General features: G+C 63.8%; 42 protein-coding genes and 3 tRNA genes. 26 read left to right on the top strand and 19 right to left on the bottom strand.

The genetic code is table 11. The features are described 5' to 3' along the window. A partial coding sequence (locus tag MPN20_RS10600; protein ID WP_242781910.1) for a hypothetical protein occupies positions 1–855 on the bottom strand: 855 nt, incomplete at its 3' end. Positions 856–1,119: 264 nt separating this feature from the next. After that, positions 1,120–2,235 carry a diacylglycerol kinase family protein gene (locus MPN20_RS10595; RefSeq protein WP_242781908.1) on the bottom strand — a complete coding sequence of 372 codons (1,116 nt, stop codon included), beginning with the start codon at positions 2,233–2,235 and terminating at the stop codon, positions 1,120–1,122. An 82-nt stretch (positions 2,236–2,317) separates the two neighbouring features. Here MPN20_RS10595 and serS point away from each other — a divergent pair, with 82 nt between their 5' ends. Together serS and MPN20_RS10585 are read left to right on the top strand one after the other, a co-directional pair. Further along, entirely contained in the window at positions 2,318–3,598 is a 1,281-nt protein-coding gene (serS, locus tag MPN20_RS10590; RefSeq protein WP_242781906.1) for a serine--tRNA ligase, read from the top strand. 14 nt (positions 3,599–3,612) lie between these two features. Beyond that, positions 3,613–4,461 carry an HAD family hydrolase gene (locus tag MPN20_RS10585; RefSeq protein WP_242781904.1) on the top strand — a complete coding sequence of 283 codons (849 nt, stop codon included), beginning with the start codon at positions 3,613–3,615 and terminating at the stop codon, positions 4,459–4,461. A 95-nt stretch (positions 4,462–4,556) separates the two neighbouring features. On the opposite strand, the gene MPN20_RS10580 is transcribed toward MPN20_RS10585, so the two are convergent. The 5 genes from MPN20_RS10580 to ilvA all read right to left on the bottom strand — a co-directional run bounded on the left by MPN20_RS10580 (position 4,557) and on the right by ilvA (position 8,993). Continuing rightward, positions 4,557–5,378: an HAD family hydrolase gene (locus MPN20_RS10580; RefSeq protein WP_242781903.1), complete on the bottom strand. Its 822-nt coding sequence runs from the start codon at positions 5,376–5,378 to the stop codon at positions 4,557–4,559. Then, positions 5,375–5,890 (bottom strand): hypothetical protein, encoded by a 516-nt coding sequence (locus MPN20_RS10575; RefSeq protein ID WP_242781902.1) that lies wholly within the window; start codon positions 5,888–5,890, stop codon positions 5,375–5,377. Before MPN20_RS10575 ends, MPN20_RS10580 begins: the two co-directional genes overlap by 4 nt. An 80-nt stretch (positions 5,891–5,970) precedes the next feature. Continuing rightward, positions 5,971–6,603: a proteasome activator gene (locus MPN20_RS10570; protein WP_242781901.1), complete on the bottom strand. Its 633-nt coding sequence runs from the start codon at positions 6,601–6,603 to the stop codon at positions 5,971–5,973. A 66-nt stretch (positions 6,604–6,669) separates the two neighbouring features. Beyond that, a complete protein-coding gene (locus tag MPN20_RS10565; RefSeq protein ID WP_242781900.1) occupies positions 6,670–7,677 on the bottom strand; it encodes an NAD(P)H-quinone oxidoreductase in 1,008 nt (335 codons plus the stop codon). A 56-nt stretch (positions 7,678–7,733) separates the two neighbouring features. After that, on the bottom strand, positions 7,734–8,993 hold the full coding sequence (ilvA, locus tag MPN20_RS10560; RefSeq protein ID WP_242781912.1) for a threonine ammonia-lyase IlvA: 1,260 nt from the start codon (positions 8,991–8,993) through the stop codon (positions 7,734–7,736). A gap of 298 nt (positions 8,994–9,291) precedes the next feature. On the opposite strand from ilvA, the gene MPN20_RS10555 reads away from it, so the two are divergent. Then, positions 9,292–11,340 (top strand): hypothetical protein, encoded by a 2,049-nt coding sequence (locus MPN20_RS10555; protein WP_242781899.1) that lies wholly within the window; start codon positions 9,292–9,294, stop codon positions 11,338–11,340. A 111-nt stretch (positions 11,341–11,451) separates the two neighbouring features. Further along, a tRNA-Ser gene (locus tag MPN20_RS10550) sits at positions 11,452–11,542 on the top strand. Positions 11,543–11,629: 87 nt separating this feature from the next. Here MPN20_RS10550 and MPN20_RS10545 read toward each other — a convergent pair. Beyond that, positions 11,630–13,003, bottom strand: a complete 1,374-nt coding sequence (locus tag MPN20_RS10545; RefSeq protein WP_242781898.1) for an APC family permease — start codon at positions 13,001–13,003, stop codon at positions 11,630–11,632. Between the two features lie 376 nt (positions 13,004–13,379). Between MPN20_RS10545 and MPN20_RS10540 the strand changes: the two genes are divergently transcribed. Together MPN20_RS10540 and MPN20_RS10535 are read left to right on the top strand one after the other, a co-directional pair. Further along, the gene (locus MPN20_RS10540; RefSeq protein WP_242781897.1) at positions 13,380–14,465 is read left to right on the top strand and encodes an MBL fold metallo-hydrolase; all 1,086 of its coding nucleotides are present in this window, start codon (positions 13,380–13,382) and stop codon (positions 14,463–14,465) included. Positions 14,466–14,680: 215 nt separating this feature from the next. Then, on the top strand, positions 14,681–15,865 hold the full coding sequence (locus MPN20_RS10535) for a C45 family peptidase (protein WP_242781895.1): 1,185 nt from the start codon (positions 14,681–14,683) through the stop codon (positions 15,863–15,865). 1 nt (position 15,866) lies between these two features. Here MPN20_RS10535 and MPN20_RS10530 read toward each other — a convergent pair whose 3' ends face one another. Next, positions 15,867–16,892: a hypothetical protein gene (locus MPN20_RS10530; protein ID WP_242781894.1), complete on the bottom strand. Its 1,026-nt coding sequence runs from the start codon at positions 16,890–16,892 to the stop codon at positions 15,867–15,869. A 73-nt stretch (positions 16,893–16,965) separates the two neighbouring features. Beyond that, positions 16,966–17,664 (bottom strand): TetR/AcrR family transcriptional regulator, encoded by a 699-nt coding sequence (locus tag MPN20_RS10525; protein WP_242781893.1) that lies wholly within the window; start codon positions 17,662–17,664, stop codon positions 16,966–16,968. 203 nt (positions 17,665–17,867) lie between these two features. On the opposite strand from MPN20_RS10525, the gene MPN20_RS10520 reads away from it, so the two are divergent. Together MPN20_RS10520 and MPN20_RS17530 are read left to right on the top strand one after the other, a co-directional pair. Continuing rightward, the gene (locus tag MPN20_RS10520) at positions 17,868–20,729 is read left to right on the top strand and encodes an MMPL family transporter (protein WP_242781892.1); all 2,862 of its coding nucleotides are present in this window, start codon (positions 17,868–17,870) and stop codon (positions 20,727–20,729) included. Continuing rightward, on the top strand, positions 20,726–23,122 hold the full coding sequence (locus tag MPN20_RS17530) for a YhgE/Pip domain-containing protein (RefSeq protein ID WP_242781885.1): 2,397 nt from the start codon (positions 20,726–20,728) through the stop codon (positions 23,120–23,122). The genes MPN20_RS10520 and MPN20_RS17530 overlap by 4 nt, the downstream gene beginning before the upstream one ends. A 121-nt stretch (positions 23,123–23,243) precedes the next feature. Here MPN20_RS17530 and MPN20_RS10510 read toward each other — a convergent pair whose 3' ends face one another. Then, the gene (locus MPN20_RS10510) at positions 23,244–25,580 is read right to left on the bottom strand and encodes an FAD/NAD(P)-binding protein (protein ID WP_242781882.1); all 2,337 of its coding nucleotides are present in this window, start codon (positions 25,578–25,580) and stop codon (positions 23,244–23,246) included. Next, on the bottom strand, positions 25,577–27,763 hold the full coding sequence (locus tag MPN20_RS10505; RefSeq protein WP_242781880.1) for an LCP family protein: 2,187 nt from the start codon (positions 27,761–27,763) through the stop codon (positions 25,577–25,579). The genes MPN20_RS10510 and MPN20_RS10505 overlap by 4 nt, the downstream gene beginning before the upstream one ends. A gap of 733 nt (positions 27,764–28,496) precedes the next feature. Between MPN20_RS10505 and MPN20_RS10500 the strand changes: the two genes are divergently transcribed. The 9 genes from MPN20_RS10500 to MPN20_RS10460 all read left to right on the top strand — a co-directional run bounded on the left by MPN20_RS10500 (position 28,497) and on the right by MPN20_RS10460 (position 36,790). Further along, positions 28,497–28,585 (top strand) — tRNA-Ser (locus tag MPN20_RS10500). A 313-nt stretch (positions 28,586–28,898) separates the two neighbouring features. Continuing rightward, positions 28,899–29,492, top strand: coding sequence for a short chain dehydrogenase (locus tag MPN20_RS10495; RefSeq protein ID WP_242781872.1), 594 nt, complete (start codon positions 28,899–28,901; stop codon positions 29,490–29,492). Positions 29,493–29,683: 191 nt separating this feature from the next. Next, on the top strand, positions 29,684–30,337 hold the full coding sequence (locus MPN20_RS10490) for a GntR family transcriptional regulator (protein ID WP_242781870.1): 654 nt from the start codon (positions 29,684–29,686) through the stop codon (positions 30,335–30,337). 269 nt (positions 30,338–30,606) lie between these two features. Then, positions 30,607–31,854, top strand: coding sequence for an FAD-dependent oxidoreductase (locus tag MPN20_RS10485; protein ID WP_242781868.1), 1,248 nt, complete (start codon positions 30,607–30,609; stop codon positions 31,852–31,854). Positions 31,855–31,935: 81 nt separating this feature from the next. Further along, the gene (locus MPN20_RS10480; RefSeq protein ID WP_242781867.1) at positions 31,936–32,835 is read left to right on the top strand and encodes a dihydrodipicolinate synthase family protein; all 900 of its coding nucleotides are present in this window, start codon (positions 31,936–31,938) and stop codon (positions 32,833–32,835) included. Between the two features lie 94 nt (positions 32,836–32,929). Beyond that, positions 32,930–34,099: a proline racemase family protein gene (locus tag MPN20_RS10475; RefSeq protein WP_242781866.1), complete on the top strand. Its 1,170-nt coding sequence runs from the start codon at positions 32,930–32,932 to the stop codon at positions 34,097–34,099. A gap of 2 nt (positions 34,100–34,101) precedes the next feature. Further along, the gene (locus MPN20_RS10470; RefSeq protein WP_242781865.1) at positions 34,102–34,848 is read left to right on the top strand and encodes an SDR family oxidoreductase; all 747 of its coding nucleotides are present in this window, start codon (positions 34,102–34,104) and stop codon (positions 34,846–34,848) included. 50 nt (positions 34,849–34,898) lie between these two features. Continuing rightward, positions 34,899–35,654 (top strand): SDR family oxidoreductase, encoded by a 756-nt coding sequence (locus MPN20_RS10465; RefSeq protein WP_242781864.1) that lies wholly within the window; start codon positions 34,899–34,901, stop codon positions 35,652–35,654. A gap of 50 nt (positions 35,655–35,704) precedes the next feature. After that, the gene (locus MPN20_RS10460; RefSeq protein ID WP_242781863.1) at positions 35,705–36,790 is read left to right on the top strand and encodes a proline racemase family protein; all 1,086 of its coding nucleotides are present in this window, start codon (positions 35,705–35,707) and stop codon (positions 36,788–36,790) included. A gap of 199 nt (positions 36,791–36,989) precedes the next feature. On the opposite strand, the gene MPN20_RS10455 is transcribed toward MPN20_RS10460, so the two are convergent. From MPN20_RS10455 to MPN20_RS10445, 3 genes are read right to left on the bottom strand one after another with little or no spacing between them, the layout of a single operon-like run. Beyond that, complete coding sequence (locus MPN20_RS10455; protein WP_242781862.1) at positions 36,990–37,793, bottom strand: ATP-binding cassette domain-containing protein; 804 nt, start codon at positions 37,791–37,793, stop codon at positions 36,990–36,992. Next, on the bottom strand, positions 37,790–38,527 hold the full coding sequence (locus MPN20_RS10450) for an amino acid ABC transporter permease (protein WP_242781861.1): 738 nt from the start codon (positions 38,525–38,527) through the stop codon (positions 37,790–37,792). The genes MPN20_RS10455 and MPN20_RS10450 overlap by 4 nt, the downstream gene beginning before the upstream one ends. 31 nt (positions 38,528–38,558) lie before the next feature. Beyond that, entirely contained in the window at positions 38,559–39,401 is an 843-nt protein-coding gene (locus tag MPN20_RS10445) for a transporter substrate-binding domain-containing protein (RefSeq protein WP_242781853.1), read from the bottom strand. A gap of 257 nt (positions 39,402–39,658) precedes the next feature. On the opposite strand from MPN20_RS10445, the gene MPN20_RS10440 reads away from it, so the two are divergent. After that, entirely contained in the window at positions 39,659–40,678 is a 1,020-nt protein-coding gene (locus tag MPN20_RS10440) for an Ldh family oxidoreductase (protein ID WP_242781852.1), read from the top strand. A 60-nt stretch (positions 40,679–40,738) separates the two neighbouring features. Here the strand turns inward: MPN20_RS10440 and MPN20_RS10435 are convergent, their stop codons facing one another. Continuing rightward, a complete protein-coding gene (locus tag MPN20_RS10435; protein WP_242781848.1) occupies positions 40,739–42,343 on the bottom strand; it encodes a PucR family transcriptional regulator ligand-binding domain-containing protein in 1,605 nt (534 codons plus the stop codon). Positions 42,344–42,549: 206 nt separating this feature from the next. On the opposite strand from MPN20_RS10435, the gene MPN20_RS10430 reads away from it, so the two are divergent. The 4 genes from MPN20_RS10430 (at position 42,550) to MPN20_RS10415 (ending at position 46,672) form a co-directional block, all read left to right on the top strand. Further along, a complete protein-coding gene (locus tag MPN20_RS10430) occupies positions 42,550–43,983 on the top strand; it encodes an aspartate aminotransferase family protein (protein WP_242781846.1) in 1,434 nt (477 codons plus the stop codon). 280 nt (positions 43,984–44,263) lie between these two features. Continuing rightward, a complete protein-coding gene (locus MPN20_RS10425) occupies positions 44,264–45,619 on the top strand; it encodes an inorganic phosphate transporter (RefSeq protein WP_242781844.1) in 1,356 nt (451 codons plus the stop codon). After that, complete coding sequence (locus MPN20_RS10420; protein ID WP_242781835.1) at positions 45,616–45,849, top strand: hypothetical protein; 234 nt, start codon at positions 45,616–45,618, stop codon at positions 45,847–45,849. The genes MPN20_RS10425 and MPN20_RS10420 overlap by 4 nt, the downstream gene beginning before the upstream one ends. Before the next feature lie 118 nt (positions 45,850–45,967). Next, entirely contained in the window at positions 45,968–46,672 is a 705-nt protein-coding gene (locus MPN20_RS10415) for a hypothetical protein (protein WP_242781833.1), read from the top strand. A gap of 141 nt (positions 46,673–46,813) precedes the next feature. Here the strand turns inward: MPN20_RS10415 and MPN20_RS10410 are convergent, their stop codons facing one another. Beyond that, positions 46,814–48,646 (bottom strand): phosphoenolpyruvate carboxykinase (GTP), encoded by a 1,833-nt coding sequence (locus tag MPN20_RS10410; protein WP_242781831.1) that lies wholly within the window; start codon positions 48,644–48,646, stop codon positions 46,814–46,816. Between the two features lie 463 nt (positions 48,647–49,109). Here MPN20_RS10410 and MPN20_RS10405 point away from each other — a divergent pair. The 3 genes from MPN20_RS10405 to MPN20_RS17330 all read left to right on the top strand — a co-directional run bounded on the left by MPN20_RS10405 (position 49,110) and on the right by MPN20_RS17330 (position 49,967). Continuing rightward, positions 49,110–49,182, top strand: a tRNA-Arg gene (locus MPN20_RS10405). A gap of 78 nt (positions 49,183–49,260) precedes the next feature. Further along, positions 49,261–49,689, top strand: a complete 429-nt coding sequence (locus MPN20_RS17335) for a phosphotransferase (protein ID WP_278189825.1) — start codon at positions 49,261–49,263, stop codon at positions 49,687–49,689. Then, the gene (locus MPN20_RS17330; protein ID WP_347566823.1) at positions 49,686–49,967 is read left to right on the top strand and encodes a phosphotransferase; all 282 of its coding nucleotides are present in this window, start codon (positions 49,686–49,688) and stop codon (positions 49,965–49,967) included. The genes MPN20_RS17335 and MPN20_RS17330 overlap by 4 nt, the downstream gene beginning before the upstream one ends. A 22-nt stretch (positions 49,968–49,989) precedes the next feature. Here MPN20_RS17330 and MPN20_RS10395 read toward each other — a convergent pair whose 3' ends face one another. Further along, complete coding sequence (locus MPN20_RS10395; protein ID WP_242781829.1) at positions 49,990–51,456, bottom strand: anion permease; 1,467 nt, start codon at positions 51,454–51,456, stop codon at positions 49,990–49,992. A gap of 279 nt (positions 51,457–51,735) precedes the next feature. On the opposite strand from MPN20_RS10395, the gene MPN20_RS10390 reads away from it, so the two are divergent. Next, the gene (locus MPN20_RS10390) at positions 51,736–52,539 is read left to right on the top strand and encodes an alpha/beta hydrolase (protein WP_242781828.1); all 804 of its coding nucleotides are present in this window, start codon (positions 51,736–51,738) and stop codon (positions 52,537–52,539) included. On the opposite strand, the gene MPN20_RS10385 is transcribed toward MPN20_RS10390, so the two are convergent. Further along, positions 52,502–53,413: a DNA alkylation repair protein gene (locus tag MPN20_RS10385; protein ID WP_242781826.1), complete on the bottom strand. Its 912-nt coding sequence runs from the start codon at positions 53,411–53,413 to the stop codon at positions 52,502–52,504. The genes MPN20_RS10390 and MPN20_RS10385 overlap by 38 nt on opposite strands. Positions 53,414–53,599: the final 186 nt, after the last annotated feature.

Raw genomic sequence — 53,599 nt, 5'->3', positions numbered from 1 at the left:
GGTCAGCGAGTCGGTGATCTTGTCGCCCTTTTTGACGCCCGAGACGGTGACCGTCACGCCCTTCTTCTTGTTGGCGAGATCGTCGGCGGTGATCTCCTTGGGGTCGACCTTGAGCTTGGAATCAATCGGGTCGGCAGCCTGCGGGCTGATCTTCAGTGATTTGGTGAGAGCCTGTGGAGCAACCTCGGCGCGCTGCACCTTGACAGTGAAGTTCTGCTTGGCTGCGGTGAGATCATCGGGGTTGCCGCTGTACTTGAGGAGCAACGTCGCGGACGAGCCGGAGGCAGTCGTAGCAGGTGCCGTCAGGCCGGAAGTCGAGAGCTTGTCGCCCTTCTCCAGACCAGTGACGGTGACTTCGACGCCGTCAGTGGCAAGGTCCTCGGGTGAGACCGATGAAGATGGGACCCTCAGTGAAGCATCGATCGCCTTGGGTGCTTCCTCGGCGTCTGAACCCTTGTCATCCTTCTTGCCCTCATCTTTGGTAGCAGAAGACTTGCCGTCGTCCTTAGGTGCGGGCTTCTCGGCAGGCTTGGGATCGACCTTCTTGTCGCCGCCCTTCTTGGCCGACTTGTCGGCATCGGCCTTCTTGTCCGCGTCAGCTTTCTTTTTGTCGGCTGCCTTCTTCGCGTCAGCCTTCTTCTTGTCAGCGGCCTTCTTCGCTGCCGCCTTCTTCTCTTCGGCCTTCTTGGCCGCGGCTTTGTCAGCCTTGTCCTTCTTCAGCTGTTCGGCCTTGGCCTCAGCTTTGGTGTCGGCAGAAGCGGACTGTGTCGAGGGGGTTTCTGCGGCGGCGACGGGTGCGGCCACCAGTCCGGTGAATGCGAGGGCGACTGCCGGGGCGAGGATCAACTTCTTCATTGTGTTGCCTTCCAACTGAACAACCGAGGGGAATAGCCTGTGGAAAACATCCTAGGGTGAGGGAATTGGGGAAACTATTTCTGTACGTTTAGTTCAGGGTGAATTGCGGTAACGCTTTGGTGAACAGTTGTCATTGTTCGACATTGTTCTGTGACCTACCCGCGGGTAAAGCTGAGCCGGGCGAAAGTGCGAACACCTTCGCCCGGCTCAGAGGTCCAGAATCAGCGGTCCAGAATCAGCACTCCGGAATCAGACGGTCCAGGATCAGACAGGCCAGGCCTCGGCGCGGATCTGTCGACGCTGTTCGACCGTGGGCACCCTCACCGTCAGCGCCGAGGGCATGACCTCCATCTCGAGGTAGCCGGACCGGCCCAGAGCATCACCGTCGAGCTGGACGTCGAGTTCGTCCTTGGACTCGATGACGACCTTCTGGCATTTGCGGATGTCTGTGTGCAGTCCCTTCGTCGCTCTGCGTCCGACAATGGAGGCGAGAACTCCCACCCATTGACCGATGTTCTTCGGGCTGACGATGAGGACGTCGAGCATTCCGTCGTCGATGACCGCTTGCGGAAGAAGCTGGAGTCCGCCCTGCAGCTTGCCGCAGTTACCTCCGAGCACAGATCGCACCCGAGCCGAGATCCGATAGTCGTTGTCGTAGGTGACCTTCACATGGCTGGGCCTGCCCGCGAGCTTCCGAGATCCGGCCTCGACATACGCGAGCCAGCCGACTCGGCTCTTGAGGTCCGAATTCGTATCAGCCATGACAGCGGCGTCGAAGCCCAGACCTGTCATGACGGTGAAGACATGGCTGTCCCCATCCTCGGCGAGCTTGGCCGTGCCGACATCGATGTACCGATTGCGCCCCCATAGAGCGATCCGCAGTGCCCACTCGGTCTTGTCGAGGACGATGTCGACGTTGCGCGCCAAAAGATTTCCAGTGCCCAACGGGACGATTCCCATCGGAGTCGAGGTCCCGGCCAGCGCCGAGGCGACGGCTCGGATGGTCCCGTCACCGCCCGCGGCGATGACGACGTCCACCCCTTCGTCGAGCGCGCGCACTGCTGCACCTTCACCCGAGTCGTCGAGGGTCGTCTCCAGCACGAGCGGCGGGCTCCAGCCTTCGAAGCGACAGATCGCCTCGGCGGTCGACGCCAACCGTCGGACGTCGGCCTTGGTCGGATTGACGATCAGAGCGGCACGGTAGCGGCCGGGGTGGTCCGCCTCGGCGTCGGAGGATTCAGGGTTGCGCGCGTATTGACGAACGCGCTTGAGCGCGAGTCGAGTACCGGTGCGGCGGCCGATGAAGAACGCCAACAGCAGCACCACGACGAGGCCGCCGATGACGAGCCAGGTCATCAGGGGGTCCAACTGTAATGTCATGTCCCAAATCTACCGTGCCGACCTTGAGCAGACGCACAGCTGTCGAATGTCGAAAAGTCGCCCGGGCCGTTAAACTGAGAAGGTGATCGATCTAGCGCTTCTCAGAGAAAACCCGGACCTGTTCAAAGCATCGCAGAAGGCCCGTGGGTCATCCGTCGACCTCGTCGACGAAGTCCTGGCTGCGGACTCCGCGCGTCGTTCGGCCATCACGGCCTACGAAGATGCGCGCGCCGATCAGAAGTCCTTCTCGTCCCAGATCGCGAAGGCGCCCAAAGAGGACAAGCCTGCGCTCATCGCCGAGGGCAAGGAGAAGTCTGCCAAGGTCAAGGCCTTGCAGTCGGAATCCGAAGAAGCGAGCTTCGCCTTCGACAAGCTGGCCGGTAAGCTCTCGAACCTCATCGTCGACGGCATCCCATCAGGCGGCGAAGAGAATTTCGTGACGCTCAAGACCGTCGGCGAACCCCGCGACTTCAGCACTGACGGCTTCACCCCGCTCGACCACCTGGAGATCGGCGAGAAGCTCAAGGCCATCGACACCGGCCGCGGCACTAAGGTCTCAGGCGCACGCTTCCACTACCTCACCGGCTTCGGCGCGAAGCTCGAGATGGCCCTGCTCAATCTCGCTCGCGATGTGGCCGAGGAAGCCGGATTCATTCCGACCATCACCCCGACCCTGGTCAAGCCCGAAGTCATGCGCGGCACCGGATTCCTCGGCGAGCACGGCGATGAGGTGTACCGTCTCGAAGCTGACGACCTGTTCCTCGTCGGAACCTCTGAAGTGCCTTTGGCCGGCTTCCACATGGACGAGATCATCGATCTCTCCGACGGTCCGCTGCGCTATGCCGGAATCTCCTCGTGCTACCGCCGCGAGGCCGGCTCCTACGGCAAGGACACCCGCGGAATCATCCGCGTCCACCAGTTCCAGAAGGTCGAAATGTTCGCTTACGTCGAGGTCGAGAACGCCGAAGCCGAGCATGAGCGCATGCTTTCCCTGCAGGAAAAGATGCTGGGCCTGTGCGAACTTCCCTACCGCGTGATCGACACGGCTGCCGGCGACCTTGGTGATTCCGCTGCCCGCAAGTTCGACTGCGAAGCATGGGTTCCCACTCAGGACACCTACCGCGAGCTGACGTCGACCTCGAACTGCACCACCTTCCAGGCCCGCCGCCTGCAGATCCGCGAACGCTACGACGGTGCGACGCGCCCCGTCGCCACGCTCAACGGAACCATGGCGAACACCCGCTGGCTGGTGCCCATCCTCGAGAACCATCAGCAGGCCGACGGCTCGGTCACGGTTCCCGCGGCACTGCGGCCCTACCTCGGCGGCATGGTGGCACAGGGACCTGAGGGCCCACGATTCTGAGTCAAGGAGAGAATTTGCCCAAGCACCTCATCGCGCTCGACGTCGACGGCACCATCGTCGGGTACGACGGCTCGCTGTCCGAGCCAGTCCGCAAGGTACTGACCGAGCTCACCGAGGCGGGTCACCACCTCGTCGTCTCCACTGGGCGAGCATTGCCCGGAGCCCTCGAGGTCGTGCATGCGCTCGAACTCAAAGAGGGATTCGTCGTGTGCTCGAACGGATCCGTCGTGGTCAAGCTTGATCCCGCGCTGCCGCTCGGGTGGGAGATGCACCATGTCGTCTCCTTCGACCCGCGGGATGCGCTGGTGCGGATGCGCGAAGCACTGCCGAATGCTCTGTTCCTCGTCGAGGACCCGGATCTGCACCGGTGGGCATCGGCGCCGTTCCCGCACGGAGAGCTTGCCGAATCCGACACCCTCGACATCGTGGACTTCGACGAACTGCTCGAAAAACGCGCGACCCGCATCGTCATGCGCGAGGTCAACGGCACGGCCGAGGAATTCGCCGTAGCAGTCGATCGTCTCGGACTCCACGAGGTCAGCTATTCGGTGGGGTGGAGCAACTGGCTCGACATTGCGCCCGATGGGATCTCGAAGGCCAGCGGCCTCCAGATCGTCGAGGATGAACTCGGCATCGATCACTCGCTGAGCGTCGGAGCAGGCGATGGACTCAACGACATCGAGATGATCGAGTGGGTCCATCACTCGATCGTCATGGGCCAGGCGAAAGACGTGCTCAAGGAGCTCGGCACTGTGGTGACGGAACCGGTCGACGACGATGGTCTGGCCATCGCCCTCGTCGACTACTTCGACCTCGACCGCTCAATCCTGTCGCTGGAAGGCTCCCGCAGCACCCGCAGCTGAAGACTTCTGCGGCTCAGCAACCCACCGGGCGCTGAGCAACCTTTACTGGGGTTGCTCAGCGTCCGGAAGGTTGCTGAGGTGTTTGAACCAAATGCTCAGCGGGAGGCGCGGGCGTCCAGGGCCGCGTTGAGGTAACGGGCGACGCCGTCCTCATCGACCGCCTCGGTGACGGCCGCCGCGATCTTCTTCACCGAACCCAGCGCATTGCCCATGGCCACTCCGTGCCCGGCCCAGGAGAGCATCTCGATGTCGTTGGGCATGTCTCCGAACGCCATCACCTGATCCTGGCGCACGCCGAGGTCGTTGCACAGTCGTTCGAGTGTCTTGGCCTTCGTGATCCCCTTCGGAGCCAGTTCGACGAGGCCATTGACGGGGTCTGAGAATGAGGCGTGGCAAGTCTGCGTGACGAGCGGCCCGAGCAGATCGTGCAGCGCTTCGGAGTCGCTCGAGCCGAGACTGACCAGAATCTTGACGACGTCGAATTCCGCCAGGTCCGACAGCTCATCGATGACCCGGGCTTCGCGAGGTCTGCGCGTGATGAACGCTTTGTCGACGAGGCCGCCGGTCAGTGTTTCGTAGGCGAAATGTGCCTCAGGATGGGACGCGGAAATCGTCGTGACGATCTGTTCGACGGTCGGGAAGTCGATGGTGTGCGCATGGACGACGCTCGATGAGGCGATATCGAAGACGACGGCGCCGTTGAGGCACACGACGTGGCCGAGGTCGGGAATCTGCTCGGCGATCGACGCCAGCCATCTGATCGGACGGCCGGTGACCAGGACGAACGGGACGCCTTCGCTCTGGCAGCGGTGGATCGCGTCGATCGTGGCCTTCGAGATCGGCTGCCAGTCGAGCAGCAGGGTTCCATCGATGTCGCTGGCGACGAGGCCGAGGTCGAAGTCAGGGGGAGCAGTCATGATCCGCCCAGCCTATCCAGGTTCGCCTGGGCCCGCTCGAGCAGCTCGGCCGCATCGGTGATGAAGCGCTCGGCCGCCTGGGCACTCAAGGCGATCGGTCGGCCGGAGGTGATCTCTGCGCGGGCCATGGATGCGGCCAGCACCGCCTCGGCGACCTTCGACGATGCCCGGGTCAGCAGCTCGGGGGTGTCACCGACGCGCTCGCGGGTATTGCTGGGTACGACCTGCCCGGTGACCGGATGGTGCTCGTGCAGCCAGCCGGTGATCTCATCGACGACGGGCACGAGGTCGTTGAGCCGGTGGGTGCCGTCCACGATGGTGTTCACGTCCCCCGCCGAGGTGGTCGCAGAGTCGTCCGTGCCGACCGTCGTGCCTGCGACGGCTGCCTTGGTCGATGTTTCGTGAGCTTTGTGGATGGCGACCGCAGTCGTGTAGTAGCGGTCAACGGCACGGATGAAGCGATTGCGGTTGTGGCGCCAGAGGCCCGTGCCGAACCGGTCGTCAGGTTTCATCGGTAATGACCGGTTCCTCCGGCCGGACCTGCCTGACTTCGTCCGCGATCCGGCCTTGGTGAATTTCGAGAGGAATTCGCTCACAGGTAGTTGCCGGTCCCGCGCTTGTCGTCATCGGAATGGGAATCCTGGCTACCTTGATCGCCGCCCTGTGCTGCGCCGGGAACAGCGCCGGGAGGAACCATGCCCGGAGGAAGCTGCGCATGACCGGCGAGTCCCTGCTGAGCCATGGCCTGCTGCGCCATGATCGCGGTCTGGATGCCGTGGAAGAGCCCCTCGAGCCAGCCGACGAGCTGAGCCTGAGCGATGCGCAGTTCGGAGTTCGTCGGGGGACCGTCGCTTGTGTCGAAGGGGAGGTCGAGGCGCTCGAGCTCGTCGATGAGGTCCTTGGACAGTCCGTCCTCGAGCTCTTCGATCGACCGGCGGTGGATCTTCGCCAGACGTTCCCGGCCCTTCTCATCGAGATCGGTATTGCGAACCTCGTCGAGCAGCTGCTTGACCATCGTGCCGATCCGCATCACCTTCGCCGGGGACGAGACGTCGACCTCCGCGGAGGGCCGCTCGGAGGAGGCCTGCTCCGGCGCAGACGCCGCAGACGCAGGTGAAGCCGCAGATGTCGCAGACGTTGTTCCGTCGACGGTCGAACCCGGCGCAGTCTCATCGGCGGGGGAGTGGACCGTCGAGCTGACGGGCTGATCGGAATTGGTGGTCATGACCGGACTCCTTCTACCTGTGGTGGCCTCATGGTCACTGCACGCCAGGCGTGCAGTGATATCGACTCAGCTCGCCGATTCTTCGTCGACGATGAGCAGAACCTTGCCGATGCTTGATCCGTCTTCCAGCGCTGTGTGCGCCTTCGCGGCGTCGGCGAGCGGCATCGTCTCGTGGACGATCGGGCGGATGTAGCCCGAGATCACGGCCGGCCACAACTGAGCGGCCACCTCGGCGACGATGGAGATCTTCTGCTCTTTCGGACGGGCACGCAGGGTGGTCCCGGCGACGGACTTGCGCGGCTGCATGAGGGAGCCGATGTTGAGCTCCGCCTTCACGCCGCCCTGCATGCCGATGATGACGAGGCGCCCGTCGGTGCGCAGTGCTTTGATGTTGGATTTGAGGTATTTCGCACCGATGATGTCGAGGATGACGTCCGCGCCGGTGGTGCCGTCGGGATGCTCGCAGATCTCGTGCACGCGCTCGACGAAGTCCTCGTCGCGGTAGTTGATGACCGCATCGGCGCCGAGGCTGCGGCAGAATTCGGCCTTCCGCTCAGAGCCGACGGTGACGACGATCTTCACTCCGAGGTGCTTGGCTATCTGGATCGCGGCGGTGCCGATTCCGGAGCCGCCGCCGTGGACGAGAAGCCATTCGCCGGCCTGGATCCGGGCCTGGCCGACGATGTTGGAGTGCACGGTCGAGAGCACCTCGGGCAGGGCGGCTGCCGCGGTGAGATCGAAATCGTCGGGGACGGGAAGGAGCTGACCTGCGGGAACAGGGACCGCCTCGGCGTATCCGCCTCCGGAGAGCAGCGCAGCGACACGGTCGCCGACCTGCCAGCCGGAAACCTCGGAGCCGAGGTCGGTGATCGTCCCAGAGACCTCGAGGCCGGGGATCAGTGTGGCTCCGGCCGGCGGATCGTAGAAGCCCTGGCGCTGCAGCAGATCGGCGCGATTGACGCCCGCAGCGTGAACCTTGACGAGAACCTCGTCGGCGGCGATGTCCGGTGTCGGTTCGTCAGTGACCTGGAGTACTTCGGGACCGCCCGGGGTGGAAATCGTGATTGCTCGCATGATTCCACTCTAGTCCGTTGGGCGAGGCCAGTCCCATTCAGGCGAACCAGTCTCGCTCAGGCGAAGAGGCGGAACATCGGCGAATTCTGGTGCACGCGTTCGATCTCGATCTGCGAGGCGTCCATGCGTTCGAGGAGGTTCGGCAGGTCTTCGGCATAGCCGAGCTCGATGCCGACGAACGCCGGTCCGGTCTCACGGTCGGAGCGTTTGACGTACTCGAACATCGCGATGTCGTCGTCGGGGCCCAGGATCTCATTGAGGAATCTGCGCAGAGCCCCGGGCTCCTGCGGGAAGTCGACGATGAAGTAGTGCTTGAGCCCTTCGTGGACCAGTGAACGCTCGAGGATCTCCGGGTAGCGGGAGATGTCGTTGTTGCCGCCCGAGACCAGGCAGACGACGGTCGAACCGGGTTCGATGGTGATCGGTTTGCCGGTTCCGGGCGCGCCGACTGATGCTGAGGCCAGGGCGCCCGAAGGCTCGGCGATGATGCCGTCGATCTGATACATGTCGAGCATCTCCGTGGCCACTGCACCTTCGGCGACAGGGCGGACGTCGAGCCCGAGTTCGGCGACGATCTCATAGGTGAGAGTGCCCGCCCGTTTGACTGCGGTGCCGTCGGCGAACCGGTCGATGTTCTCCAAGGTGACGGGACGGCCTGCCTTGAGCGCTGCAATCATCGAGGCGGCGCCTGCCGGTTCGGCACCGATGACGGTGGTATGAGGCATATGTTCCGACGCGTAGGCGGCGATGCCTGCCAGGACGCCTCCGCCTCCGACGGGCACGATGATGATGTCGGGGTCGTCATCGAGCTGGGTGTGGATCTCGGCTGCGACGGTGCCCTGGCCCGCGATCGTGCGCAGGTCATCGAACGCGGAGACGAGGAGGGCGTCCTCGCGTTCGGCGAACCGATGTGCCAGTGCCGACGCATCGTCATAGGTGGAGCCGGCGATCTCGATCGTCACCCGGTCGCCGCCGAAGTGACGAACACGTTCGATCTTCTGCCTCGGCGTGGTTTTGGGGACGAAGATCGTGCCCTGGATGTCGAGTTCCTTGCATGCGTGGGCGAAGCCCTGGGCATGGTTGCCGGCCGAGGCGCACACGACTCCGCGGGCGCGCTCGGTCGCGTCGAGTTGGAGCATGAAGTTGAAGGCGCCGCGGATCTTGTACGACCGCACCATCTGCAGATCCTCGCGTTTGAGGTAGATAGTGGAATCAGTCGCGGCCGAGAGCCGCTCGGAAATGTGGAGGGGAGACATGATCACGGAGTCGGCAATTCGCGCCGCGGCCGCTTCGACCTCGTACGCGAGTGATTGCATCTGGGATGATTCGTCTCGTTTCAACACATCTCCATTGTGCTCCTACTGTCTTGTTATTTGGCAAACCGTTCCGAAATGAGGACTCCCGAAGGGCCTTGGGTGTGCGGGGGTGAGGACTCTCGGGTGTGCAGTCTTAGAACCGCAGGATGTGCGGACGTGGCCGTCGGTGCGGCCCCGGTTGACCTGCGAATGCACCATATTCTGCGACGGAGTTGGGGTTTTCGGGTGCGCCCTGGTCCGCGCGGAGGTCTTATCATGATTGGATGGAAGACGCCCGTAATCCCTTCAAGGAGGCGACATGGCCATCAGCAGTGAGCTGGAACAACTGTTAGCCGGCTGGATACCTCGGCAGTCGTGGTTCCCCAAGCTCGCCGCAGATTTCGGGACCGATCCCGACATCACCCCGATGTCGGTGGCCCGCGCCTTCACTTATAAGGCCGAGGAGCTCGGCGGATTCGCCGGCCTCGTGACCGTGATCTCCGTGGGCGACGGCCCGACCCTGCGTCGCCTCAACATCCCGCTCTCATTGCGCGGCACCGAGGACATGCACCTGCGTCACGCCCTCATCGGCTCGATCGACGACCTGGCCCTGGGTCACGTCTATGTCTACGACGGCGCAGCCGATCCCGTCTTCGTCAACCTCATGGCCGACGCGATCACGAAACGCAAGGTCTTCGACGGTGGTCAGCTGTCGACCGAGTCCCTGCGCCACGGCCAGGAGAAGGCCGCGTCGCGAGAGGGCCGTTCGCCGCTGTCGCCGGTTCCTACGCCGCCGACCGCAGCACCATCGGCATCCGCCTCGTCGACTGCCGCTGACACCTCCGCCGAGGTGGTGCCTCCGAAGCCGTCGAAAGCCGCGTTGGTCACGGATTCCCGTGAAACCCTGGACATCGACGTACGTCCGATCGAGGTCGCCGATGCCGGTGCCCACAAGTCGACGATCATCATCCATGACGAGTACGAACCGTTGGAACTCAGCTTCTTCCGGGTGCTGGAGAACGGGATGCCGTCATCGCTGACGATCCCGGTCCTGCTCACCGAGGCTGGCTCCCGCAGTGTTCCGGAAGTCATCGGCTGGGGCTCCGGCCGGTGGTACGACATGTTCGAAGTCACCGAGATGGAAGCACCTATGGCGCTTCTGACCCATGTCGACATCGATGCCGAGCCCGCCTGGCGCGAAGCCGTAGACATGGTGTGTTCGGTCGATTCCGGATCGATCGGTGCCTACAACGCTCAGGCCGCCGAGATGGGCCGTCGCATCGGGGAACTGCACTCGGACATGGCGGCCGAGTTCGGGATCGTCGAAGGAACGGGCGAACCGACGAAGCTGTTGGCCAAGAAATGGATCGAACGCATCGACTGGGCGTTGGGACGTGCGCCTCTGGCACTGGATTCGCTGGTGCCAGAACTGCGGGCCCACCGCGCGAAGCTGCAGTCGCTGGAGACGATCGGCACTCTGCAGAAGATCCACGGTGAACTCACACTCGATCACGTCGTAAGCTCACCGACCGACGGATACTCGGTTGTGAAGTTCACGGACTCGACGAATTCCGACCCGAAGCCTGTGGCTCTCGACCTCGTGGCACTGCTGCGCAGCGTTGACTACGCGGCCGGCTTCGCCCGCCTCCAGCGGACCGATGCGCTTGACGCTGAGGACGGCGGCCTTGTGGTCAACGGTTTCGGCAATGATCCCTCCGCCCTGAGGTCGATCTACGATTCGCCGGAGTTCCTCTGGGCCTCGCAGGTGCAGAACTCCCTGCTCAGCGGTTACTCGAGGGCGCGGGGAGAGAGCATCGGACTCGGCGATCCTGTGCTGCGCGCGGCGCTCATCGACAGACTTCTCGTTGAGGTCGTCACCGAACTGCGCAACCGCCCGAACTGGCTCTCGGTTCCGCTCGCAACCCTCACCCTGGTGCTCAAGGGCAAGCCCGCTCGATCCGGTGACGCTCCGGCCGAGGTCGAGCTCAGCGTCCCTTCGACCGACGAGTCTTCACCAGCTGTCGTGGCCGATCCTGCGCCCGCGGACGAACCGGCACCTCCGGCCGAGAAGCTGGTCGGGGGCAAGCTGCCGACTGAGGACGAAGAGTTCGAAGAGGAAGAAGAAGAGTTCACGGTCTCACCGGTGCCGGCGACATTCGCCGCTCGTGGTGCAGCCTCGTCGAATTCAGACTCGACTGGAGGCGCCTCGAACGGTGAGCACGCCGACCCTCGCGATTCGAAGCGACCCGACGTCGACTCTCACGACGCTGATGCCAGGGAAGGCCTTGAGGGCAAGCGTTCGAAGGACCGCGCTGACGAGTCGGGCAACGGGAAGTCGAACAAGAAGAACGGCTTCAAGAAGTCCTGACCTTCAGGGGCTGCCTGCCCGCACTGATCGATTAGCGGAAGACAAACGGTCTGTGAGAAACTAATGTGGCTCAGCCTCGTACTGGGCAGGCCGGGTTCATTGCGAACCATTGGAAGCGTGTCCGAGCGGCCGAAGGAGATGGTCTTGAAAACCATTGTGCGGCAACCCCGCACCGTGGGTTCGAATCCCACCGCTTCCGCCAAGTGAAAGTCCCCGATCGGCTTCGTGAGAACGAAGGCGATCGGGGACTTTTTCATCGCTGCGCCTGCCTCGGGGCGGAGAGGGGAGCCTACTCCGTGGCAGCCTCCGGTTCGGACATCTCGGCGTCAGCCTGGGGGTCATCGAAGCTGCGCACCGTGCGCTTGAAGCCGCGTGTGAGCACGGCCAGATAGATGATGCCGATAGTCAGCCAGATGAGGCCGCCGATGAGGGCTGTCCCGTGCAGGCTCGCCCACAGGATTCCGGTGAGGATCGCGCCGATCGCCGGCATGACCACATAGTTGAACGCGGACTTGAAGTCGACGACCTGTTTCGTGCGGAATGCGTAGTGGGCGATCACGGTCAGGTTGACGAAGGTGAACGCAATGAGTGCACCGAAGTTGATGAGCGCGGAGATGAGTTCGAGACTGAATGACATCGCCAGCAGGCACACTGCACCTACGAGCACGATGTTGAACACAGGTGTGTGCGTCTTCGGGTTGATGTAGCCGAATGTTCTGCGCGGGAGAACGCCGTTGCGGCCCATGACCAGCATCATGCGGGAAACTGATGCGTGCGAGGCAAGGCCCGATGCGACTGTGGCCGCGAATGCTGCGGCGACGAAGAAGAGCTGGAAGATGTGTCCGCCCGTCAGCAGACCGATTTCAGGCAGCGGGTCATCGACGACACTGAACTGCGAGTTGTCCGGGAACAGCAGCTGGGCGAAGTAGCCTGCTACGAGGAAGATGACGCCGCCGGCGAGGACGGTGATCATGATCGCCTTGGGCATGAGGTTCACGTGCTTGGCTTCGTTCGTGTACATCGTCACGGCGTCGAAGCCGATGAAGGAGAAGCACACGACAGTCGCTCCGGTCAGCACCGCGCCGAGGTGGACCCCGTCATGGATGAAGGGCTGAGGGCTGAAGACGAGGCCGGCACCCTCGCCGGCTTTGAGCTGCATGACTGCGAGAACGCAGAATGTGGCGACAAGGATGAGGGCGAAGATGAGAAGGATGCCGTTGATGTTCGCAGTGCCGCGCATCGAGCTGAGCACGATGCCCGTCATGATGACGGTGTAGGCGACGACCCAGACCCAGGCTGGAGCGTTGGGCACCATGGACTCCATGTAGAGGCGGACGATGAGGCAGTTGACCATCGGCAGCAGCAGGTAGTCCATGAGTGAGGTCCAGCCGACGAGGAACCCGAGCCCTGGGCTCATTGTCTCCCGGGTGTACGTATAGGCCGATCCCGCGGTCGGGAAGATCTTGACCATTTTGCCGTAGCTGAAAGCCGTGAAGATCATGACGATGAGCGCGACCAGGTACGCTGCCGGAACAGCCCCGTTCGTGCCCTCCGACACGATTCCGAACGTGTCGAAGACGACTGTCGGTGTCATGTAACCGAGGCCGAGTCCGACGATGGACCACAGCCCGAGGTTGCGTTTCAGTGACCCTGAAGCAGCCATATCAATCCTCTCCGATGAGTCTTGCCGTGTGCGGTGGTGATTGCACCCGAGCGTGCGCAGGCGCACAGGCGCAGAAGTGATCTGCGTCATAAATGCTAGTCCTTCATCAACTGAATACGAAACCCCAGTAGCGATTTGATATGAAAACGTCATGCAGTAATCCGGATTCGCAACGATTTCAGTGGCGATCTCTGCTCATTGCGTACAACGGTGCTTGCCCTGGTGGCGCTCGCGGCACTGCTTGCGGTGCTGGTGCTCGCCCCAGCGCTTTCGGCTCCATCGGTCCGCCAAATCGAATGATCTTTCAGTAACCGGAGCTGAAGGAGTAAGTTACCTCTAAAGGACAATTACGACCGACGAGAGGCATCAGGCAGCAATGGCGATCGAAACACTCAGCCCACAGCAGTCGCACGCGTGGAAGGAACGGATCCTGCCCGACGTGGAGAACGTCGCCGAAGGTGTGTGGGCGATCCCCGTTCCGATCCCGAACAATCCGCTGGTCTACACCTACTGCTACGCCGTCGCCGATGGCTCTGGGGTCATCCTCATCGATCCCGGTTGGGACGGTAAGGACCAGTACCTGGCGCTCACCTCGGCGCTGGAGTCCCTGGGGTTCGCCGTTGCCAACATCCACGGGATCGCGATCACGCACTACCATCGGGACCACATCGGCTTGGTCCCTGCGCTGCTGAAGAAGAACCCCGACATCTGGATTGCCATGCACGGCGAAGATCTGCGCTCACTCAAGCGCTTCTATTCGCAGACTGTCGACATGGGAACCGGTCTCGATCCGAACCTCAACATCGCTCGTGCCTATGGTGTGCCAGAAGACCGGTGGGCGGAAGTCGAAAGTCTCCAGCTGAATAAGAAGGCTGGCAAGCGCGGCGGCGGTTCCGACGCTGACGAGTTCGCGCTGCAGATGAGCTCGATCCCCGACACCATCCACGTCCTCGAAGACGGCTCCGCGCTCCCGCTCGAGACCGGGGCTCTGAGCGCACTGTGGACGCCGGGCCACACCTACGGCCACTCGGTTTTCGTCCGCGACGAGGATCAGCTCCTCTTCTCGGGCGACCATGTGCTTCCGACGATCACTCCGAACATCGGGCTCGACAGTGGTGCGATCACGCACAGCCTCGGCGACTATCTGAAGTCCCTGGACAAGATCGGGACCCTCGACGCCGAGATGTCGGTACTGCCCGCCCACGGATTCCGCTTCCAGGGACTCCACGACCGCAAGCAGGAGCTCATCGACCACCACCATCAGCGTCTCAACGAGATCAGGGAGCGGATGGAGGCGACCGACGACCACAGCGTCTACTCGGTTGCCCAAGGTCTGCACTGGTCGCGTGGGTTCGAGTCGCTGCACAACTTCAACTTGTTCGCCGCCCTGGCCGAGACCGCGGCGCACATGCATTACCTCGACATCGACCTGGGCATCGGACCTCTCGTCCTCAAGGACTGAGGTTCGCGCACGCAGTCGGCGCCCGCTGGCGCCCACTGGCGCCCAGTCGGCTCGACCAGGCGTTCGAGATGTGGGCGCTCCCGACCTCGCCCGCAGCCGAATGCGATGATAGAGGTAGCCGTGGAGGACCCTCCGCCGTGTGCTGCAGTGCAGACGGCAACAGGCTGGTGGTCCGAGGCGCTGATCCACAGCGTCGATTCGAAGAGGAGTCGCAAGTGAGTGCAGAGTTCGTCCCCGCAGCCGATGTCAGGCCCGAAGTGTTCACAGTCAGGGCGTCCGACCATATCGGGCGCGGGAAGCAGCGCGGTCGTCAGCTGCGGACGGGGATCGAGTCCGCGATCGCCGGATACCGGCGCTACTTCGCTCACCTGTCCATCGCCGAGGCGGATGTCCGTTCCGCTGCCGACGCAAGCTTCGTGCGTCTGCAGGACTGGGCGCCGGGTGCGGCTGAGGAGATCGTCGCCGTGGCCGAAGGAGCGCAGATCCCCGTCGCAGACCTGATGGAGGTCATCGCGCGCACCGAGATCATGACGCAGGCGCCTGCCGCCCCGACCGAGTGCTCGACGCTGAGTCTGACCCGGTCCGGGTCGTCGATCGCGGCGCAGAACTGGGACTGGGCGGCCGACTTCTCCACCTTGTGGCACATCAACGACGTCGGTGCCGTGCCGGGCCAGCTTCGGCACGTTGGCATCGCCGAGTACGGAATGCTCGGCAAGATCGGTCTCAACGAAGCCGGCGTCGGAGTTCTGCTCAACATCCTCAAGCACGACGGCGACGGCCCCGGGGGAGTGCCCATCCACATGATCCTCGAGCGCGTGCTCTCGAAGGCGACCACCATGACCGAGGCGCTCACGATCATCCACTCGGCCGAGACCTCGTCATCGTCGATCATCACTGTCGTCACCGCCGAGGAGGCGGTGCAGGTCGAGATCGCGAATTCGCAGAAGCGCGAACGTCGTGCAGGCGACTCCGGTTCCGGCGCCGAGGCGGCGGGCGAGTCTGTGGGATCGCGCGCCGGATTCCTCATCCACACGAATCATTTCCTGCACCCGGAACTCCTCCCGGGAGCACTCGAGCTCAACCAGACGTCGACCTCGCAGGCCCGCTATGCCCACCTCGAGTCGAAGGTCGCCGAGGCGGTGGCAGAGTCGAAGTTCGCCGAGACGGTGGCTGCCGGAGAATCCGCCGGAGTGCACGAGACGACTGCGGATCTCGTCGATCTGCTGACCACTGCCCCGGAGGAGGCACCCGTGTGCTGCATTCCCGAACCTGGTGCGGCCTACGGCGACAGGTCAGCGACGCTGGTCACCGTGCAGATCGATCCCGAACGCAAGCGGATCGATCTCGCGCCGGGATCACCGGCGCATGGACTTCGTGGCAACCGGCGCTACCAGCTCTGACTCAGCTGTCGTCGGCGTCCACCTTGCCGTGCTCAGTTTCCCCGTCTTCGTCGTTGTCGATGCCGGCCTCGGCGGCTTCCTGCTGACGCATCTCGACGACGGCGTCGAGCGCCGAGGCGATCGAGTCTGAGTCCTCAAGTGCGGTCTGCGCCAGACGCCAGGGAACGAGGTCGAGGTTCTGGTCGCCGACGACGAAGCGGATGAAGGGCTGTCCGCTGCGTGGGTCATCATGTTCGAGGTTGGTGCCGTAGCGCCACTGGCCGAGGCCGATGCGGCGGATCGTCTCGCCGATGAAGCGCATCGCTCCGCCCACGAACGGAGTCTCCTCCTCGCTCGTCATTTCGTCGCGGGAGTCATACCGCGCCGCGAGCTGCCGTCCCAGGCGTGCAAGACTGTCGCGGTCGAACGTCCACGATGACGGATCGGCCTGCTCCTGCGTCCATCCGGCGATGCCCGGCTCTACGGTGCCGGTGAAGCGCGACAGGAAATCGACCTCTTCCCGACTCGAGTTCTCTGCGTTGAGCATTCCCAGCGAGAGTCCAGTGCACTGACGTTTGGGCTCGCCAGTGCCGCCGAGCTTCTCTCGGGCCCTGTCGAGGACTCTCGAGAAGACTTCGGCGCTGCGCTGGTCGACGGCGGTCAGGACGATCGCCACGAGCGGGATCGGTTCGCCCTGAGCCGGCCCCTCCTCGGTGTCGGGGCGGATGAAGGGCATGCCGTTGCCGTTCTCCTCGTCGTGGTCCCAGACCCCGCCGATCGCCCGCAGATAAGTCTCGCCGAGGTAGCGGATGAGGCCCTCGACGAAGCGTCGGTTCTCCACGGCCAGCGCCTCGTCGGGCGAGGCCAGACGCGAGAGCACGAAGAGCTCGAGCATCGGCAGGGACTTCGCGCCGAAGTCCTTCGGGAAGGGCACCTCGGTGCCGTCTTCCTTCTCGAAGGTCTCGGGCAGATCAGCGAGGACGAACGCGCCGAGGCGGACGTCCATGTTGTTGATGAAAGCGGTGTATTCGCGCTGAAGTTCATTCACCCCATCCACCTTAGTGCCTCAGTGCACGCTCACCCCAGCCATGGAACAGGCCGTCGAGGGGAAAGTGCCCGGGTCAGGCGCGCCCGGCTCCGGACGAGCCGTCGTGTTCGCCGGCCTCGGGGTCGTCGGGGCACTGTGGGAACTCGAGCAGTTGGAGCAGGACCTGGACGATGAGGCCCGGATCGATGTCGATGGGATCCTGCAGCTGCATTCCGGCCAAAGCCTGCAGTGCAGTCTGCTGATAGACCGAGATGAGGACGGTGAGCAGGCTTTCGGTGGGGATCTTCGTCGTCGCCCCGATGATGTCGAGAGCAGTCGCCACCAGTGCGCTCAGCCGCTCGAGCTGATAGGAATTCAACTCCTGGTACCGCGCATAGAGCTGAGGCACCCGCAGGCAGTAGAGCTCGATCTCCTGCTCGGCGATGACGCGCGCCGCGGTCTGGCGCTCCTCGTTGAAGGTCTCCTGGACGAAGGTCGTGAGCAGGTCTTCGATGTCCTCGACGACTTCCGAGTCCAACCGGTCCTTCCAGCGCTGGATCGTGAGATCGAGACGGTCGAGAGTCTCCGAGGTGCGCACCTCGATCGCTGCCAGAACCAGTTCATCGCGGCTGGAGAAGTTCGAGTAGAACGCGCCCCGGGTCAGCCCGCCGGCTTCGCAGATCTCCTCGATCGAGGCCCCGGCGATGCCTTTGACGGCGAACACGGAGATACCGGCTTCCGCAAGCGTGGACCGGGTCTGTTTCCTGCGGGCACTGAGGTTGTCCGTGTTCATCTGCTCTTCGTCGTGGTCGGTGTCCGGTTCGATGTGTCGGGGTGTGGTGGGTGATGCCGTCGGCCGCGAGGGCCTGCCTGTGTGTCTTTGAGTCTGAGCGTCCCATGAGAATCTTCACGAAAGGCGAGATGAAGTTGCACGGGAGGCAACGATTCAACAACAATACAATACTGTATCCAATACACTTTTGTATCGAGGTTTTCGTGTCAACTTTCCTATATGCCGTGGGCCGCCGTGCGTTCCGCACCCCAGTCCGGTTCATCGCACTGTGGCTGGTGATCTTCGGACTCGTCGCCGCAGGCGTCGCGGCATTCGCGAAGGACTTCGACGATGACTTCACACTGCCCGGGTCTGAGGCGCAGGTCGCTCTCGACTCGATGAAGTCGACCTTCCCGGAGGCATCCGGCGTCTCTGCCTCTGTCATCGTCGTGGCCGCTGACGGTGACGACGTCGAGGACTCGAAGTATAAGAACGAGATCGAGAAGGAAGTCACAGAACTCGAAGACCTCCCTCACGTCGATGCGGTGACCTCGCCCTTTGACGACATGGTCGACGGGTCGATCAGCAAGGACAAGTCGGCTGCGATGATCTCCGTCCAATACGGCGGGACGCAGCAGGAGGTCGGCGAAGCCGCTCCGGATCAGCTCCTCGACGCCCTCCAGCCGCTGCGCGACTCTCTGCCCGACGGTTCCCAGGTGGAGGGTGGAGGCCAGCTGTTCCAGATCACCGGTGTCTCGATCTCCTGGGTCGAGGGCGTCGGTGTGGTCATCGCCTTCATCGTTTTGCTGCTGACCCTCGGCTCGTTCCGCGCGGCTGGAATGCCTCTTCTGACAGCGCTCCTCGGTGTCGGCATCTCCGTCCTCCTGGTCGTCGGGTCCACTGCGTTCGGTGCCGTCAACTCCTCCTCGATCATGTTGGCGCTGATGTTGGGCCTGGCGGTCGGGATCGACTACGCCCTCTTCATCGTGTCCAGGGCCCGGGCGATGTTGGCTGAGGGCCACGAACCCATCGAGGCCACGGGCCGAGCTGTAGCCACCGCCGGCTCGGCCGTCGTCTTCGCCGGCATGACCGTGATGATCGCTCTGCTGGGACTGTCCCTGGCCGGCATTCCATTCCTCACCATCATGGGCATCGGCGCCTCGGGGGCCGTCGCCATCGCCGTGATGATCTCCCTGACACTGGTTCCGGCCCTGCTGGGACTGGCCAAAGGCAAGATCACGCCCAAGCCGACCAAGCGTTACCGCAAGGCCTTCGCCAGTGCGCAGAAGCGAGCAGGCGAAGACACCTCCCACGAGTCGATTGCCGACGAAGCCCGTGCCGAAGCCGGCGAGCCCTACCCGCTGACGGTCATGAACAAGTTCTTCGCCGGCTGGCTCAAGTTCGTGACGAAGATTCCGCTGCTGACCATCGTCGTCATCGTCGGCGGTCTCGCCCTGTTCGCGATCCCAGCCTCACATCTGCAGCTGTCCCTGCCGACCGCTGGCAGCCAGGAGGAGGGCACCCCCGCTCGAGTCACCTACGACCTCATCGACAAGCACTTCGGTCCCGGCTTCAACGGTCCGCTGGTCATGACCAGCGAGATCGTGACCTCGGATGACCCTCTTAGCGATGTCGACAAGATCAAGGACGAGATCGAAGACGTCAAGGGCGTCGACCAGGTCGTTCTCGCCACCCCGAACCGGGACGCGACGACGGCGCTGTTCCAGATCATCCCGACCACGAGCTCCGAGGACCCCGCGACGCTCGACACCGTCGACCGCCTCCGCGACCTCAGTTCCCAGATCGAACACGACGACGGTTTCGACACCGCTGTCACCGGTGCCACAGCGATCCAGATCGACGTGTCAGATCAGCTCGGCAAGGCGCTGCTGCCGTTCGGCATCTTCGTCGTCGGATTCTCGATCATTCTGCTGATGATGGTCTTCCGTTCGATCGCCGTGCCGATCAAGGCCACTGGCGGGTTCCTGCTGTCGGTGTTCGCATCGTTCGGAACCGTCGTCCTCGTCTTCCACGACGGACTGTTCGCGGGACCTCTCGGGATCGACTCGACAGGGCCGGTGATCAGCTTCCTCCCGATCATCCTGATGGGCATCCTGTTCGGCCTGGCCATGGATTACGAGGTGTTCCTCGTGTCCGGAATGCGCGAGGCCTATGTGCATGGTGCCACTGCCCGAGATGCGATCAAGGCCGGCTTCGCGTCCTCGGCGCGTGTCGTGTCTGCGGCGGCGATCATCATGTTCGCCGTGTTCGCGGCGTTCGTCCCCGCCGGCGAACCGATCATCAAGTCCATCGCACTGGCGCTGGCCTCCGGCATCTTCGTCGACGCTTTCCTCGTGCGCATGTCCCTGGTGCCCGCCGTCATGCAGCTGCTCGGGGACAAGGCCTGGTGGCTGCCGAAGTGGCTGGACCGGATCCTGCCCAAACTTGACGTCGAAGGTGAAGGGCTGGCCCACGAGGTGGCTCTGCGCGACTGGCCGGAACCGGACTCGGACTACCGCGTCTACGGTCGCGGCATCGCAGTGAGCTCTGGCCGTCGCGGATTCGCCCAGGTCGACATCTCCCTGCTGCCCGGACAGATTCTTGTCGCCAGCGGACGGGCCCGTAAGGCCCTGCTCCTGGCGCTCTCGGGACGTGTGGGACTGACTGCCGGCGAGATGAAGGTCGGACAGATGGTTCTGCCCGAGCACGCTGGCAAGGTCCGTCGCCAGGTCCCGTACTTCGACCTCGATGAGGGTGGAACGGGCACCCCACCGCGGGCACGCGATCTCTCACGTCTGCGCGCCTCGGCGCCGGACCTGCTCATCATCGACGGAGCCGAAGCACTGTCTGCAAGCAGCGGTCGGGAGTTGTTCGAACTCATCCCCGAACTGCAGGAGGCGGGCACCACGATCGTGCTGGGCCTGCCCACCGGCGACGTCACCGGGGTCCTGGCCCCGAACACGAACTACTTCCACCTCGACCTCGATGAGGCGACGCCCGACGGCGAGGGTGGAACCGACAATGAGAACGGCGGCGTGGAAGCGTACGCGGCCGGACGCAGCGAAATGGAAGGCGTGCAGTCGTGAGACTCGAACGTGCGAACTCGAAACGGCCCGTGACCTGGGTGTCGATCCTCGGCCTGGTGCTCATTCCGATCATCGTGGCAGCCGGCTTCATCCTGGCCACCTGGCACAGCAACGACCGACTCGACACGATCGAGGCCGCTATCGTCAACAATGACGACGGCGCGAAGGTCGACGGCAAAACCGTGCCGATCGGCCGTCAGCTCACCAGTGGCCTTGTGGGTGAGGACAAGAACAACATCCACTGGGTCATCACCGATGAGGACGATGCGCAGAAGGGCATCTCCGACGGCACCTACGCTGCGAAACTGACGATCCCCGAGGGCTTCTCCCGGGCTGTGACCTCGGTCAGCGACGCGAAGTCCGCGACACAGACCCAGCTCGACGTCGACGTGTCCGGGACCGCGCCGGCCACCGACACTCTGATCTCGCAGTCGGTCGCCGAAGTGGCACGCACGACCTTCAACACGAAGATGACGGAGAACTATCTCGACAAGATGTATGTCGGGTTCAACGACATGGGCGACCAGATGAAGGACCTCGGCGATGCTGCCGGGGAGCTCGATGACGGCGCGAAGGACCTGTCGAAGGGCACGGAGAAGTCTGCGAGCGGAGCCGGCGAACTGTCCAAGGGCATGGATCAGCTGGGCTCGTCCGGCGATGAGCTCAACAAGGGTGCTGGGGATCTGGCGAAGGGTGCAGGAGACCTCTCGAAGGGAACCTCCGGGCTCTCCGACGGACTGCAGCAGATGAAGAAGCAGACCTCCGACCTGCCCGACAGTACGCAGAAGCTCGCCGACGGTTCGGGGCAGCTCTCCGACGGTGTCGATGAGTACACGAAATCGATCGACAAGATGATCAAGGGCTTCTCCGGATCCGATGACTCCGGTGGCGGTCTCGATGACCTCGTCAAGGGCGGCAAGGACCTCGATAAGGGAGCCAAGGGTGTTGCCGACGGCGCCGATGGCCTCTCCTCTGGTCTCGGCAAATACCGGGATCGGCTTCAGACCGGAGCCGACCAGGCAGACAAGCTCGCGAAGTCCGGGACGCTCACCAGCCTCGACGACCTGGTTGCCAAGCGCAAGATGACGAAGGGCGAGGCCAAGCAGGCACGCGCAGGACTCTGCCCGGCTGGCACACCTGACGAGGTCTGCCAGGGGATGGAGCAGGCCTATGTGACGGGGCTGCTCAACGGAACCTCGGGCGGTCTCAACAGCGCCGTCGACGGGCTCGAGCAGAAGCAGGACGGGCAGTCGCTGCTCGGCGGAGCTGAGAAACTGGCCGACGGCGCCGATCAACTCAGCGACGGCACGAGCAAGTTCGTCAAGGGCCTCGAAGACGGCATCGGCCAGCTCACCAAGGGCATGGAAGACATTTCGAAGAACGCACCCAAGCTGCTCAAGGCATCGCAGGGTCTGCGCGACGGTGCCGCCGGGGTGGCCGATGGCAACCAGCAGCTCGCCGACGGCATGCCGCAACTGAGCAAGGGCATCGCGAAGGTCGCCGACGGTTCGACCGAACTCGACGACGGTGCCGGCCAGCTCTCCGACGGGATGAACCAGTTCTCGACCGGACTCGACAAATACACGACCGGAGTCTCCGATGCTGCGACAGGCACCTCTGACCTGGCAGCGGGCCTGGACCAGCTGTCCAAGGGCAGCGACAAGTACGCGGATGGCGTCGGCAAGTTCTCCGACGGCGTGAAGAAGGGTGCAGACAAGGTGCCCTCGTACTCGGCACCTGATCGCGACAAGCTCTCCACAGTCGCGTCTGCCAACATCGCCGCGCCGAACACCGATGACGCTGTCCCCAATGTCCTGCAGGGTTCGACGATCGCTCTGCTGATCATGCTCGCGTTGTGGGTCGGCGGACTCGTCACCTACACGGTGCTTAGGCCGATCTCGTCATCGACCCTGCTGTCGACGAAGTCTTCGGTGGCTGTGTGGCTGCGCGGGCTGGTGCCCGGTGTGGTCGTGGGCCTGCTGCAGGCGCTGGTGCTCTCCGTCTTGGCGGTGAGCGTGATGGACATCGACGCAGTCCAAGGCTTCGACATCGCGGTGCTGACGTTCGTGTCCGCGCTCGTGTTCATGGTGCTCAACTTCGCCCTCGTGGCGTGGTTCGGCGGAGTCGGCAGATTCCTGTCCGTGATCGCAGTCGTCCTGGCTGTGGCCGGAAGGACGATTGGCGCGGTGCCGCAGTTCTTCGACTTCGTCGCGCCGATCCTGCCGCTGACGCCCGCGATGAATGGCTTCGCCGCGATCGCTGCGAACTCGACCGGACAGGCTGCGGCCTACGGCGGACTGCTGGCCTGGGCGATCATCGGAGTCGTGATGTCGCTGCTGGCGATCGTGCGAGCCCGCACGACGAAGCCCGAGGCCGCGCTGGCGATGGCCTGAGGGCCGTCGGCGCGCGGCGTTCCCCAGGGGGCGCCGCGGCCTCGGTGCACTCGCGACGGCCCTGAAACGCAGACAGAGCTCTGAGCGCAAGCGCCGTTGAAGCTGTAGTGCTGGGCGGGTCTCAGATCAGGTCGAGGATCGCCTCTGCGGTGGCGTGGGAGTCGTTGAGCGTCGTCGCGTTCGAGTGCGGATTCGCTGCGATCGCCAGGCCCCACTGCACCGACGAGAGCTGGATGGACAGCGCGAAGCGGCGAGGATGGACGGCGCCGTCGACGTCGATGGTGCGGTAGGGGCGAGGTGTCAGGGCCAGGCCGCCCAGGAACTTCTCCCGACCGTCGTCCAAGGTCAGACGGGCCGGTGTCAGTTGGCCGCGGTCGACCATCCCGTGGACGAGCACATCGGCGGCACGTGTCACCGAGTTCGTCGGTGATGCCGCGTCGATGACGACGCTGCCCGTGAGTGAACCCGCCACCTGCGCCGAGGTGACCGTGAAGATCTGTGGCAATGTGTCCGCCCGCTGGCGTGAGCTCGCGTCCGCACTCACATCCGCACCCGCACTCGCGTCCGCACTCACCGCCGCGCTAGCCTCGATGCGCATGTCCGGGCCGATGAACTCGACGATGCCCGCCTCGGCGAGGGCGAGGAGCTCAGCGATGCGCTGCGGTGGAGGGCCGTCGCAGATGCCCGAGACGAAGCTTTCGAACCAGCCGCAGATCTCCATGTCGATGCTGACGCGATCGATGTGGCCGGCGACGATGAGCTCCTTGAGCAGAAGCCGCGACTGCCAGAGCACATTGAACAGGGACTTCTCCGGGTCGCCTGCCGGTCCGGCAAGCGAAGCGTGCAGGTCGGTGCGCAGGAAGTCGAGCATCCAGTCATGGAGCGAGCCCTCGGCTCCCGGCTCGCGACCGGAGAACTCGCGGCCCTCGAGGGGGTTGAGGAGTTCATGCAGTGACATGCTATCAGCGGGATCAGGGACGAGGCTCTCCTCGATCTCGGCCCAGGCGAAGGCCTCGCGGGTGACCCTGCCCTGGCGAGCCGCCTCATGCTCGGAAGTCGCACTCTGCGCCGCAGACTGTTGTGACGCCGCCTCGGTGGAAGCACCGCCCGAAGGCTGCGTCTTCGTCTCAGCCTGCGTCTTCGTCTGCGTCTGCGCTTCAGCATGGGTGTCTGCGGCTTCGGGGTGGGTCTCCTGCCAGGTGCGCCTGGTCAGGTGACGGGACACCGCCTCGGCGATGGCTTCACGCAGCTGCCCCGGATCACCGGCGAATGCGGCGGGACGCACATGGGAGAGCGTGCTGTAGTAGGCGAAGCGCAGGTCGGCGAGGACGAGTGGCCAGAGCTGATCGTTGAATCGGGCTCCTGCCTTGCGCTCGCCGTCGAGGTCGTCGAGTCCGGCCAGGAGCGCGATGTTCTCCTTCGTGAAGTAGCGCAGGGGCCAGGCGGAGCGCGGGTGCTCACGGCAGATGGGCTTGCTGCGGTAGGGGATGCCGCGGCGTGATCCAAGCGCCAGGACTGGCTCCTCGCCGCTGGGCACATAACGGAGTTCGCCGGATGCATCGGGGGAGGTGCCTGCGGCGCCGGACGGGTCGGAGGAGGCACCCGCCTGAGGAACCGGCTCGAAACGGCCTCCGCGCTCGTGGGTGAACAGGGTCTGGAGGTCGAAGTAGTTGAGCCCCATGCCGCGGACGATGACGCGGTTGCCGGGGGCCACCTCGGCGACGGGAGCCTCTGCGGGCAGACCTTGGGGGATGTAACGACCGCCCGAGCGCTGGGCAAAGGCGGCGAGCCGGGCGCGCTCCTCTGTCTGCGCACTGGGGATGTGGCCAACGGCGAGGACGACCGCCGAGGCGATGATGACGGTGCCGTCCTGGCAGCGGACCACCTGGGGTGGGGCGACGCCGAGGTCCTCGCCGTCGGGCAGGGGTGGCAGCGGCAGGTCGACTGTGGGGAGATCGATGATGGATTCGACGGTCGTCGGGTGCTCGACGATCTCGATGAAGTCGGGGCAGGCCTCGCGGATGCGGGCAAAGGAGTCGCGGAGGTAGCGGCCGTAGAGGGCGCGGCTCGGGAAGGTGGCGTCGATAGGGTCGGTGCCGCCCCGGGCCTGGTACCACTCGCCCATATTCGGGCCGATGGGCTCGGCATCGGGGGAGAGGAAGGCACAGCTGGAATCGGGGAAGATCGTCTGCTCGGCGATCGTGGTGTTCATCAGCAGCGTCTCTGGCTGGTCGGTGCGCCAGACGATGCCGGCACCGGCTGGGTACGGGTCGATGAGGTGGATGGTGAACCGTGGACGGTCCTCGCCTCCGGCGCCGGCGCCGACCTCGGTGAACCGCTCGTTCGAGAGTGCGACAAGTCGTTCCAGAACGCTGAGTCCGCGCGGGCCTGCCCCGACGATGACGACGGAGGGGGCCTCCGCTTCGGGACTTTCAGACGGTTCGGGTGCTGCGGTCACCCTTGGTCTCCGGCTCCCGGACCCGGGTAGCCCGGGAAGTCGTCGCCGGGCTTGAAGCCCTTCGGGTAGCACTTGCCCTGGGCATCCGGCTCGCCGGGTTTGGTGGTTTCTGTCGCCTCTCCGCTGGCGCCATCGGCCGACGCGCCATCGGCGCTGTTGGAACCCTTGTCCGTCTTATCGTCCTTCGTGGAGTCGTCCTTCTTCTGGTCCTTGCCGGCGTCGTTAGTCGGCTGGGCAGTCTCCTGGCCGTTGGAAGCGCCCTTGACCTCACCGAGGATCCACTTGTGGAGGACATCGAAGTCGGGGTTGTAGGTGGGGGTGACATCGTTGTTGATCTGGACGGTCGTGACGTCGCCCTTCTGCATGGCCAGGGCCAGCTCGATGAAGGCCGGCACCTCGTTCTGCGGGATCGACGTCGCAATATTGCGAGACGCCGAGTTCGCGAGCTTCGGATACGCCGTGGCGAGCTCTCGCGGATCGATCTGGTCGAGCGTGGTCTTGATCATCCGCTGCTGACGGCACATGCGGTCGTAGTTGTCGCTGCCTTCACGGGACCTGACGTACCACAGCGCGTCCTTGCCCTTGAGAGTCTGCGGACCTGGGTCTACCCATCCGTAGATCTTGTTCGGGACGCCGTTCATCGACTTTCCGCCGCCCATCGGGATCGGGCGTTCGACGTCGATCTTGACGCCGCCGATGGCATCGACCACGTCCTGGAAGCCGGCCATGTCGACCGAGGCCCAGTAGTCGAGTTTGAGGCCCAGCGAGCCTTGGACCGCCTGCATAGTGGCGGCCATTCCGGGCTCGAGTCCGTGGGTGTCGCCGACTACGTCTTTGTTCTGTTCGCCCCATTGCCAGACGGAGTTGATGAGGTCGACGGAAGAATCGCCGGTGGGGCGGAATCCGTCGGGCCATGCCTTGGCGAGAGAACTTCCCTCCGGGAAGATGGGGAACGCGAGGTTACGCGGGACCGAGATGAGAGCGGCGTTGCCCGTCTTCGTGTCGATCGAGGCCACGAGCATCGTGTCGGGGCGGGTTCCCTCACGGTCGTCGCCGTTGTCGCGACCCATGAGGAAGACGTTGATGTACGGCTTGTCCTTCCACAGCTCCTTGGCATCGAGTGCCTTGCCGTTGCTGTCGCCGAACAGGCTCGAGACGGTGTTGCCCTGAACGCGGGCGTAGACGGATCCGACGCCGAAGGGAATACCGATGATCAGCGCGAGTGAGACGACGAGGACGCCGGCCAGCTTGTTCTGCCACGGGGTGTACCGGTGACCCCTGCGCAGCCCGAGGTGCGAAACCACCATGACGATGATCCAGACCACGCCGACGACGGCGGCGAGCACCGCGATGGTGCTGAGGATGCTCGGGCTCGACACGATCATGCCGATCGCGCGGATCGGGCCCTTGATGAGGAGGTAGAGGATTCCGCCGACGACGGTGAGGATGAATCCGGCGAGCAGGACGATGCCCACAGGCCGGAATCGTGTGCGCAGTAGTCCGATGCCGGGCAGCAGGGTGCTCAGCGAGGTCCAGCCGACGAGGCTGGGGAACGCTTCGCCGACGCGCGAGGAATGCCGACGGGCCCGGTGCACGCGTTCGTCGGTGGAGTCCTCATCTGTTCTGCGATCGGTTCGGGGGCTGCCTGCGGCGCCGACTGCGGCGGCACCCGCTGAGGCTGCTGTGGCGCGGCGGTTCGGGCGCAGCGAGCGAAGACTCGGGCGGGAACCTTCCTGCCGAGGACCATTCGTTCGACGGTCCCGGCGGCTCGGCAGTGACTCGTCGTCGGAGACTGAATCTGAGTCGGATCCACGGGCTGAGTCGGATCCGCGCGCCGAGGCGGATGCGCGGTCGTGCGCATCACGTTGACCGGCCGGGCCGGCCGGGTTCGACCCGGTGGTGGAGGTTGTCTCGGCGGCGTTGGAGGAGGCATCTGGGGAGTTGCCGAGGTTGTCAGTGCCGTCGAAACCGTTGCTACGGTCATCGCGACGTTCGCTGCCGTCGGCATCGGCGCGGTTACGGTCGTTTTCGCTGTCGAATGTCGGTCGCGGAGAGGACGCGGCGGCGGCAACACCGGCTGCCGAAGCGCCTCCGGTTGCCGCTGCGCGGAGCATCCGTGCTTCGCGACGAGTGCGCGGGGCGACCGGTCGAGGAGTCGGCGCCTTCGAGGAGTTCTGGTCCACACCTGCCGCGGACTTCGCCGACCCTGCCCGCTTCGCCGACTTTGAGTCTCGTGGCGTTTCGGAGGCCGACTTGGAGTCGGAGCGCGGATTCGTCCGGTCCGAGGATTTCGACTGTGAGGAATTCGGCGAGTACGACGAGTCGGAGCGATTGTTCTGCTGTGCTGACCGGTGGTCGGATGCCGCTTTCGGGGCGGATGGCTGCGAGGAAGTCGAACCGCTGTCACTGGCGGCGGCATCACCGCGGAACCGAGGTCGAGAAGAAGCGCGGAGACGGCGGCCCGCAGAGGGCGAATTGGGATCGTTCCCATTCGGTCCTTGCTTGTCAGGGGGAATCTCTGGCAAGTTCTTTACTCCTCATAGTTCACTTCTCGTGCTGTGTGCATTGCTCAATGCGCCCGTCAGTCGGCGCGCTTTGCGGCCGATCGTGAGCGCAGGGGCATCTCCGGAGCATCGTTCTCATATCCGTAGGAGAGCAAACCGCAGAGCACTTCAGATCGATTTTACGCCTGTACATTGATGAATGCTGGAATTCAGGTGTCAGTCAGCAGAAGAAGCCCGCCGGTGCAGGCGGTTTTCCGGCGATCCCGTCCTTGCCCGCAGAGCGGTGGATATGATCAAGACCACTCACTGCGTGCACGCTTTGCTCTCGATGGCCACTTTCGCATAGGCTGTCCCCGTAGTGCGAACTGCAGATTCGAGGCTCTCCTCGCGGGGCGTCATCGAGTCAGTATCTGGAGTCGTGGCTGAGCGGCCGAAAGCGTCACCCTGCTAAGGTGAAGTCCCTTGAACTGGGGACCGTGGGTTCAAATCCCACCGACTCCGCGTTGTGGAAAGCCCCTGTGAACCGTTGAATCAAGCGGATCACAGGGGCTTTCGCCTTCCCGGAAGCGATGTCCTGTGATCTCCTGAGATGTCCTGCGATGTCCTGGGCCTACACGCTCCGACAACTCCCCGAAGGCTGGTCCTCTCAGCAGGAATGGTGAGCGTCTTCCTGCGTTGCCAGACAATCCGCGATAGTTCGATCTCCCCAACTATGGAACTACCGGGGGTGGTGCTGGTGCAGTCGATCCTCTAGCATCGATATTGTCAGTCAATCTGATGTGGCTGATCGAATCGAGAATGAGGAGCAACTGCCATGAAGATTTTGCTTGTCGGAGCTGGTGGCCATGTCGGCGGTGTCGCAAAAGCCGAACTGGAGTCCCGTGGCCACGACGTCGTGGCGGCCTCTCGATCGACTGATCCCGGAGTCGACACATCCGATCCCGAATCAATCGGCGCCCTACTCAAGGCTGTGGGCCGCGTAGACGCCATCGTCGTCGCTGTCGGTTCGGCTGCCTTCAAGCCGGTGACCGAGCTGACGCGTGAGGACTATATGGATGCCTTCACGTCAAAAGCTCTGGGTCAGATCGAGTTCGTCAGACAAGGACTCGACTATCTCAACGACGGCGGATCGATCACGGTGACGACGGGCGTGCTCAGCCGCGAACCGGTGCCGACGGCTGCGGCGGCAGCGCTCGTCAATGGTGCGGTCGAGTCCTTCGTTATCTCCGCGGCGCCCGAGCTGCCGCGCGGTATCCGCATCAACGCGGTGAGCCCCAACGTGCTGAAGAACTCCCCGCACTTCCATGATGCATTCGCTGGAATGGTGCCCGTCACCGATGAGCAGGTCGGAGCTGCGTTCGTGCGCTCGGTCGAGGGCAACGTGACTGGCCGAGTCATCGCTATCTGAGAATTTCGCGGCATTCGTCCGACGACAGCGACGAGTGCCGGAGATCCGGGCGCTAGGCTGTGAGCCGCGCGAATTCGGCTGCAGTCTGCGTGTCGGACAGCCCGCACCATCCGTCTCGAGAAAGTAGTGCAGCAGTGGAGTCGCTGGGTCCAGAATCAGGGAGTGCCGACCGCATTGCAGCGCGTCGTCCGGTGTCCAATACCGAACGACGGCAGCGCGTCGTTGATGAGATCAAACGCCGCATCATCCTCGGCGAGATATTGCCGGGGCAGCGGATCATCGAAGCCGAGCTGACGTCCTCTCTCGACGTCAGCCGCCCGACTGCGCGTGAGGCGCTCAATCAGATGGCCCGTGACGGTTTCCTCATCCAGGAGGCATACCGCGGTCTGCGCGTCGCCGATATCCATGTCGATTCTCTGCTCGAGATCGCACGTGTCCGAGTTGCGCTGGACACGGAAGCCATCAACGAGATCCTCGCGGACACCTCCGGCAGGAGGATGGCCGACTTGGAGCGGGTTTGGGAGAGGTTCGAATCCGCAGGCGTCGATTCGGACCCGCTGGTCCTGCACGAGGCTCACGTTCGGTTCCATCGTGGAATCTGGGAAGCTGCGGACAACTATCTCCTCATGCGGATCTGGCCGGTCGTCGAAGCCCAGATGACGCTCATTCTTGCCTACGATCAGTTCACCCGGCGGGATGCCCGCCGTGCGCACGCGATTCACGCGGCGCTCATGGTCGCGATTCGCAGCGGCGATGCCGAGCGGATCCGCACTGCTCTCGACATCCACACGATGGACAGTGCGCAGGAACTCGCCTTTCTCATCGGCGGCTCCAGCCAAGGCTGACGGCTGCAGTCAAAACTGACGGCTGCTTCCTTAACAGCTTCAGCTCGAGCCCTTCATCCTGGCATCAGAGTCGCGGAATCGTGCTCGACACCAGGTGATTCTCTGCATCAGACGGGCATCCCCTCGGTGAATTCTTTGTATTCGGATATTCCATTGACGTGATCGTTTTCATTGCGTAGCGTATTCAACAAGTGATTGTCATACAATCCATGCGAGCTCAATCGAAGCCGCGGCCAACGTCGGACGCGGACTGCCGTCAGGGGGACCGGATGAAAACAGTTGTCATCGGAGGTGGAGTCGTTGGACTCGCCAGTGCCTATGAACTGGCAGTCGCCGGCTGCGACGTCACGGTTCTGGAAGCAGGACAGTGCGGGGCGGGGGCGTCCCATGGCAACGCGGCCAAGGTCGCACTTGCGGAGAGCACTCCTGTCCCCGCGCCGGGAGTCCTTCTGCAGGGGATCAAGTGGATGCTCAGACCTGACAGCCCGCTGTCGATCAGACCGTCGGTGGCCCCGGGGTACCTCAAATTCCTGCTCCGAATGGCCACGCACTGCAATGCACGCGACTTTGCGGCAGGCCTCGATCTGCATCTGCACCTCGGGTCTGATGCCAACGAGCTCTTCGACGAATATCAGCGGCAGGGCATCGACTTTGAAATGCACGATCGAGGGGTGCTCCTGGCGTTTGAGACCAAAGAGCGCTTCGACGAGCACAGCGCGAGTCTTGCCGCATTCGAGTCCGCCGGACATGTCTTCGAACGACTTCATGGTGATGCGGTCCGCACGGCCGAACCCGCGCTGAGCGAACGGATCAGACACGGGTTGTTCTTCCCGGCCGATCGTCAGATCGAACCCGATTCCCTCACGCGGGCACTCGTCGGCAAACTCCAGGAGCTCGGGGCCACCGTGCGCGAGGGGGTGAGCGTGAACAGTTTCGTGCGCTCGGGTGACACAGTGACCGCAGTGGTGACGAGCGACGCGGAAGTCATCACCGCTGATGCCGTCGTGGTGGCGGCCGGAGTGCCGACCAGTGGACTGCTCGCGAAACTCGGCCAGAAGGTGCCCATCTACTCGGGCAAGGGCTACAGCATCGACTACTCACCCGCTCCGATCGAGCTCAGGACCTCCCTGACCCTCGAGGACGCACGGGTGGCGGTGACACCGCTCAACGGCACCCTGCGCTTGGCCGGAACGATGGAGTTCGGCAGCAGAGACGACAACGTCAATGGGGTCCGGGTTGAAGCGATCCGTCGATCAGCGCGCGAAGCCTTCCACTCCTGGGGCGAGCCCGTGGGAGAGAAAGCACCGTGGGCAGGGTCGCGACCCATGACTCCGGACGGGCTTCCGGTCATCGGCCGTCTCGACATTGCGAAGAACGCCTATGTGAACTCGGGACACTCGATGCTGGGGCTTACCTTGGCGCCGGGCTCGGCGAAGGTGCTGGCAGACGTCATGCTCGATCGTCGGCCTAGCCTCAGCCCGGAACTCCTCGCGCGCATCTCCCCGAACCGATTCTGACCAGCCGCACAACCGAATACGATCATCCGAAACTGTCCGTCGTCCACAGCAGCACGCGGGACAGTGCCAGAAAGGCCCATCATGACTTCTCACTTCAGCGGCATCCTCGCCGCATGCGTCACTCCGTTCACCGCCGATGGACGTGAGATCGACATTGCAGGGATCAGCGCCCAGGTCGACCACATCATCTCCGGGGGCGTCAACGGTTTGGTCCCCGGCGGTTCGACAGGAGAGTTCCCGGCGCTCTCTGCAGCTGAGCGCAAGGCTTCCAACCGCGCCTATGTCGACGCGGCTGGGGGCCGGGTGCCTGTGGTCGCCGGCACGGGTGCCCTGAGTACTGCGGAAACGATCGAGCTCAGCCAGGACGCCGAAGCGGCGGGGGCCGACGCGCTCATGATCGTGCCGCCGTACTATGACACCCCGTCGTTCGACGAGATCATTGCCCACTACGCAGCCGTCTCGGATGTGGTGGACCTGCCGATCATGTTCTACAACATCCCCGGTGCCACCGGCCTTGAACTCACCCCCGAGGAATTCGGACGTCTCGGTCGGGAGACCGGTGTCACGAGCTATAAGGACACGGGCGGTGACTTCTCCGTTTTCACCCAGGTCCACTTCAACCACGCGGACGACATCCAAGCGCTCAACGGCTGGGACACTCTGACCTTCAGCGCATTGGCACTCGGCGCCGAAGCGGGAGTCTGGGGCGCGGCGAGCATCATTCCGCGACTGTGCGCTGATCTCTACCAGGCTTTGGCCGTCGACTCGGATCTGCAGCGAGCTCGCAAGCTCTGGGCGAAGATCAACCCGATCTGCGTGTTCTTGGAATCGCACAACTACGCGTGTGCGATCAAGACCGGCCTCGAGCTGGTCGGAGTCCCTGCCGGGCCGACACGAGCGCCGATCCGAGCCCTGGCTGTCGAGCATCGCGACGAGTTGCGTGGACTCCTCGAAGCGGCTGGAGTCAGCACCGGCCCGTGACAGCTCATCTCTTGTCCGTCGTGCGTCCGCTGCCAGCAGCGGTCGCGCCCTTCACCGCCGAACGTCGAGACACTTCACGCGAGGAATCCACATCATGACAAACAGACAGCTCATCCAAGCGGTCGACGTCCACGCTGCCGGAGAGCCGGGGCGGGTGCTCATGGGCTCGGGCCTCCGGGTCAAAGGGTCGACGATGGCCGAGCGGCTGCGCTACTGCGAAGAGAACCTCGAGGATCTGCGCACCCTGGTTCTGCAGGAGCCGCGCGGTTATCCCGGGCTCTGCTCACCGCTCATCGTGCCACCGGTGGATCCGACCTGTGACTTCGGAATGATCGTCATGGAGCAGGGAGGGTTCCGACCGATGTCCGGGTCGAACCTCATCTGCTCGGTCACGGCACTCGTCGAGACCGGCGCGATCGATGTGGAGGAGCCCATCACCACCCTGCGGGTGGACACTGCGGTCGGAGTCGTCACCGTGCGCGCGGAAGTGGAGAACGGTCGAGCCAGGAAGGTCACCTTCGACAACGTGCCCGCGTTCGTCCACGGACTCGATCTGCCCCTCGAGGTCCCTGGCTGCGGAACGATCCCGGTCGATATCGTCTTCGGGGGACAGTTCTACGTCCAAGCGAAGGCAGAGGACCTCGGCGTCGATCTGGACCCGAGGAACGCCAAGGCCGTCATCAGGGCGGCCTCGGTGCTGCGCAAAGCTGCCGACGAAGCCTTCGACGTCTGCCATCCGCTGCTCCCCGAGATCGATTCGATTGCTCTGCCGATGGTCCACGGGTCCGCGCAGACCGCGGGAACGCACGGCCGCAATGCGGTTGTCCTGCCTAATGGCGAAGTCGACCTCGATGATCCGAGCACGTGGACGGGCACGCTCGACCGCTCGCCGTGCGGGACGGGAACAAGCGGCCGTGTGGCGGCGAAATACGCGAGAGGCGAACTGGAGATAGGGGAGCAGTTCGTCCACGAATCGATGATGGGCACAACGTTCACCGCCGAGGTGAAGGAGGAAGCCGCAGTGGGCGACCTCCCAGGCGTGATCCCCTCCATCAGCGGCCGCGGTTGGATCACAGGATTCCAGCAGCTGGTCCTCGAAAGCGACGATCCGTTCCCGGTCGGCTACACCGTGGCCGACATCTGGGGGCTTGGCCTGGGCCGGCTCACAGCCGACAGCTCCTCGGCGGCGGAACCTGCCGACGTCCATAATGCTGCCAACGACCACAACGGCGACCACAACGCCGACTCCGACGAGCGAGGCTGACCGTGGAACTCGATGGAATGACGGTGCTGGTCACAGGTGCCGCGGGTGGTATCGGGACGGCAATCGCAGCTGCATGCGCCCGACAAGGTGCCGTCGTCGCCGCTGTCGACCGTGTGGAGGCGGTGCCCGATCCTACGTTGCCCGCCGAGGTGCGTGATCGCATCGTCGCCTTCGCCGCTGACATTTCGACCCCTGAGGGCTGCACCCGAACCGTCGCCGAGGTGCTCGCTCACTTCGGCGCCATCGGCGGGCTGGTCAACTGCGCCGGGGTGATGCGGCGCGGTGCTCTGTTGGAGACGGACGAAGACGACTGGGAGGCAACCTACGCCGTGAACGTCGCCGCAGTCGTCCGGCTGTGCCGTGCAGTGCTGCCGACGATGATCGACGCCGGTTCCGGAGCGATCGTCAACATCGCCTCCCAGTGGGGGCTGCAACCCGCCGCGGGACACATCGCCTACAACAGTTCCAAAGCAGCCGTGGCATCCCTCAGCCGAAGTCTGGCCCGTGACTACGGCGCTGCCGGGATCCGAGTGAACTCGATCTGTCCGGGAGAGATCCTGACCCCGATGGTGCAGCGCAAGCTCGACGATTCGGGTATCACCGAGGCAGAGCTGGCCGGATCGATTCCGCTCGGGCGACTCGGCCGTCCGAGTGAGGTTGCCGAACTGACGACGTTCCTGCTCAGCGACCGGGCTTCCTTCATATCCGGTGCTGCCGTCGAGATCGCCGGCGCCCAACAAGTCGGCTGACCGACACTGGTCGGATGACCGACATTGATCAGTTGTCAGAGGAGAACACGATGACCACCACAGATCACATGCCGCTGAGCGGCCGGAAGGTCCTCGTGACCGGGGCATCGAAGGGAATCGGAGCAGCCATCGCCCGAACTGTCCACCGCGACGGTGGCGCCGTGGCGATCCACTACAACTCGGACGAGTCCGCCGCCCGAGCGCTCTCGGACGAGCTGGGTGATCGGGCGTGGCTCGTTCCGGGCGATCTGTCGCAGCCGGGCACCGCGCGTTCGCTGTGGCAGACTGCGACAGCTGCTCTCGACGGAATCGACACCCTGGTCAACAATGCCGGCGCATGGATCGCGTCACCTCTCGACGACGAACAGGGATGGGACGCTGGCTGGGCGGCGAACATGCAGCTCAATCTGCAGGCCGCCGCTGATCTGTGTCGTTGCGCGCTCCTGGAGTTTCCTGCCCGGGGCGGCGGGTCGATCATCAACATCACGAGCCGCTCCGCTCATCGCGGAGATGATGCCGAGCATCTTGCCTACGGGGCGGCCAAAGGTGGTCTGCTCAGCCTCACGAAGGGCATCGCACGCGGATACGGGGACCGGGGAGTGCTGGCGTATGCGATTGCTCCGGGATGGGTCGAGACCGGCCTGTCCGCAGGGGCCGTCGCCGAGGATGTCCTGGCCGGGCTTCCGCTGCGTGAAGTCACGCCTCCGGAAGACGTCGCCGAACTCGTGGCGTTCCTCGCCTCGGGACGGTCACGACATCTCACGGGCTCGACCCTCGACATCACGGGAGCCGACTATGTGCGCTGAGTGAGCGAGCAGCAGGGTTCGGCCGTCATCATCAATGCAAAGGAGCAATCATGACGTGGGAAAGAAATCTGGAGATCGTCGACGCTCACGCCGAAGGAGAAATCGGACGTGTCATCATCGACGGGGTCGGTGAGGTGCCGGGCGAAACGATGTTCGACAAGAAGATCTGGCTGGAGCGCAACCGTGACGAGATCCGACAGTTCGTCCTGTTCGAACCGCGCGGAGCCGTGTGGCACAACGCGAACATCATCCTTCCGTCGAACGATCCACGCGCAGCGATGGGCTACGTCATTCTCGAATCGACGGAGTACCCGGCGATGTCGGGGTCGAACACGATGTGCGTGGCGACAGTTCTGCTCGAGCGGGGAATCGTCCCCATGCAGGAGCCCGTCACGGATCTGACCTTGGAGTCTGCGGCCGGACTCATCACGGTCCGCTGTGAATGCAGCAACGGCAAAGTCACCAGCGTCCGCTTCGTCAATCAGCCGGCGTTCGTCTACCACCGTGACGCCGTCATCGAGATCGAGGGCTTCGGAAGCAGACGGATCGACGTCGCCTACGGAGGGATGACCTACGCCATGGTCGAGTCCGAGGACTTCGGAGTCGACATCGATCCCTCGGAAGCCCGAGAGCTGTGCGACCTCGGAGAGAAGATCAAGATGGCTGCAGCCGAACAGCTGCAGGTCTCCTTCCCCGGGAACCCTGAGATGCCGGGCATCACCAACATCGAGTTCATGGGACCGCTGGAGCGGAACGACGGCATACTGACGGCCAAGAACACCGTGGTGGTCTCACCGGGGCGAGGCGATCGTTCACCATGCGGGACTGGTTCATCGGCGCGATTGGCACTCATGTATGCGCGAGGAGAGCTGAGCGTCGGTGAGAAGTTCATCCACCAATCGATCACCGGCACCACTTTCACCTGTGAGATCGATGGGCTCGCAACGGTCGGGAGCTACGATGCAGTGATCCCCGCCATCGCCGGTCGCGCCTGGATCTACGGCTTCACTCAGACAGTGCTGGATCCGAGTGACCCCTATCCGAACGGGCATGCACTCGCGGACACCTGGTTCGACACGTCGAACCTCACCATGGAGCAGTGGCGACGGATAGCCGACCTCAACTCACGGAAGTGACACCTTTCCGGCAACACTGATGTCCGGGCAGCACTGATGTCCGGCAACACTGATGTCTGGCAACACTGATCTCGGGGATTGCTGCAAGCGAGATGGGCGCCCTGGGACAAGCACGCGCAAGGGCCTGCTTCCGTGAACTGCCAAGGGCCGGAACCCCGACGATGGGGTTCCGGCCCTTGGCAGTGTCCTCAGATTACGGTCAGAACCGCACTGCGTCGATGAACTTCTTGAGCTCGGGATCATCCGCCTTGTTGAATGCTTCATCCGGTGTGGCGTTCACTGCGATCTCGCCCTCGTGGAAGAACACCACTCTGTCCGCAGCCTTCGACGCGAAAGCCATGTCGTGCGTGACAAGAGCGACCGCAATGCCCTCCTCCTCTTTGAGCCTGCGCAGAACGTCGAGGACCTCCGCGGCCACCGGAGGGTCGAGTGCACTCGTGATCTCGTCGCACAGCAGAAGCTTCGGTCGCATCATCAGTGCACGGGCGATCGCAACGCGTTGCCGCTCACCACCGGAGAGCTCGCTGGGACGGGAGTGGATGTGGTCGGACATCCCCACCTCGGCGAGGGCCTTCTCTGCGCGCTCCAGCGCCGCGGACTCGGACATGCCCAGCCGCTTCCGCGGGGCCAGAGTCAGATTCTTGAGTACATCCATGTGCGGCCACAGGGTGTAGCTCTGGAAGATCATGCCGACGTGGGAGTCGACCTGCTTCCAAGCCGGAGTGCGCTTCGAATCCTCGAACACGACTTCGCCGTCGAAGGTCATCGTGCCATCATCGGGGTCGGTGAGTCCGGCGATGGCACGCAGCAGCGTGGACTTGCCCGATCCCGACCTGCCGATGATGACGGTGATGTCGCCGGCGAGCATGTCGAAGTCGATGCTCTTCATGACCTCACGGTCGCCGAAGCTCTTCTTCAGCCCACGGCAGGACACGAGCACATCACCGGACTTCGCGGTGATGTCCCTGTGCGACCCGGTGTGGGCGGCAGAGTTCTCACTCATGGTTTGACCTCGACCTTCGTTGCTGGAATCATCTGCGCCGCCAAGCTCTTCCGGCGAGTGCCGCGCACATTGCCCGTCTCCATCATGTTGCGTTCGATCTTGCTCAGGATGAGCGAAGCGGGGAACGCGATGAGGAAGTACATGAGCGCAGCGACTGTCAGGATCTCCAGTGCCCGGTAGGACTCGGTGGAGATCTTGTTCGCCGTGAACATCAGATCCGCCACTGCGATCGTGGACACCAGGGCGGTGTCCTTGAACAGTGAGATGTCGAGCGACATGATCACCGGCAGCTGCTGCTTGAGTGCCTGCGGAACGATGATGTGACGGATCTGCTGGAACCTGGTTAGGCGCAGCATCTTGCCTGCTTCGACCTGTTCAGGAGGAACTGCCTGGAATCCGCTGCGGTAGGCCTCCGCCATGAACGCGGTGAGGTTGAGCGTCAGTGCGATGACCGCCGAGATCGTGCCGGGAATGGTGATCCCGGTCAGAGTCGGCAATGCGTAGTAGACCCAGAACAGCTGCACGAGAAGCGGGGTGCAGCGGAAGATCTCGATGTAGAGCTGTGCGATCCACCGCACCACCTCGATGTTGGACATGCGCAGCAGAGCCACAGGAATGGCCAGGACCATGCTGAGGATGATGACGATGACCGATATCTCCACGGTCAGGAGGAGGCCTTCGAGCAACCGTGGAAAGTTGTTCGTGACCACGCTCCAGTCGAACGTGTAATTCATGAGAATTCCCTTCTTCCAGGGGCCGGATCGGTCACTTCATTTCGAGGTCGCCGAGGTTGTCGGGCCCGATCACTCCAGCCTTGTCCAGCGCCGCCTGGAAGGAGCCGTCGTTCTTCGCATTCTGAATGGCGATGTTGATGACCTGCAGCGAGCGTTCGTCGATGTCAGCACTGACGCCGTAGTTCGAATCGCTCTTGAAGATGACCGGTTCCGGGCGGACGATCTTCAGTGACTTGTTCTTCTGAGCGGCATCCGCCAGGGTCGGGAGGTCACCGAACGCTGCGACTGCACGGCCGGCTTCCATCGCGGTGATCGACTGCGGGATCGCTTCGGCATTGACGATGTCGACTCCCAGGTCGACGACCCGGCGTTCGTAGGATGTGCCCGAGGCCACGGCAACCGGCTTCTTCGCCTTGATGACATCATCGGTGGACTTGATGCCGGAATCGGACTTGACGATCCACACGCCTTCGTAGGTGTAGACGGGGTCGGTGAACTGGATGGCCAGCGACCGCTCCGAGGTGGCGTCGAGGTACGCACCGACGTCGAACCGATCCGCTTGCAGGCCGGACACCATCTTCGACCACTCCGCGGGGACAGGAGTGAACTTCACGCCCATCTCCTTGGCCAGGTTCTGCAGCGGCAGCACGTTGGGCCCGCCCATCTTCCCGTCCTTCTGCTCACCCGTCATCGGAGGGGCTGATGCGATGCCGACGCGCAGCTCTCCGCTGTCCTTGATCTTCTTGATCCATGCTCCGTTCTCGGTTGCGCCCGCGCCGCTGTTGGAGCGCAGGCCTGCTCCGAAGTAGCCGCCGGCCAACGCGAGGACGATGACACCGACGATCGCGATGATGATCTGACTTGTTTTGGACATCTTTGTCTCTTTTCGTCACGTCTCGACAAGGTCGATTGGTCGAGATCTGCAAGATTCGACAGGGCTCCGCTGTGGACTCGGAGCGACACATTGCGCCTGTCCTGTGTCATACAATCGAGCCTATAACGAGTTAGGGTGAGATGCGACACATTTAGGTAAAATAGACGTTCAAGCGTTACCTCGGCGTGATCCCCTCACGGAGCCGCCAAATTGTATGACAATATGAGAATCTTCCGGTTGAGAGTGAGGAAACTGAAATGGCTCAGGAGATCAACGACGCTCACGGGGAGCGCATTTCATTCGAGCGATTGGTCATCGCTGTCAAAGAGACGCTGCAGCGGGCGGGCGCCGCTCCCGAGGTGGCCCATACGCTGGCGCTCAACTGTGCCTCGTGCGAACGTGATGGAACGCTGAGCCACGGCGTGTTCAGGGTGAAGGGGTACGTCGACTCGCTGAGCCGAGGATGGGCCGACGGTCGAGCGCAGCCACGGGTGGAATCGGTGGGCGCGTCCTTCGTTAGGGTCGACGGTGCCAACGGGTTCGCGCAGCCGGCGCTGGAGGCCGCTCAGCCTCAGATTGCCGACGCGCTCGAAGCGTCAGGCGTCGCAGTCATCGCACTTCGAGCGACACACCATTTCAGCGCGCTCTGGCCCGACCTCGAACCATTCGCCAGACGTGGAAACATCGCCATGGCCATGATCGCCAGCGGCAAGCTCGCCGTTGTGCCGGAAGGAGCGACTCGGCCGGTCTTCAGCACCAACCCCTTCGGGTACGCGACGCCGGTCGCAGGCCATGAACCGGCAGTCTTCGACTTCTCCACATCGTCGATGTCCCACGGCGATCTGCAGCTCGCCGCGGCGCGTGGGGAGACGGTGCCGCCGGGGACGGGTGTTGACGGCTTCGGTCAGGAGTCTGACGATCCTGCCGAGATCTTAGACGGAGGCGGAATCCGCCCGTTCGGCGGGCACAAGGGCGCGTTGCTGTCATTCATGATCGAGACCCTCGCCGCGGGGCTGACCGGCGGCAGCTTCAGCTTTGAGGTGGACACCGAAGCACCCGAGGGAGCTCACACGTTCCGGACCGGGCAGCTCTACATCGTCATCGACCCCGAATGGGGAGGAAACGGTGTCTATCCGGAGCGGGTGCGAGGATTCATCGACCTGCTGCGGGAGTCCGGGATGACGCGCATGCCGGGGGACCGCCGCTATGCGAACCGGGCTGAAGCCGAGGCGCTGGGAATTCCAGTCACGGACCACATCCGGCAACTGATCGGCTGAGGCTCGCGGCTTCGCCGCCCTCGCCTCAGCACCTTCACCGATACATGCGCCTCAGCACCTTCACCGATTCATGCGCAGCCACAGTACGGCGACATGGAGTGCTGTCCGTGACTCTGCATCATCGAGCGAGACGCCGAGCCTCTGCTGCAGCTTGTCCAACCGTGCGTACAGGGCAGGCCGCGACAGGAAGCCGCTCCGGGCGAGAGCTGATTTGTTGCCGCCGTGGCGCAGGAACTTCTCCAGGAGCGCGATCATGTCCTCTCCGTCCTGTCCGCTTGCGGCGTCGAGCAGAGGGGCGAGTTCCGCCTCGGCGAAGGCGCGCACTCTCGGGTCGTCGCTCAGCGAGGAGATCAGGCCGCGCAGTCGGACATCGGAGAAGCGGTAGTACGGCTGCTGCCGCATCTCCAGGGTCGAAGCCATCTCGGCGACCTGCATTGCCGAATCGAGGTGCACCACGGCATCGACGAGCGACCTGCTGGAGCGACCGACGCCCACGGTGGTGTCCTGCGCAGATACGCCGGCGAGCAGACGCTCGAGGATCGTGCCCTCGTCGACACCCGCAGACGGTGCCACCACGACCCCGAATGACCCCGACTGCAGACCCGCCGAGAGGGTGGAGCACCGCAGCTCGTCCGCGGCGGACAGGAAGCTGCGGTGCAATGAGCGCTCCCGCAGCTGCAAGGTGGTGGGGTCGGTTGAGGCACTGCGGTCGACGCGGACGACCACAGGGATCATGTGGCTGCGCGGTGCGAAGCCGAGCGCGCTCGCCCGCTCACGGACCTGTTCCTCGTCGAGCTCAGTGGATTCGAGGATCTCGCGGATCAGTCCGCCCTGTGCCTGGACGAGGAGGTCCTGTTCGTCGCGCTCGGCCATCCGTGCCAATGTCAGCGCCTGCGCAGCACGCTCGATGACCTGCGCGGCTTCCTCGTTGGAGGCTGAGAGGTCAGGCGCGAGCAGCCGGCCCCATCGCCGGTCCCGCAGCCCCACGGGTGTCTGCAGTCGGCGCTCATCCTCGCCGAGGCGGTCCTTCCCTGCCGTGTCTGTCCGGCGACCCTGTGCGGGCGCGGCCCTTCCGCCGGAGCGGGCGAGCAGGCGATGGCTGACGTCCTCGAGCGTGACGGGCGAGTCCAGCAGCTCCGCTGTCCGGTCCACGATCTCCTGGGGCCCTGCGCTTTCGAGGCTGAGCTGGGTGAAGACCTCGTGGACGGTGCGCGCGTGTTCGACACGGGCGAGCTGACGGTTGAGCAGTTCCTGATGGGCGATCTGCGTGACGCGGACGAATTTGATGCGTCGGCGCAGGACGATGATCGGCATGTCTCGACTTCGTGCCGCGGCCCGAACGGTCCTGACGGCAGCGTCATCTGCCCGACCCGCATCGTCGATGAGCTCGATGATCGCCCCTGCGGCGGATGCCGATTCGAGCTGGTCGAGGAATATCGCTGTTGACTTCGCTGATGACCGGAAGGACAGGCCGGTGCTGAGCACGAGCTCGCCGCCTTCGAGGAACTGGTCGACGTTCTCCGAATCGGCGATGTGGACCCACCGCACGGTGCGGTCGAGGCGGTCTGCGCCGGAGATGACCTCTGGGTCACCCCGGCGGATCTCGTCGACGTCGAGTAGGCGGGCGACCGTCAGGTCGGATGCCTCGGGCAGCAGATCCTCCATTGGGCGGATGCCTCCTCGGCGGTGGTCACAATGTCGTTTACATAGTGTAAAGGGAATAGCGCAGATATTGACAGTCTGATCATGGTCAATTCGGCTCGACTGGCACACCATTGAATGAGTACCGGGCCCTGATCGCACGTCGATGTGAAAGCAGAGCCTCGGCCCGCCTCGGCGGACAATCACGAACTCTCGGAGGGTGACAGACCATGACCACGATGAATACAACAGAACAGCTCGACCGAGAGCTCGACGGCGTCGGCGTCTCCGAGCGGGGGCATGACGGACCGGACCGGGCGATCACTCCGGAACTCCTCGACGCGGGACAGCGAGCCCACGACCTCGACCGCGCGCACGTATTCCACTCCTGGCAGGCGCAGGGGCCGTTCGATCCGATGACCGTCGTTGCCGCCGAAGGCCCCTACATCTGGGACGGCGAGGGGCGGAAGCTGCTCGACATGTCCTCGCAGCTGGTGAACACGAACATCGGACACCAGCACCCGAAGGTCGTTGCCGCGATTCAGGAACAGGCAGCGAAGCTGTGCACGATCGCCCCGCAGCACGTCAACGATGCCCGCTCCGAGGCTGCCCGGCTCATCACCGACCGCACCCCCGGCGACCTTGATCACGTGTTCTTCACCAACGGCGGCGCTGACGCGAACGAGCACGCGATCCGCATGGCCCGACTGCACACGGGACGGACCAAAGTGCTCTCCGCCTACCGGAGCTATCACGGCGGCACCCAGCTGGCCGTCAACGTCACGGGCGACCCGCGCCGGTTCGCCAATGACTACTCGGCCGAAGGCATCGTCCACTTCATGCCCGCCTACCAGTACCGCTCCTACTTCGGCTCCACCACCGAGGCAGAGGAGACGCAGCGAGCGCTGCAGCACCTCGAGGACATGATCACGCTCGAGGGCCCGAACAACATCGCCGCACTCATCCTCGAAACCGTGCCGGGCACCGCCGGGATCTACGGGCCGCCGGCTGGATACCTCGAGGGTGTGCGAGAGCTGACCTCCCGCTATGGCATCGTCTATATCGCCGACGAGGTGATGGCCGGTTTCGGTCGGACCGGACGCTGGTTCGCCGTCGACCACTGGGACGTCACCCCGGATCTCATCACCTTTGCCAAGGGCGTGAACTCGGGCTATGTGCCGCTCGGTGGTGTCGCGATCTCCACCGCGATCTTCGAGACCTTCCGAGACCGCGTCTACCCAGGTGGACTGACCTACTCCGGTCATCCTCTGGCCTGTGCGGCAGCGGTCGCGACGATCAACGCCATGGACGAAGAGGGAATGATCGAGAACGCCGACCGCCTCGGCCGAGACGTCATCGGCCCGGCTCTGCGCGATATGGCGCAGCGGCATCCTGCGATCGGCGAAGTCCGCGGCATGGGATGCTTCTGGGCCGTTGAGCTCGTCAAGGATCAGGCGACGAAGGAGCCATTGGCCGCGTACGGCGGCAGCTCGCCGGAGATGAACCAGGTCATCGGCGCCATGAAAGCCGGGGGAGTGCTGCCGTTTGCGAACTTCAACCGGATCCATGTTGTTCCGCCGTTGAACACTCCAGACGCGGACGTCCGCTTCGGACTCGACGTGCTCGACAAAGCCCTGACGATCGCCGACGGATTCGTCGGCTGACCAACGGCGCGGTCTACGCGAATGGTCGACCGCCTCGGCGAGGTGTGAAGACAGGGTGTGATGCCAGGGTGTGAAGACGGAGTGTGAAGACGGATACTTTCTCTGCCGCCGTCGAGGCGTTTGGCCAGCTCAGAAATGAACGAAGCAAGTCGTGGACGACGTAGGCAAGAATAGTAGGTGAAGTTCCTGCTGATTAGACTGTAGACTCTTCACGATTGAGGTCGCTGTCCGCAGCTAAATCATCCACGGTCCGAATTGTGTCTACATCCAAGGTCGCTTAGTGGAAATCATCTTCGTCGTCGTGCTGGTCATCGTTTTGGCACTGTTCTTTGACTTCACCAACGGCTTTCATGACACTGCCAATGCCATGGCAACACCGATCGCCACTGGTGCGATCAAGCCGAAGACGGCAGTGACCCTGGCGGCGCTGCTCAACCTCGTCGGCGCCTTCCTCTCCACGGAGGTCGCGAAGACGATCTCCGGCGGCATCATCAAAGAAGGTGATGGAGGAGTCCAGATCACTCCGGACTTCATTCTGGCCGGGCTCATCGGCGCGATCATCTGGAACATGGCGACCTGGCGCTTCGGTCTGCCGTCGTCGTCTTCGCACGCGCTGTTCGGCGGTCTGATCGGTGCGGCGATCGTCGGGGCGGGACTCAACTCCGTCGACTTCGGCGTCTTCATGTCCAAAGTGGTCCTGCCTGCCCTCGCAGCTCCGATCATCGCGGGCATCAGCGCCTATCTGTGCACGCGCCTGGCCTACGCCATCACCAAGCGAAACGGTGAGGGCAAAACCGCCCACCGAGGACCATTCAAATACGGACAGATCTTCAGCTCATCCCTGGTCGCACTCGCGCATGGAACCAACGATGCGCAGAAGACCATGGGCGTCATCACGCTCGTCCTGGTCTCCGCGAACCTGCAGGCGCACGGGACCGGGCCGCATCTGTGGGTCATCTTCTGCTGTGCGTTCGCCATCGCAGCCGGAACCTATGTGGGCGGCTGGCGGATCATCGACACCCTCGGCACCAAGCTCACCACGGTCAAGCCCGCGCAGGGCCTGGCTGCAGAGACCTCGACGGCGGCCGCCATCCTCGCTTCCTCACACCTGGGCTTCGCGCTGTCGACGACCCAGGTCGCTTCGGGCTCGGTGCTGGGCTCGGGACTGGGCCGCAAGGGCGCAGACGTGAAGTGGTCGACTGCCGGGCGGATTGCCTCCGGTTGGCTGTTCACCATTCCAGCAGCCGGAATCGTCGGCGGCGTCGCCGCAGGCATCGCCCACCTCGGCATCATCGGCGTCATCGTCGACACGGTCGTCGCGGTCATTGCAGTCCTCTGGATCTTCCTCAGCTCGCGCAAGGTCGCCGATCCTGAGCTCTCGAACTTCGACGCTGTCGGCGAGGCGGTCGGCATTCGCGGACGCAAGCGCAAGATTCGCAAGGACCGCAGCCGGAAGCGTGCGGCCATGAAGCGTGCCACGCGCATCGAGGCCAGAGACCAGAGAGAGTCGGACAGAGCCGACGCGAAAGCGAGCGGCTCCGAGCCCGCCGCAGAAGCCGAGGCCGACACTGTGAGCCCTGCGACGGCAGAGGCCGACACAGCGGACGCACGTGCGGACAAGGGAGAGTCGAAATGATCGAGTGGAGCTCATTCCTCATCGTTGCAGTCGCGACCTGGGTGTCGGCGATCGTCGTCATCACGCTGTTCTCCGCAGCAGTGCGTATGCGCGCGGTGCACATCGATCTCGCCGAGGCGGGCCAGAGCAAGCCGTTGCTCAAGGTCGGCTATTGGACGGTATTCGGCATCTGCAGCATCGTCGTGCTCTTCGGCGTCTACCTGATCGTGCCAGCACTCCACGGAGCCTGAGGCTGGGCTTGAGCTTGAGCTTGAGCTTGGGCTTGGACTTGGGCCTTGGGCTTGGGCCTGAGCTTGGGCTTGGACTTGGGCCTGTGCCTGGGCACAAACGTACACTCAAGGTGTGAACATGTCGCCAAGCCGGCCCGGGCTCTCACCGGACCTCCTGAAAGAGATCGCTAAGGCGAACCGCAAACGCCTTGAACGCTGGTCGGATGAGTTAGACCGGACTGGTCGTGTGGTGCTGCGGACGAGCTTCCTCAAGACTTTCGGCTTTGCCGTATTCGCTTGGATCTGCGTTGGGGCGCTAGTCACGATGTTCACCGTCATGCCGCTGTCCATGTGGAACCCGCTGTCGGTTGATTTCGCTGGATGGGTGCAGCTCGTCTTCGGCCTGTTGCTTTTCATGGGCCTGATTCTGTTTGGCTTCGGCGCTGTGCTGTGGACGTTCGTCTACCCCATGGTTCGACCGCGAACGATCGTCTCGCGGTGGGGCGTCCAGGCGGTCGTGTCGAAACCTGGCGGACCACTCACCCTGTTCGAAGCGGCGTGGTCCGACATCGTCGCCGTGGGTGGTGGAATCTACTCATTTACACGCTGGCCGTTCCCACCTGTGCTGACTGTGAGGATCAGCGCTCAAGGAAAGAGCGTGCAACGCAAGGTTCTGATCCGCCCGCGCAGAATGCCCGAGACTGTCGTCGCCAATATAAGCGGAATGCTGCGTGGGCGGCCCCGCGATGTGCTGGCGTTCCTCGTCCATGTGCAGACGGCAGTAGATGAGGGACGCTACGTGGGCAGCTGGAGGGCCGGTTCGGGCGAGTGGCGTCAGCGCTGAGCTGCCTAGCGGCAGAACCAAAACAGACACGAAAATCCCCCAACCACCTCGGCGATGGTTGGGGGATTGTCGATCTGTCGGAGCTTCAGCTGTTCACGAGTTCAGCCGATCACTGACTCACTGTCTCACTGTCTCACTGTCTCAGGCGAGGCCCAGACGGTCGCGCAGGTTGTCGACCTCGGCGCGGAGTTCGGTGGGAACCGAATCGCCGAGCTGCTCGTACCAGTCCTCGATGAGCTTGAGCTCGGTCGCCCACTCCTCAGGCTTGATCGCAAGAGCCTTGCGCAGCTGCTCGTCGGTGAAGTCGAGTCCCTCGGTGTCCAGGCCGCCCTCGACGGGGGTCAGGCCCAGTGGGCTCTCAGCGGCGTCGGCGGTGCCGGTGACGCGCTCGAAGACCCACTTGAGGACACGCGAGTTCTCGGAGAATCCGGGCCACAGGAACGAGTTGTCATCGTCGCGACGGAACCAGTTGACGTAGAAGATCTTCGGCAGCTGGGCGCCCTCGGTGTTGCCGATGTCGAGCCAGTGCTGCAGGTAGTCACCGACGTTGTAGCCGATGAACGGACGCATGGCCATGGGGTCGCGACGAACGACGCCGACGGCTCCGGTGGCAGCGGCAGTGGTCTCCGAGGAGAGCACAGAGCCCATGAACACGCCGTGGTTCCAGCTTGTGGTCTCGGTGACCAGCGGCATCGTGGTCTTGCGGCGTCCGCCGAAGAGGATGGCCGAGATCGGCACACCGTTCGGGTTGGTCCACTCGGGGGCCAGGGTCGGAACGTTCGCGATCGGGGTGCAGAAGCGCGAGTTCGGGTGAGCGGCTGGAGTCTCGGAGTCCGGAGTCCAGTCGTTGCCGCGCCAGTCGGTGAGGTGCGCCGGCTTCTCGTCGGTCTTGCCTTCCCACCACACGTCGCCGTCGTCGGTCAGCGCAACGTTGGTGAAGATGTTGCCGCCGGCTTCGATGGCGCGCATCGCGGTCGGGTTCGTGGTGTAGCCGGTGCCCGGAGCGACGCCGAAGAGGCCGAACTCGGGGTTGACGGCGTAGAGCTGGCCGTCGTCGCCGAAGCGCATCCAGGCGATGTCGTCACCCAGGGTCTCGGCCTTCCAGCCGGGAATGGTGGGTTCGATCATGGCGAGGTTGGTCTTGCCGCAGGCCGAGGGGAACGCAGCGGCGATGTACTTGACCTCGCCCTCCGGGTTCGTCAGCTTGAGAATGAGCATGTGCTCGGCCAGCCAGCCCTCGTCGCGGGCGATCGACGAAGCGATGCGCAGCGCGTAGCACTTCTTGCCCAGCAGAGCGTTGCCGCCGTAGCCCGATCCGTAGGACCAGATGGAGCGCTCTTCGGGGAAGTGGGTGATGTACTTGGTGGAGTTGCACGGCCAGGCAACGTCGTCCTGACCGGGCTCGAGCGGTGCGCCGACGGAGTGCACGCACTCGACGAAGGTGCCGCCATTGGCTACGATCGCGTCGAGGGCGGTCTTGCCCGAGCGCGCCATGACGAGCATGGAGAGCACGACGTAGGGGGAGTCGGTGACCTCGATGCCGAACATCGGCTGATCGGCATCGGCGTGGCCCATGACGAAGGGGATGACGTACATGGTGCGTCCGCGCATCGAGCCGTCGAAGAGACCATTGAGGGTCTGCTTCATCTCGGCCGGAGCCATCCAGTTGTTGAGGGCTCCTGAATCCTTCTCGTCCTCGGAGCAGATGTAGGTGCGACCCTCCACACGGGCGACGTCCTCGGGGTCGGAAGCCGCGTAGTATGAGTCCTTGGTGCCGGTCAGACGCACGATGGTGCCGGCTTCGACGAGCTGCTCGGCGATCAAGTCTTTCTGCTCATCCGAACCATCAACCCAAACGATGTCGTCGGGAGTGGTGAGTGTGGCGACCCTGCTGACGAATGAAAGCACCGAGTCGTTGTCGGTGGGTGCGTTCTTCAGCTGGTCAGCGACGACGTCATGGTCGAGGACAGTCATGAGTGGTCTCCTGGTCAATCGGGATTACGGGGTTCCGCAGGGCGGTTGCTACATCTCCACCGTAGAACTCGGCCGAGCATGAAAAACTCGGATTCGGGTCATCGTAAGATGTGCATTGGGTCACAAGACGGGTGTCAATGACGTGAATGAAACTTTTGTATGACGTATATTTGCAGAGAAATGACGGATTGTTTCATCGCATGAAAACTCTCGAAATCCTTGATTTCTCGGGCTTCTCGCCGAGGCTGGTCTGAGGTTGACGGCCCATCTGGACCGTGGTCCCGCTAGATTTAAATCGCAGATTTGAGTTGACTGCCTGGGTGTCGGCGCCGATACCGCTTTCGGCTCGGTCATGAATGGGGTCAGGCATGAATGTGGCGAAGCGCACTCGGGCCGAATTTGAGCTTGGGTGAATTCGGTGTGTATAGTTGATCGAGTTGCAGGGCGAGAGTCCAGACAACATGCGCCACTAGCTCAACGGATAGAGCATCTGACTACGGATCAGAAGGTTGGGGGTTCGAATCCCTCGTGGCGCACCGCAGAGAAGTCCCTCACCAGGCAGTATAGCCAGGTGGGGGACTTTTTCGCTGTCAAGGCTCGGAGCTGAGGGGTGAATGGGATGTTCGAGGACGCGCGGCGATGATCCGGCCGGCGAGGCCTCGGCGTCGTCTCCCGGAACGAGCCGCGACGTACCTCGTGCCTTTTACCTCAAACGCAATCCGCTCCCGAACTCCGAGGACCTCGAACTCGAGGCGAGGAAACTCGAGTGGTTGCGTGAGCGGCATCCGGTCCCACGGGTCGTCCGTCACAGTCGAAGTATCGTCGACGACTGCGAGGTCGAATACCTCGTCACGGAGGCGCTGCCGGGAACCAACGCCGTCGCCCCGGAAAATGCCGCCGAGGCGAATCGGACCATCGTGGAGATCGCTGAGGGGCTGCGAATGCTTCACAGTCTGCCCGTCGACGACTGCCGTGGACATGGTCGGTTGAGGACCGACTCGGACTCATCGCCGCGGAGGCGGTCGGAACAGGGAACGCGGTGACGGTACTTGGACAGGCCCCTGAGATCGATCGCCTCGTCGTCTGTCACGGCGATCCATGCGCCCCGAACACCCTCCTCGGCGAGGACGGGCGCTTCCTTGCCAATGTCGACATGCAACGTCTCGGCGTCGCGGACAGATGGGCAGACCTGGCCGTGGCGACGATGTCCTTCGGGTGGAATTACGCGAACTACGACGAATCGTTGTTCTGGGAGGCCTACAGCGTCGAGCCCGACGTCGAACGGATCCAGTACTATCGTCGGCTGTGGAACGCAGAGTAGCCTCGACGAGCTGGCCAGAGACTCAGCCCCACATGCCGAGGACGTACATCCAGCCGCCGCCCACGAGGCTCCAGATGAGGATGTTGACGACCGAGGCGAAGAACCCGACCCGGAACCACTCGGGAGTCGTGACGTAGCCGGACCCGTAGATCACGCCCGCGGGACCCGAGGCATAGTGCGAGAGTCCGCCGATGAGGTTGCCGATGAAGCCCAGGGCCAGTGCTGCGAAGAGCGGGGGCGCGCCCGTGGCTATCGCCGCTCCGAGGAACACGGAGTACATCGCGACGATCTGCGCGGTGTTGGAGGCGAAGAGGTAGTGGACGTAGAAGTAAACGAAGCTGAGGACGGCGAAGGCCGCGATCCACGGCATTCCGCCGACCAGGCCAGCCACTTCGTCGCCGATCCAACCGATCACGCCGAGCGTGTTGAGGTGGGTCGCCATGCCCACCAGCACGGAGAAGAAGATGAGTGTCGACCAGGCACCGCCGTTGGCGGCCATGTCCTTCCAGGTCAGAACCTTGCTGACCAGCAGGATTGCGACGCCGACGAATGCCGCAGCAGTCGCATCGACGCCGATGCTGCTGCCCAGCACCCAGAGGATGAGCAGGAGGACGAAGGTCGCCAGCATGGTCCACTCGCCGCGGTTCATGGGCCCGATCTCCTTGAGCTCAGCCCGTGCATGGGCCGGGGCATCCGGCGTCTTCGTCAGACCGGGCCGGTAGATCTTCGACATGAACCACGGCATGACGATCAGGGAGACGAGACCGGGCACGATCGCGGCGAGAGCCCAGGTGCCCCAGGAGATTTCGACCCCGGCGTCGGCGGCAAATCCCACGGCCAGGGGGTTGCCGGCCATGGCGGTCACGAACATTGCCGAGGTGATGGTGTTGACCTGCACCCCGCTTAGCGAGAGATACGCGCCGAGTCTCTTCCTCGACTCGTCGCTGGACGGGTGCGAATCGTTGACCGTCGCCAGCGACTTGACGATGGGATAGACGACGCCGCCGGCGCGTGCCGTGTTCGACGGCGTCGCGGGGGAGAGGACCAGATCGGTCAGCGCCATGCCGTAGGAGAGGCCGAGCGAGGACTTGCCCAGCAGCGACACGAACAGCAGCGCGATGCGCCGCCCCAGGCCGGTCAGCAGGAACCCGTCGGCGATGAAGAAGGCGGCCACGATCAGCCAGATGGTGGAGTTGCCGAAGCCCTGCAGCGCCTCGGTCTTCGTATCCATGGTGCCGGTGATCATCGCCGCGGCCAGCCCGATCAATGCGACCGCGGCCGTCGGCAGCGGCTGCAGGATCAGGCCGAGGATGGTCCCGGCGAAGATTCCGGCCATGTGCATCCCGCGCGGGTCGACACCTTCGGGAGCCGGGATGAAGTAGATGATCAGGGTGAGTGCGAGGATCGCCGCGATCTTCCACGCCATCGTCAGCCGGACGTGGGTTCGAGCATTCGTCTCCGGCGCAGTGCTGCTCGGCGTGCTGGGCATGGGGCATCCTCGATTCTCACTCGGTGTGCGCCTGATGCCGTCGTCGTTCGCGTTCTGCCGGCGGCCTGCGCTGTCGGCTGCGACGGCATCGGCGTTCGGCGGGACCGCGGCGGACGGTGTGCCCGGTTCTGCGCGATCCGCTATCACAATAGACCCGAGTTCGGCTGTTGAGGCCACCCTCAGCCGGAGTGAAATCTCACGTAGCGCGAGGAGCAGTCGAGTGGTAACAGGCCGGCGCTCGCGCGGGATCGAGGGCCTCCTCGGCGATACGATGATGCCGTGTCCTCACTCATCTGCGACGACGGCGTCCGTATCGATTTCACCTGCACCGGCGATCCTGCGGGGCGGCCGGTCGTGCTGCTGGCTGGATTCCGTGCCCCGGCCACCAGCTGGCTCTACCAGATCGGTCCACTCGCCGAGGAGGGGCTCAACGTCCATGCGGTCGATCTGCGTGGGCACGGCACGTCGGACCGGCCGACGTCCGGGCTGACCATGGAGCGTCGCGGACAGGACGTGGCCGCCGTCCTCGAGCAGCTCGATCTCCACGACGTCCTCATCGTCGGAGGTTCCATGGGCGGGAACACGATCTGGTCCTATCTCTCCCAGTTCGATGCCGAGCGCCTCGGCGGAATCGTCACCGTCGATCAGACCCCGAAGATGCTCAACACGGCTGACTGGGCCCACGGATACTACGGGTATGACGAGTCGAATGCCGACACCTACTTCGCCGAGGGCATCCCGCCCACAGGCCATGGCACGCCGGTCATGAAGCGAGGAAGGCGGCTGTTGCGCCTTCTCAAAGCGATGAAGGGCGTCGACCGCAAGATCAGCCGAGGCGAACTCGCACTGCTCAATGATCATGCGAAGGCCGACTGGCGGCCTGTGATCGAGGGGTGCGATGTGCCGGTGCTCTTTATCGCAGGGGCAGAGAGCGAACACTGGCCTTGCTCGCACGCTGCTGCTTCGGCGGCTCTCGCGCCGATCGGATCATCGACTGTCATCCCCGATGATGGGCATGCGGCCAATATCGAGCAGCCCGAGGCTTTCAACCAGATCCTGCTCGAGTTCGCCGGGTCCCCCTGACAGAAACTGCGAGCAGTGCATCCCGCTGCTCAGGCGACAGATGCTTCACCGCTTCGCGCATCGTCACACCCGAAGCTCGATGCGCACGCGGCAGCATCCAGTCGAAGACCATATCGGGACGTGTGCGGGCGGTGTCGCGCAGCACCCAGCCGATGGCCTTGCGGATGAAGAATTCCTTCTCCTCCAGCATCGCATCGGCGTACCGTGAGAATCGGTCGAAGTCTCCGCGACTTTCCCGCAGTGGCCTGAGGTGGGCCAGCAGCGCAGAGCGTCGGATCCAGAAATCCTCGTCACTCGCCCAGCGCTCGAGCACAGGATCAAACTCCGCATCGTATTCGGACAACGGGCCGACGGCATCACCGGCGAGTGGATCGACGAGTGCCCAGGTGCGGGCCTGCCGCAGCAGCCGTTCGAAGAGGTCACTGTCACCGGCGCCGAGGCGGTCCTGCTTTTGGATGAGCACCATCGTGGCCGCACTGCGACATTCGTAGATGGGAGTCCCGCGACCGGCCCCGTCGAGGTCGCCCGCGCGGGCGACCCCGTCGAGCTCGGCCACGCGGCTCGTGTTGGTCAGTTCACCTGCACGGCCCGCCCCGCCGAGCTTACCTGCGCAGCTCGCGTTGTCCGGTGCGCCCGTGGAGTTCCACAGGGCCTCGACGAGAGCGATGATTCCGTCATGGTCCAACTCTGCCCCGCGCAGCGCAGTGCGCACCACTGCACGTGTACCCGGCACGCCGACGCCGTAGTGGAGGAGGTTGCTCTTGAGGTAGGCGCGTTCCTTCGTGGCGCGTACGGAACTGCCACGATCGCGAAGTTCCGACTCGATCACCTCGGCGAGGGACTGCGGGCTGGACGCCGCTGCATTCGGTGACATGATCACGATCATCTCACTCTCCGCGGGAAGCTGCCTGCGGTGGGGAGCTCTCCGCGGGAAGCTACCTGCGGGGAGGCTGCCCGCGGCGAACTGCCTGCGGGGGACTACCCGCTGGGAAGCTACTCGTGCAAAGAGACCGCGAAACACGGTGAATAGACGAAATGGTCGGCAAGTTCACCCTGATCT

The organism is Brevibacterium sp. ZH18 (assembly GCF_022748595.1).
GTDB lineage: Bacteria > Actinomycetota > Actinomycetes > Actinomycetales > Brevibacteriaceae > Brevibacterium.
The sequence above is the reverse complement of the archived record's forward strand: the minus strand, read 5'-3'. Positions and strand labels throughout refer to the sequence as shown.

Bases quoted from the DNA above. Each gene is read 5' to 3' on its own strand.
- MPN20_RS10595 (WP_242781908.1), bottom strand. From the start codon at position 2,235: ATGACATTACAGTTGGACCCCCTGATGACCTGGCTCGTCATCGGCGGC.
- MPN20_RS10580 (WP_242781903.1), bottom strand. From the start codon at position 5,378: ATGACTGCTCCCCCTGACTTCGACCTCGGCCTCGTCGCCAGCGACATC.
- MPN20_RS10575 (WP_242781902.1), bottom strand. From the start codon at position 5,890: ATGAAACCTGACGACCGGTTCGGCACGGGCCTCTGGCGCCACAACCGC.
- MPN20_RS10570 (WP_242781901.1), bottom strand. From the start codon at position 6,603: ATGACCACCAATTCCGATCAGCCCGTCAGCTCGACGGTCCACTCCCCC.
- MPN20_RS10565 (WP_242781900.1), bottom strand. From the start codon at position 7,677: ATGCGAGCAATCACGATTTCCACCCCGGGCGGTCCCGAAGTACTCCAG.
- ilvA (WP_242781912.1), bottom strand. From the start codon at position 8,993: ATGCAATCACTCGCGTACGAGGTCGAAGCGGCCGCGGCGCGAATTGCC.
- MPN20_RS10555 (WP_242781899.1), top strand. From the start codon at position 9,292: ATGGCCATCAGCAGTGAGCTGGAACAACTGTTAGCCGGCTGGATACCT.
- MPN20_RS10545 (WP_242781898.1), bottom strand. From the start codon at position 13,003: ATGGCTGCTTCAGGGTCACTGAAACGCAACCTCGGGCTGTGGTCCATC.
- MPN20_RS10540 (WP_242781897.1), top strand. From the start codon at position 13,380: ATGGCGATCGAAACACTCAGCCCACAGCAGTCGCACGCGTGGAAGGAA.
- MPN20_RS10525 (WP_242781893.1), bottom strand. From the start codon at position 17,664: ATGAACACGGACAACCTCAGTGCCCGCAGGAAACAGACCCGGTCCACG.
- MPN20_RS10495 (WP_242781872.1), top strand. From the start codon at position 28,899: ATGAAGATTTTGCTTGTCGGAGCTGGTGGCCATGTCGGCGGTGTCGCA.
- MPN20_RS10485 (WP_242781868.1), top strand. From the start codon at position 30,607: ATGAAAACAGTTGTCATCGGAGGTGGAGTCGTTGGACTCGCCAGTGCC.
- MPN20_RS10480 (WP_242781867.1), top strand. From the start codon at position 31,936: ATGACTTCTCACTTCAGCGGCATCCTCGCCGCATGCGTCACTCCGTTC.
- MPN20_RS10475 (WP_242781866.1), top strand. From the start codon at position 32,930: ATGACAAACAGACAGCTCATCCAAGCGGTCGACGTCCACGCTGCCGGA.
- MPN20_RS10465 (WP_242781864.1), top strand. From the start codon at position 34,899: ATGACCACCACAGATCACATGCCGCTGAGCGGCCGGAAGGTCCTCGTG.
- MPN20_RS10460 (WP_242781863.1), top strand. From the start codon at position 35,705: ATGACGTGGGAAAGAAATCTGGAGATCGTCGACGCTCACGCCGAAGGA.
- MPN20_RS10455 (WP_242781862.1), bottom strand. From the start codon at position 37,793: ATGAGTGAGAACTCTGCCGCCCACACCGGGTCGCACAGGGACATCACC.
- MPN20_RS10450 (WP_242781861.1), bottom strand. From the start codon at position 38,527: ATGAATTACACGTTCGACTGGAGCGTGGTCACGAACAACTTTCCACGG.
- MPN20_RS10445 (WP_242781853.1), bottom strand. From the start codon at position 39,401: ATGTCCAAAACAAGTCAGATCATCATCGCGATCGTCGGTGTCATCGTC.
- MPN20_RS10440 (WP_242781852.1), top strand. From the start codon at position 39,659: ATGGCTCAGGAGATCAACGACGCTCACGGGGAGCGCATTTCATTCGAG.
- MPN20_RS10435 (WP_242781848.1), bottom strand. From the start codon at position 42,343: ATGGAGGATCTGCTGCCCGAGGCATCCGACCTGACGGTCGCCCGCCTA.
- MPN20_RS10430 (WP_242781846.1), top strand. From the start codon at position 42,550: ATGACCACGATGAATACAACAGAACAGCTCGACCGAGAGCTCGACGGC.
- MPN20_RS10420 (WP_242781835.1), top strand. From the start codon at position 45,616: ATGATCGAGTGGAGCTCATTCCTCATCGTTGCAGTCGCGACCTGGGTG.
- MPN20_RS10415 (WP_242781833.1), top strand. From the start codon at position 45,968: ATGTCGCCAAGCCGGCCCGGGCTCTCACCGGACCTCCTGAAAGAGATC.
- MPN20_RS10410 (WP_242781831.1), bottom strand. From the start codon at position 48,646: ATGACTGTCCTCGACCATGACGTCGTCGCTGACCAGCTGAAGAACGCA.
- MPN20_RS17335 (WP_278189825.1), top strand. From the start codon at position 49,261: ATGGGATGTTCGAGGACGCGCGGCGATGATCCGGCCGGCGAGGCCTCG.
- MPN20_RS10395 (WP_242781829.1), bottom strand. From the start codon at position 51,456: ATGCCCAGCACGCCGAGCAGCACTGCGCCGGAGACGAATGCTCGAACC.
- MPN20_RS10385 (WP_242781826.1), bottom strand. From the start codon at position 53,413: ATGTCACCGAATGCAGCGGCGTCCAGCCCGCAGTCCCTCGCCGAGGTG.